The sequence below is a fragment of the Streptomyces sp. NPDC002463 genome, assembly GCF_042889835.1.
Classification (GTDB): domain Bacteria; phylum Actinomycetota; class Actinomycetes; order Streptomycetales; family Streptomycetaceae; genus Streptomyces; species Streptomyces nymphaeiformis.
The window spans coordinates 538,593-592,938 of sequence record NZ_JBIARL010000001.1; the positions used below are offsets into that span (position 1 = coordinate 538,593).

General features: G+C 72.0%; 55 protein-coding genes and 1 pseudogene (2 of these 56 only partly in view). 23 read left to right on the plus strand and 33 right to left on the minus strand.

The window, feature by feature from the left end; genetic code table 11:
• On the minus strand, nucleotides 1-826 hold the 5' portion of the coding sequence (locus ACFYX3_RS02450) for an adenosine deaminase (protein ID WP_389007296.1). 329 nt of this gene lie to the left of the window's left edge; only the first 826 of its 1,155 coding nucleotides appear in the window; the start codon lies at nucleotides 824-826; its stop codon lies beyond the left edge, outside the window.
• 91 nt (nucleotides 827-917) lie between these two features.
• On the opposite strand from ACFYX3_RS02450, the gene ACFYX3_RS02455 reads away from it, so the two are divergent.
• Nucleotides 918-1,694 (plus strand): GNAT family N-acetyltransferase, encoded by a 777-nt coding sequence (locus tag ACFYX3_RS02455; RefSeq protein ID WP_389007298.1) that lies wholly within the window; start codon nucleotides 918-920, stop codon nucleotides 1,692-1,694.
• A gap of 90 nt (nucleotides 1,695-1,784) precedes the next feature.
• On the plus strand, nucleotides 1,785-2,573 hold the full coding sequence (locus tag ACFYX3_RS02460; protein WP_376589563.1) for an alpha/beta hydrolase: 789 nt from the start codon (nucleotides 1,785-1,787) through the stop codon (nucleotides 2,571-2,573).
• On the opposite strand, the gene ACFYX3_RS02465 is transcribed toward ACFYX3_RS02460, so the two are convergent.
• A complete protein-coding gene (locus tag ACFYX3_RS02465; RefSeq protein WP_389007300.1) occupies nucleotides 2,559-3,539 on the minus strand; it encodes a LysR family transcriptional regulator in 981 nt (326 codons plus the stop codon). The two genes, ACFYX3_RS02460 and ACFYX3_RS02465, sit on opposite strands and share 15 nt — an antisense overlap.
• A 62-nt stretch (nucleotides 3,540-3,601) precedes the next feature.
• Here ACFYX3_RS02465 and ACFYX3_RS02470 point away from each other — a divergent pair, with 62 nt between their 5' ends.
• The 3 genes from ACFYX3_RS02470 to ACFYX3_RS02480 all read left to right on the plus strand — a co-directional run bounded on the left by ACFYX3_RS02470 (nucleotide 3,602) and on the right by ACFYX3_RS02480 (nucleotide 6,707).
• A complete protein-coding gene (locus ACFYX3_RS02470) occupies nucleotides 3,602-4,861 on the plus strand; it encodes an MFS transporter (protein ID WP_382655301.1) in 1,260 nt (419 codons plus the stop codon).
• 82 nt (nucleotides 4,862-4,943) lie between these two features.
• Nucleotides 4,944-5,651: a L,D-transpeptidase family protein gene (locus tag ACFYX3_RS02475; RefSeq protein WP_389007303.1), complete on the plus strand. Its 708-nt coding sequence runs from the start codon at nucleotides 4,944-4,946 to the stop codon at nucleotides 5,649-5,651.
• An 84-nt stretch (nucleotides 5,652-5,735) separates the two neighbouring features.
• On the plus strand, nucleotides 5,736-6,707 hold the full coding sequence (locus ACFYX3_RS02480; protein ID WP_382655298.1) for a sigma-70 family RNA polymerase sigma factor: 972 nt from the start codon (nucleotides 5,736-5,738) through the stop codon (nucleotides 6,705-6,707).
• Here the strand turns inward: ACFYX3_RS02480 and ACFYX3_RS02485 are convergent.
• On the minus strand, nucleotides 6,696-6,971 hold the full coding sequence (locus ACFYX3_RS02485) for an STAS domain-containing protein (protein WP_389007305.1): 276 nt from the start codon (nucleotides 6,969-6,971) through the stop codon (nucleotides 6,696-6,698). The genes ACFYX3_RS02480 and ACFYX3_RS02485 overlap by 12 nt on opposite strands.
• A gap of 61 nt (nucleotides 6,972-7,032) precedes the next feature.
• Here ACFYX3_RS02485 and ACFYX3_RS02490 point away from each other — a divergent pair, with 61 nt between their 5' ends.
• On the plus strand, nucleotides 7,033-7,692 hold the full coding sequence (locus ACFYX3_RS02490; protein WP_389007307.1) for an HAD family hydrolase: 660 nt from the start codon (nucleotides 7,033-7,035) through the stop codon (nucleotides 7,690-7,692).
• Here the strand turns inward: ACFYX3_RS02490 and ACFYX3_RS02495 are convergent.
• The 12 genes from ACFYX3_RS02495 to ACFYX3_RS02550 form a co-directional block, all read right to left on the minus strand.
• Entirely contained in the window at nucleotides 7,685-8,275 is a 591-nt protein-coding gene (locus ACFYX3_RS02495; RefSeq protein WP_389007309.1) for a Uma2 family endonuclease, read from the minus strand. The genes ACFYX3_RS02490 and ACFYX3_RS02495 overlap by 8 nt on opposite strands.
• A 103-nt stretch (nucleotides 8,276-8,378) precedes the next feature.
• The gene (locus tag ACFYX3_RS02500) at nucleotides 8,379-9,656 is read right to left on the minus strand and encodes a thymidine phosphorylase (RefSeq protein ID WP_389007311.1); all 1,278 of its coding nucleotides are present in this window, start codon (nucleotides 9,654-9,656) and stop codon (nucleotides 8,379-8,381) included.
• An 82-nt stretch (nucleotides 9,657-9,738) separates the two neighbouring features.
• Entirely contained in the window at nucleotides 9,739-10,134 is a 396-nt protein-coding gene (locus tag ACFYX3_RS02505) for a cytidine deaminase (protein WP_116159213.1), read from the minus strand.
• Entirely contained in the window at nucleotides 10,131-11,393 is a 1,263-nt protein-coding gene (locus tag ACFYX3_RS02510) for an ABC transporter permease (protein ID WP_389007314.1), read from the minus strand. Before ACFYX3_RS02510 ends, ACFYX3_RS02505 begins: the two co-directional genes overlap by 4 nt.
• Complete coding sequence (locus ACFYX3_RS02515; RefSeq protein WP_389007316.1) at nucleotides 11,390-12,505, minus strand: ABC transporter permease; 1,116 nt, start codon at nucleotides 12,503-12,505, stop codon at nucleotides 11,390-11,392. Before ACFYX3_RS02515 ends, ACFYX3_RS02510 begins: the two co-directional genes overlap by 4 nt.
• Entirely contained in the window at nucleotides 12,502-14,214 is a 1,713-nt protein-coding gene (locus ACFYX3_RS02520) for an ABC transporter ATP-binding protein (RefSeq protein WP_389007318.1), read from the minus strand. Before ACFYX3_RS02520 ends, ACFYX3_RS02515 begins: the two co-directional genes overlap by 4 nt.
• A 118-nt stretch (nucleotides 14,215-14,332) precedes the next feature.
• Nucleotides 14,333-15,400, minus strand: coding sequence for a BMP family protein (locus ACFYX3_RS02525; protein WP_389007320.1), 1,068 nt, complete (start codon nucleotides 15,398-15,400; stop codon nucleotides 14,333-14,335).
• Nucleotides 15,401-15,735: 335 nt separating this feature from the next.
• Nucleotides 15,736-16,980 carry an amidohydrolase gene (locus tag ACFYX3_RS02530; protein WP_385657987.1) on the minus strand — a complete coding sequence of 415 codons (1,245 nt, stop codon included), beginning with the start codon at nucleotides 16,978-16,980 and terminating at the stop codon, nucleotides 15,736-15,738.
• A 116-nt stretch (nucleotides 16,981-17,096) separates the two neighbouring features.
• Complete coding sequence (locus ACFYX3_RS02535; RefSeq protein ID WP_389007322.1) at nucleotides 17,097-18,284, minus strand: hypothetical protein; 1,188 nt, start codon at nucleotides 18,282-18,284, stop codon at nucleotides 17,097-17,099.
• The gene (locus tag ACFYX3_RS02540) at nucleotides 18,281-19,174 is read right to left on the minus strand and encodes an N-acetylneuraminate synthase family protein (RefSeq protein WP_116159220.1); all 894 of its coding nucleotides are present in this window, start codon (nucleotides 19,172-19,174) and stop codon (nucleotides 18,281-18,283) included. The genes ACFYX3_RS02535 and ACFYX3_RS02540 overlap by 4 nt, the downstream gene beginning before the upstream one ends.
• Before the next feature lie 9 nt (nucleotides 19,175-19,183).
• Entirely contained in the window at nucleotides 19,184-20,416 is a 1,233-nt protein-coding gene (locus ACFYX3_RS02545) for a cytidylyltransferase domain-containing protein (RefSeq protein WP_389007325.1), read from the minus strand.
• Complete coding sequence (locus ACFYX3_RS02550) at nucleotides 20,416-21,705, minus strand: DUF6716 putative glycosyltransferase (protein WP_389007327.1); 1,290 nt, start codon at nucleotides 21,703-21,705, stop codon at nucleotides 20,416-20,418. The genes ACFYX3_RS02545 and ACFYX3_RS02550 overlap by 1 nt, the downstream gene beginning before the upstream one ends.
• A gap of 219 nt (nucleotides 21,706-21,924) precedes the next feature.
• Here ACFYX3_RS02550 and ACFYX3_RS02555 point away from each other — a divergent pair, with 219 nt between their 5' ends.
• Both ACFYX3_RS02555 and ACFYX3_RS02560 read left to right on the plus strand, forming a co-directional pair.
• Complete coding sequence (locus tag ACFYX3_RS02555) at nucleotides 21,925-22,944, plus strand: glycosyltransferase family 2 protein (RefSeq protein ID WP_389007329.1); 1,020 nt, start codon at nucleotides 21,925-21,927, stop codon at nucleotides 22,942-22,944.
• On the plus strand, nucleotides 22,941-24,251 hold the full coding sequence (locus ACFYX3_RS02560; RefSeq protein ID WP_389007331.1) for a polysialyltransferase family glycosyltransferase: 1,311 nt from the start codon (nucleotides 22,941-22,943) through the stop codon (nucleotides 24,249-24,251). The genes ACFYX3_RS02555 and ACFYX3_RS02560 overlap by 4 nt, the downstream gene beginning before the upstream one ends.
• Before the next feature lie 67 nt (nucleotides 24,252-24,318).
• Here ACFYX3_RS02560 and ACFYX3_RS02565 read toward each other — a convergent pair whose 3' ends face one another.
• Genes ACFYX3_RS02565 through ACFYX3_RS02575 form a run of 3 tightly spaced genes read right to left on the minus strand, consistent with a single transcriptional unit; the run spans nucleotide 24,319 to nucleotide 27,475 of the window.
• Complete coding sequence (locus tag ACFYX3_RS02565) at nucleotides 24,319-25,140, minus strand: MerR family transcriptional regulator (RefSeq protein ID WP_382655264.1); 822 nt, start codon at nucleotides 25,138-25,140, stop codon at nucleotides 24,319-24,321.
• A gap of 37 nt (nucleotides 25,141-25,177) precedes the next feature.
• The gene (gene leuE, locus ACFYX3_RS02570) at nucleotides 25,178-25,834 is read right to left on the minus strand and encodes a leucine efflux protein LeuE (RefSeq protein ID WP_389007333.1); all 657 of its coding nucleotides are present in this window, start codon (nucleotides 25,832-25,834) and stop codon (nucleotides 25,178-25,180) included.
• Between the two features lie 60 nt (nucleotides 25,835-25,894).
• Entirely contained in the window at nucleotides 25,895-27,475 is a 1,581-nt protein-coding gene (locus ACFYX3_RS02575) for a methylmalonyl-CoA mutase (protein WP_389007335.1), read from the minus strand.
• Nucleotides 27,476-27,660: 185 nt separating this feature from the next.
• Between ACFYX3_RS02575 and ACFYX3_RS02580 the strand changes: the two genes are divergently transcribed.
• A complete protein-coding gene (locus ACFYX3_RS02580) occupies nucleotides 27,661-28,533 on the plus strand; it encodes a peptidoglycan-binding protein (RefSeq protein WP_389008070.1) in 873 nt (290 codons plus the stop codon).
• A gap of 151 nt (nucleotides 28,534-28,684) precedes the next feature.
• Here ACFYX3_RS02580 and ACFYX3_RS02585 read toward each other — a convergent pair whose 3' ends face one another.
• Nucleotides 28,685-29,800: a hypothetical protein gene (locus ACFYX3_RS02585; protein ID WP_389007337.1), complete on the minus strand. Its 1,116-nt coding sequence runs from the start codon at nucleotides 29,798-29,800 to the stop codon at nucleotides 28,685-28,687.
• Complete coding sequence (locus ACFYX3_RS02590; protein ID WP_382655255.1) at nucleotides 29,800-30,477, minus strand: RNA polymerase sigma factor; 678 nt, start codon at nucleotides 30,475-30,477, stop codon at nucleotides 29,800-29,802. The genes ACFYX3_RS02585 and ACFYX3_RS02590 overlap by 1 nt, the downstream gene beginning before the upstream one ends.
• A gap of 431 nt (nucleotides 30,478-30,908) precedes the next feature.
• Here ACFYX3_RS02590 and ACFYX3_RS02595 point away from each other — a divergent pair, with 431 nt between their 5' ends.
• Nucleotides 30,909-31,646 carry a Clp protease N-terminal domain-containing protein gene (locus tag ACFYX3_RS02595; RefSeq protein ID WP_389007340.1) on the plus strand — a complete coding sequence of 246 codons (738 nt, stop codon included), beginning with the start codon at nucleotides 30,909-30,911 and terminating at the stop codon, nucleotides 31,644-31,646.
• 33 nt (nucleotides 31,647-31,679) lie between these two features.
• On the opposite strand, the gene ACFYX3_RS02600 is transcribed toward ACFYX3_RS02595, so the two are convergent.
• From ACFYX3_RS02600 to ACFYX3_RS02610, 3 genes are all read right to left on the minus strand, one after another.
• Nucleotides 31,680-32,240: a hypothetical protein gene (locus tag ACFYX3_RS02600; protein ID WP_389007342.1), complete on the minus strand. Its 561-nt coding sequence runs from the start codon at nucleotides 32,238-32,240 to the stop codon at nucleotides 31,680-31,682.
• Nucleotides 32,241-32,307: 67 nt separating this feature from the next.
• The gene (locus ACFYX3_RS02605; protein WP_389007344.1) at nucleotides 32,308-32,949 is read right to left on the minus strand and encodes a DUF4328 domain-containing protein; all 642 of its coding nucleotides are present in this window, start codon (nucleotides 32,947-32,949) and stop codon (nucleotides 32,308-32,310) included.
• A gap of 89 nt (nucleotides 32,950-33,038) precedes the next feature.
• Nucleotides 33,039-34,661, minus strand: coding sequence for a glycoside hydrolase family 20 protein (locus ACFYX3_RS02610; RefSeq protein WP_389007346.1), 1,623 nt, complete (start codon nucleotides 34,659-34,661; stop codon nucleotides 33,039-33,041).
• Nucleotides 34,662-34,848: 187 nt separating this feature from the next.
• Between ACFYX3_RS02610 and ACFYX3_RS02615 the strand changes: the two genes are divergently transcribed.
• The 6 genes from ACFYX3_RS02615 (at nucleotide 34,849) to ACFYX3_RS02640 (ending at nucleotide 39,623) form a co-directional block, all read left to right on the plus strand.
• A complete protein-coding gene (locus ACFYX3_RS02615) occupies nucleotides 34,849-35,421 on the plus strand; it encodes a 2-oxo-4-hydroxy-4-carboxy-5-ureidoimidazoline decarboxylase (RefSeq protein ID WP_389008073.1) in 573 nt (190 codons plus the stop codon).
• Between the two features lie 192 nt (nucleotides 35,422-35,613).
• Nucleotides 35,614-35,994: a succinate dehydrogenase, cytochrome b556 subunit gene (gene sdhC, locus ACFYX3_RS02620; RefSeq protein ID WP_015035721.1), complete on the plus strand. Its 381-nt coding sequence runs from the start codon at nucleotides 35,614-35,616 to the stop codon at nucleotides 35,992-35,994.
• 8 nt (nucleotides 35,995-36,002) lie between these two features.
• Nucleotides 36,003-36,479, plus strand: a complete 477-nt coding sequence (locus ACFYX3_RS02625; RefSeq protein WP_086830972.1) for a succinate dehydrogenase hydrophobic membrane anchor subunit — start codon at nucleotides 36,003-36,005, stop codon at nucleotides 36,477-36,479.
• A gap of 25 nt (nucleotides 36,480-36,504) precedes the next feature.
• On the plus strand, nucleotides 36,505-38,259 hold the full coding sequence (sdhA, locus tag ACFYX3_RS02630) for a succinate dehydrogenase flavoprotein subunit (protein ID WP_116159234.1): 1,755 nt from the start codon (nucleotides 36,505-36,507) through the stop codon (nucleotides 38,257-38,259).
• Nucleotides 38,259-39,017, plus strand: coding sequence for a succinate dehydrogenase iron-sulfur subunit (locus ACFYX3_RS02635; protein WP_041130880.1), 759 nt, complete (start codon nucleotides 38,259-38,261; stop codon nucleotides 39,015-39,017). Before sdhA ends, ACFYX3_RS02635 begins: the two co-directional genes overlap by 1 nt.
• A 102-nt stretch (nucleotides 39,018-39,119) precedes the next feature.
• A complete protein-coding gene (locus ACFYX3_RS02640) occupies nucleotides 39,120-39,623 on the plus strand; it encodes a hypothetical protein (protein ID WP_359507391.1) in 504 nt (167 codons plus the stop codon).
• Between the two features lie 21 nt (nucleotides 39,624-39,644).
• Here the strand turns inward: ACFYX3_RS02640 and ACFYX3_RS02645 are convergent, their stop codons facing one another.
• On the minus strand, nucleotides 39,645-40,190 hold the full coding sequence (locus tag ACFYX3_RS02645) for a MarR family winged helix-turn-helix transcriptional regulator (protein ID WP_376589502.1): 546 nt from the start codon (nucleotides 40,188-40,190) through the stop codon (nucleotides 39,645-39,647).
• Nucleotides 40,191-40,276: 86 nt separating this feature from the next.
• Between ACFYX3_RS02645 and ACFYX3_RS02650 the strand changes: the two genes are divergently transcribed.
• Nucleotides 40,277-41,518, plus strand: a complete 1,242-nt coding sequence (locus ACFYX3_RS02650; protein WP_389007350.1) for an MFS transporter — start codon at nucleotides 40,277-40,279, stop codon at nucleotides 41,516-41,518.
• Here the strand turns inward: ACFYX3_RS02650 and ACFYX3_RS02655 are convergent.
• Complete coding sequence (locus tag ACFYX3_RS02655; protein ID WP_389007352.1) at nucleotides 41,493-42,290, minus strand: alpha/beta fold hydrolase; 798 nt, start codon at nucleotides 42,288-42,290, stop codon at nucleotides 41,493-41,495. The genes ACFYX3_RS02650 and ACFYX3_RS02655 overlap by 26 nt on opposite strands.
• Nucleotides 42,291-42,415: 125 nt before the next feature.
• Between ACFYX3_RS02655 and ACFYX3_RS02660 the strand changes: the two genes are divergently transcribed.
• From ACFYX3_RS02660 to ACFYX3_RS02670, 3 genes are read left to right on the plus strand one after another with little or no spacing between them, the layout of a single operon-like run.
• Nucleotides 42,416-42,850, plus strand: a complete 435-nt coding sequence (locus ACFYX3_RS02660) for a hypothetical protein (RefSeq protein WP_389007354.1) — start codon at nucleotides 42,416-42,418, stop codon at nucleotides 42,848-42,850.
• Nucleotides 42,851-42,855: 5 nt separating this feature from the next.
• Complete coding sequence (locus tag ACFYX3_RS02665; protein WP_389007356.1) at nucleotides 42,856-43,293, plus strand: thiol-disulfide oxidoreductase DCC family protein; 438 nt, start codon at nucleotides 42,856-42,858, stop codon at nucleotides 43,291-43,293.
• A 10-nt stretch (nucleotides 43,294-43,303) separates the two neighbouring features.
• A complete protein-coding gene (locus ACFYX3_RS02670) occupies nucleotides 43,304-44,062 on the plus strand; it encodes a TetR/AcrR family transcriptional regulator (protein ID WP_389007358.1) in 759 nt (252 codons plus the stop codon).
• Here ACFYX3_RS02670 and ACFYX3_RS02675 read toward each other — a convergent pair.
• From ACFYX3_RS02675 to ACFYX3_RS02685, 3 genes are all read right to left on the minus strand, one after another.
• The gene (locus ACFYX3_RS02675; RefSeq protein ID WP_389007360.1) at nucleotides 44,059-45,612 is read right to left on the minus strand and encodes an ABC transporter substrate-binding protein; all 1,554 of its coding nucleotides are present in this window, start codon (nucleotides 45,610-45,612) and stop codon (nucleotides 44,059-44,061) included. The genes ACFYX3_RS02670 and ACFYX3_RS02675 overlap by 4 nt on opposite strands.
• A gap of 194 nt (nucleotides 45,613-45,806) precedes the next feature.
• On the minus strand, nucleotides 45,807-47,063 hold the full coding sequence (locus ACFYX3_RS02680; protein ID WP_389007362.1) for a metallophosphoesterase: 1,257 nt from the start codon (nucleotides 47,061-47,063) through the stop codon (nucleotides 45,807-45,809).
• Between the two features lie 19 nt (nucleotides 47,064-47,082).
• Nucleotides 47,083-47,328 carry an SCO4848 family membrane protein gene (locus tag ACFYX3_RS02685; RefSeq protein WP_376589488.1) on the minus strand — a complete coding sequence of 82 codons (246 nt, stop codon included), beginning with the start codon at nucleotides 47,326-47,328 and terminating at the stop codon, nucleotides 47,083-47,085.
• A 109-nt stretch (nucleotides 47,329-47,437) separates the two neighbouring features.
• On the opposite strand from ACFYX3_RS02685, the pseudogene ACFYX3_RS02690 reads away from it, so the two are divergent.
• Nucleotides 47,438-48,736, plus strand: a pseudogene (locus ACFYX3_RS02690) (D-alanyl-D-alanine carboxypeptidase family protein); the annotation flags it as partial.
• On the opposite strand, the gene ACFYX3_RS02695 reads toward ACFYX3_RS02690, so the two are convergent.
• From ACFYX3_RS02695 to ACFYX3_RS02705, 3 genes are all read right to left on the minus strand, one after another.
• Nucleotides 48,621-49,574, minus strand: coding sequence for a YihY/virulence factor BrkB family protein (locus ACFYX3_RS02695; RefSeq protein ID WP_389008076.1), 954 nt, complete (start codon nucleotides 49,572-49,574; stop codon nucleotides 48,621-48,623). The pseudogene ACFYX3_RS02690 and the gene ACFYX3_RS02695 overlap by 116 nt on opposite strands.
• Nucleotides 49,575-49,666: 92 nt before the next feature.
• A complete protein-coding gene (locus ACFYX3_RS02700) occupies nucleotides 49,667-50,614 on the minus strand; it encodes a decaprenyl-phosphate phosphoribosyltransferase (RefSeq protein ID WP_389007364.1) in 948 nt (315 codons plus the stop codon).
• Nucleotides 50,611-51,150 carry a phosphatase PAP2 family protein gene (locus ACFYX3_RS02705; protein WP_389008079.1) on the minus strand — a complete coding sequence of 180 codons (540 nt, stop codon included), beginning with the start codon at nucleotides 51,148-51,150 and terminating at the stop codon, nucleotides 50,611-50,613. The genes ACFYX3_RS02700 and ACFYX3_RS02705 overlap by 4 nt, the downstream gene beginning before the upstream one ends.
• A gap of 308 nt (nucleotides 51,151-51,458) precedes the next feature.
• Between ACFYX3_RS02705 and ACFYX3_RS02710 the strand changes: the two genes are divergently transcribed.
• Both ACFYX3_RS02710 and ACFYX3_RS02715 read left to right on the plus strand, forming a co-directional pair.
• Nucleotides 51,459-52,835 carry an FAD-binding protein gene (locus tag ACFYX3_RS02710; RefSeq protein WP_389007366.1) on the plus strand — a complete coding sequence of 459 codons (1,377 nt, stop codon included), beginning with the start codon at nucleotides 51,459-51,461 and terminating at the stop codon, nucleotides 52,833-52,835.
• Between the two features lie 11 nt (nucleotides 52,836-52,846).
• The gene (locus ACFYX3_RS02715) at nucleotides 52,847-53,602 is read left to right on the plus strand and encodes a decaprenylphospho-beta-D-erythro-pentofuranosid-2-ulose 2-reductase (protein WP_382655204.1); all 756 of its coding nucleotides are present in this window, start codon (nucleotides 52,847-52,849) and stop codon (nucleotides 53,600-53,602) included.
• Between the two features lie 13 nt (nucleotides 53,603-53,615).
• Here the strand turns inward: ACFYX3_RS02715 and ACFYX3_RS02720 are convergent, their stop codons facing one another.
• Nucleotides 53,616-54,206, minus strand: coding sequence for a 2'-5' RNA ligase family protein (locus ACFYX3_RS02720; protein WP_376589481.1), 591 nt, complete (start codon nucleotides 54,204-54,206; stop codon nucleotides 53,616-53,618).
• 91 nt (nucleotides 54,207-54,297) lie between these two features.
• Nucleotides 54,298-54,346, minus strand: the end of a protein-coding gene (gene trpS / locus ACFYX3_RS02725) for a tryptophan--tRNA ligase (protein ID WP_389007369.1). Its footprint extends 965 nt past the window's final position; the window shows 49 of its 1,014 coding nt (coding positions 966-1,014); its start codon lies off the right edge, out of view — the gene reads right to left on this strand; its stop codon occupies nucleotides 54,298-54,300.

Here is a 54,346-nt window from a genome sequence, read left to right on the forward strand (position 1 = left end):
GGTTGGAGGAGGGGCACATCTCCAGCGGGATGCGCTTGTCGCGGACGTAGGCGGCGAGGCGGCCGAGGCGGACGGAGCCGTCGTCGGCGACCTCGATGTCGTCGATGATCCGGACGCCGTGGCCGAGCCGGTCGGCGCCGCACCACTGGAGCGCCTGCCAGATGGAGGGCAGCCCGAAGGCCTCGCCGGCGTGGATCGTGAAGTGGTTGTTCTCCCGCTTGAGGTACTCGAAGGCGTCGAGGTGGCGGGTGGGCGGGTAGCCGGCCTCGGCGCCCGCGATGTCGAAGCCGACGACGCCGGAGTCGCGGTAGCGGTTGGCGAGTTCGGCGATCTCCAGGGCACGGGCCGCGTGCCGCATCGCGGTGAGCAGGGCGCCGACGCGGATGCGGTGGCCGTTGGCCCTGGCCCGCCGCTCGCCCTCGCGGAAGCCCTCGTTGACGGCCTCCACGACCTCTTCGAGGGTGAGCCCGCCCTCCAGGTGCTGCTCGGGGGCGTACCGCACCTCGGCGTACACGACGCCGTCCTCGGCGAGGTCGACCGCGCACTCGGCGGCGACGCGGAAGAGCGCGTCCCGGCTCTGCATGACGGCGCAGGTGTGCGCGAAGGTCTCCAGGTACCGCTCCAGGGAGCCGGAGTCGGCGGCTTCGCGGAACCAGATGCCGAGCTTGTCGGGCTCCGTCTCGGGGAGTTGCTCGTAGCCCTGCTCCCGGGCGAGTTCGATGATCGTGCCGGGGCGCAGTCCGCCGTCGAGGTGGTCGTGGAGCAGCACCTTCGGGGCACGGCGGATCTGGTCCGCGGTGGGGACGTTGGGGGTCTGGCTCGTCATTTCCGCACTCTAGCCCCTACGCGCGTAGAACACCTGTCGTGGCGCCGGATTTCTCGTGGCGGCCCGGCGCCGGTCCGCCTAGCCTGCGCCCATGACCTCCACCACGCCCACGTCCGAACTGCCGCGGATCCACGGCTTCCTGACCGACTTCCACCGCCGCCAGGCGGCCCGTACCGTCGAGTTCCCCGGCGCCGTCGCGGTTCTCGACGACGCCTACCGGCACTCCCGGGGGAACAACCACGTGCTCGCCTACGGGGCCGTGGAGCCGGAGGCGCTGGCCGGGTACACGGACGAGGCGCAGAGCCATCTCCCGTACCGCTTCTCGTACGTCCTCGACGAGTCGGTCGCCGCCGCCTGCGTGGCACCCATGGAGCGGGCCGGGTTCCGGCACGCCACGACGCTGATCATGGCGCACACCGGGCCGGTGCCGGAGCACGGCGGGGCGCGGGAGGTCGACTTCGACGAGCTGCGCGGACCGGTCGCCGCCTCCTGGCCGCGGTTCGCCCCGCGGGCGACGCCGGAGCAGATCCACCACCTGGTGGAGCGGCGGCTCGCGCGGCGGCGCGGTGCCGACGTCGTGCGGTTCTTCGCCGCACACACCCCGGAGGGCGAGGTGGCCGCGTGGGTCGACCTGTACATGAACCCGGAGACCGGGATCGCGCAGATCGAGGACCTGGTCACCGTGGAGGCCCACTTGAAGCAGGGCTACGCCGGGAAGGTCCTGGACACGGCGCTGCGCGAGGCCGCCGACGCGGGCTGCGGGACCCGCTTCCTCACCGCCTTCTCGGGCGACTGGCCGCACACCTGGTACGCCCGGAAGGGCTTCGAGGCCGTCGGCTCGGTGGCCCGCTTCGAACGGACGGTCTGAGCGGGGCCGTTCGAGCCGCGGGGCCTGCGATATGTAACAGTGACCGCGCGTACGGCTGGCGTACACCTCGGCTTCTGAGACTGTTCTGCCATGGCGCACTTCGCACTCGTGGCACCGCCCGCAGCACGGAGACCCCGGCTCGGGCGGCCTGTTGGAGGTTCCCGCACGTCGGCGGCGGTGGGTGGCGTGGTGCTGCTCCTGCCGGACGGTGAGCCGGTGTCGGCCCGGCGGGCCTCCGCGCGGGCGCACACCGCGATGCTCCCGCTGGGGCGCGGTCTGGTCCGGGCGGGCCGGTCCGAGGGGCTCGTCGCGCACGTGGTCCGCTACCGGGCGCGCGGCTGGAACGGCTCGGACGCCGACCTCGTGGCGGACGCCTCCTGGGCGGTCGCGGAGGCGGTACGGCTCTACGGCGACGTCCCGGTCTGCCTCGTCGGCCACGGGATGGGGGCGCGGGCGGCGCTGCGGGCGGCCGGGCATCCGGCGGTCTGCGCGGTGCTCGCGCTCGCCCCGTGGATGCCCGAGGACGACGTGGCGGCCGAGCCGGAGCCGGTGCGGCAGCTGGTGGGGCGCAGGGTGCTGCTCGCGCACGGCACGAACGACGCGCGGACGGACCCGGAGCTGTCGTTCCGGTTCGCCGAGCGGGCGAAGAAGGCGAACCGGGACACCTGCCGCTTCGAGGTCCACTCGGACGGCCACGCGCTGCGCCAGTACGCGGCCGAGGTCCGGGCCCTCGCCGCGGACTTCGTGCTCGGCGCCCTCTTCTCCCGGCCGGTCGCCCGCCCGGTGGCCGACGCGATGGCGGCCCCGCCGCCGCTGGGCCTGCGCATGCCGCTGGCGGCGGGCTTCGGAAGTTCACGCGGGGGCTCACGCCGGAGGTGACGGCTCCAGCGGCTCCTTCGGCAGCAGGTGGCCGCGCCTGCCGAGCAGGAACTTCTTGAAGGCCGCCACCGGGGCCGTGTCCGGGTGGCCGTCGAGCCAGGCCACGCCGATCTCGCGGACCGCGCGCGGCGCGGTGACGGTGAGTTCGACGACGCCGGGACGGGGGACGGCGGGCGGGGGCAGCAGGGCGACCCCGAGCCCGGCGGCGACGAGCCCGCGCAGGGTCTCGGCCTCCTCGCCCTCGAACGCGACCCGGGGTTTGAAGCCCGCCTCCGCGCACAGGTCGTCGGTGATGCGGCGGAGCCCGTACCCCGGCTCCAGGGTCACGAAGGTCTCGTCCGCGGCCTCGGCGAGCCGGACCCGCTTGCGGCCGGCGAGCCGGTGGTCGTCGGGGACGACGAGCCGCAGCCGCTGCTCGTCGAGGCGCCGGGCCACCAGATCGGGGGCGTCCGGCACCGGCGAGGTCAGGCAGAGGTCGAGGTCGCCGGCCCGCAGCCGTTCGATCATGGCCTCGCCGTAGTTCTGGACGAGGGTGAAGCGGATCCGCGGGTGGTCGACGCGGAACGCGCGGATGAGACCCGGGACGGTCTCGGAGCCCATCGTGTGGAGGAAACCGAAGGCGACCCGGCCCGCCGTCGGGTCGGCGTCGGCCCGTACGGTGTCGGCGGCGCGCTCCACCTCGGCGAGGGCCCGGTCGGCGGCGGTGAGGAAGCGGCGGCCCGCCGGGGTGAGGGAGACCGTGCGGCCGCGCCGGGCGAAGAGGGTGACGCCCAGGTCCTGTTCGAGCCGGGCCATGGCCCGCGAGAGCGTCGACTGTGGCACGCCCATCTCGGCCGCGGCGCGGGTCACGTGCTCGTGCCGGGCGACCGCGGCGAAGTACGCGAGCCGCGGCGCGAGCAGCAGTCCCATGTCTTCTTCGTTACTGTTCGGTGACAGGCGAGGCTGTGACCTGTATTCATGCACCATGGGAACGATTACAGCAGTTCCGTGCATTGGACGCATGAAGCGGACCGTCCTACGTTCGTGACATGCCTTCCGCCAGTACCAAGGCGGCCGCCACCACCGCGTCCGCCGACACCCGCCTCTCCCCCGGTGCCCCCGGATACCGCCGGATGAGCCTCGCGCTCTTCGCCGCCGGCCTGGCCACCTTCGCCCTCCTCTACTCCACGCAGGCCCTCCTCCCGGCCATCTCGGCCGAGTTCGGCGCCACCGCCTCCGCCGCCTCGTGGACGGTCTCCGCCGCGACCGGCGCCCTCGCCCTCTGCGTCCTGCCGCTCAGCGCCCTCTCGGAGCGCTTCGGGCGGCGCGCGATGATGACGGCCTCCCTCTCGGTCGCGGTCGCGGTGGCGCTCCTGGTGCCGCTCGCCCCGAACCTGGAGTCCCTGATCGCGCTCCGCGCGGTCCAGGGCGCGGCGCTCGCGGGCCTCCCGGCCTCCGCGATGGCGTACCTCGCCGAGGAGGTGCGGCCCCGGGCTCTCGTCGCCGCGATCGGCCTGTTCGTGGCGGGCAACTCGATCGGCGGCATGAGCGGGCGGCTCGTGACCGGCTGGGTCTCGCAGCTGTGGGGCTGGCGCGCGGGTCTGGCCGCCGTCGGTCTGACCTCCCTGGTGTGCGCGCTGGCGTTCCGGGCGCTGCTCCCGAAGGCCCGGCACTTCACCCCCGGCACGCTGAACCCGAAGGCGCTGGCCCGGACGGTCCGGGGCCACCTCGCCGACCCGCTCCTGATGCGTCTGTACGTGATCGGCGCGCTGTTCATGACGGTCTTCGGCGCCGTGTACACGGTGATCGGCTACCGCCTGGTGGAGGCGCCGTTCTCGCTGCCGCAGGGCGTGATCGGCTCGATCTTCCTGATCTACCTGGTCGGCACGGTCTCCTCGGCTGCGGCCGGCAGGCTGGTCGGCCGGATGGGCCGGCGGGGCGCGCTGTACCTCGCGGTCTCGACGACGGCGGCGGGCCTGCTGTTCTCGCTGTCGGACTCCCTCGCCCTGGTCCTCGTGGGCCTGGTCCTGATCACGGCCGGTTTCTTCGCGGGCCACGCGGTCGCCTCCTCCTCGGTGAGCCGCACGGCGAAGACGGGCCGCGCGCAGGCCTCGGCGCTGTACCAGTCGGCGTACTACCTGGGCAGCAGCGCGGGCGGCACGCTCGGCGCGGTCGCCTTCCACGCGGGCGGCTGGGCGGGCACGGTCCTGATCGGCCTGGTCGCGGTCCTCGGGGTCGTCTCGGTCACGCTGTACGGCTCGCACAGCGCGCGCGTCGAGGCGCGACGGCTGCACCCGGCGGCGGCGTAGGAGGTCTCCCGCTCCCGCCCCGCAACCGCCAGACTCCCCCTTACGTCCTCAAGCACAGGGACTCGAGGGGGAGTTGACGATCATGAAAAGAATCGCACGGCACATAGCCGGAAGGGCGGGCATCGCCGCCGGGATCACGTCGCTCGTGGTGCCGATGACGATCGCGCTCGGTACGGCCCCGGCGCAGGCCGCGTCCTGCAACGTGACGACGGGGCCGTACCAGAAGCAGGTGGAGAAGTTCCTCGGGCGGACGGTCGACGGGCGCCAGTCGCTCGGCGACTGTCAGGCCATCCAGGCCTTCCAGGCCAAGCACGGCATCACCCCGACCATGGGGTACGCCGGGCCGGTCACCTGGCGGACCATGAACACGATGCTCCAGCAGCGGGCCGCGGGCACCAACCCCAACCGCTCGGGCGCCTGCCCGACCAACCGGGGCCGGATCGCCTGCGTCGACCTGACCCGCCAGCTGAGCTGGATCCAGGACGGCGCGCGCCTCAAGTACGGGCCGGTGCCGGTCCGCACGGGCAAGGACGGCACGGAGACCCGTACCGGCTCCAAGAAGATCTACTGGCGGAACATCAACCACTGGTCGACGCTCTACCACGTCTCCATGCCGTACGCGCAGTTCTTCGACGGCGGCCAGGCGTTCCACTCGACCACCAAGTCCATGTGGAACCCGCCGGGTTCCGGCGGCTGCGTCAACATGCGGCCGGCGGACGCGAAGGCGTACTGGAACCTGCTCAGGAACGGCGACGACGTCTTCGTCTACGGACGCAAGCCGGGAACGTGACCCCGGCTGTCAGTCGGCTGCGGTAGCTTCGCTCCCACCGGCACCGAACGGGTGCCGGTGAGGGGTGAGTGGGGTGTGGACCCGATGAGCGACGCCGCGACCGCGACGACCGACGAACTCGACAAGTACCGCAGGGAGCTGACCGGTTACTGCTACCGGATGCTCGGATCATCCTTCGAGGCGGAGGACGCGGTGCAGGACACGATGGTCCGCGCCTGGAAGGCCATCGACTCCTTCGAGGGCCGCGCCTCGCTGCGGTCCTGGCTGTACCGGATCGCCACCAACGTCTGCCTGGACGCGCTGAACGCGGGCAACAGGCGGGCCCGGCCGATGGACCTGACCGGCCCGACGCCGGTGGCGCAGGCGCAGCTCGTGAAGCAGCCGGAGATCACCTGGCTGGAGCCGATCCCGGACGGGCGGGTGATGCCCTCGGCGGGCGACCCGGCGGAGACGGCGCTCTCCCGGGAGTCGGTCCGGCTCGCGTTCGTGGCCGCGCTCCAGCACCTGCCGCCGAAGCAGCGGGCCGTGCTGATCCTGCGCGAGGTCCTCGCGTGGAAGGCGAGCGAGGTCGCCGAGCTGCTCGACACCACGGTCGCCTCGGTGAACAGCGCCCTCCAGCGGGCCCGCGCGACCCTCGCCGAGCAGTCCCCCGCCGCCTCCGACGCGGCGGACCCGCTGGACGAGGAGCAGAAGGCGCTCCTGGAGCGCTACGTCGCCGCCTTCGAGGGCTACGACATGAAGGCGCTGACGGCGCTCCTCCACGAGGACGCGACGATGTCCATGCCGCCGTACGACCTGTGGCTCCAGGGCCACGACGACATCGTCGGCTGGATGCTGGGCGTCGGCGAGGTCTGCGCCGGCTCGAAGCTGGTGCCGACCGTGGCGAACGGCTCCCCCGCCTTCGCCCAGTACCACCCGGACCCGGAGGGCGGCTTCAGCCCGTGGGCGCTGATCGTCCTGGAGCTGCGGGACGGCAAGGTCGGCGGGATGGACTTCTTCCTGGACACCGACCGCTGGTTCCCGCTGTTCGACCTGCCGGCGCGGCTAGAGGCCTAGGGTCCCCTCCAGTCCGCTGAGAACGAGCAGGGCCCGCAGCCCGGGCTTCGCTCCCTCGAAGCGGATCCGGTGCCCGCCCCGCCGGGCGGCGAGCTTCAGCCGGGCGAGGGCGTCGACGGCGGCGAGATCGGCGCTCGCGAGGGCGCTGATCTCGCAGACGACCTCGCGCGGCGGGGCGGCGGCGAGCTCGTCGCAGAGCCGGGCCAGGTCCTCCCGGGTGGGGTGGGCGGGCAGGGTGATGACGAGGGGCTGACTGGTGTCCACACCGGGGAGACCGTTCCCGGGCCGAGAAGTCATCGCGGCCCCGCCCGCTACGCTCCCGATCATGACTCACGAGCCTGTCGAACTGGTGATCTTCGACTGTGACGGTGTCCTGGTGGACAGCGAGCGCATCTACTGCCGGGTGGACCGGGAGGTGTTCGCCTCGCTCGGGGCGGAGTTCACCGAGGCGGAGATGGCCGAGCACTTCGTCGGCTCCTCGCACGAGATGCTCACCGCGATCGTGGAGGAGCGGCGGGGCCGGCCCCTCGAAGCGGGCTGGCAGACTCCGTTCCGGCAGCGGTACGAGGACGCGCTGGACGCGGAGCTGACGGCCGTGGAGGGCGTCACGGACGTCCTGGACGGGCTGTCCGTCCCGTACTGCCTCGCCTCCAACGGCAGCCACGCCTCCATCCGCAAGAACCTCGGCCGGACCGGGCTGCTCGACCGCTTCGAGGGCCGGATCTTCAGCGCGCACGACGTCACCCGCGCCAAGCCCGCCCCGGATCTCTTCCTGCACGCCGCCGCCACGATGGGCGTCCCGCCGGAGCGCTGCGCGGTCGTCGAGGACAGCCCGTACGGCGTCGAGGCGGCGCGCGCGGCGGGAATGCGGGCGTACGGCTACTGCGGGGGTCTCACGCGCGCGGACCGCCTGATGGGCGAGCTGACGGTCGTCTTCGACGACATGCGGGAGCTGCCGGGGCTGCTGAAGACGCCTCTCAGCTGACGGGGAACTCGGCGGTGTCGAGGGCGAGGTCGAAGGGGGCGGGGAGGTGGATCTTCTCGCCGAACGGGACGGCGCTCAGGACTCGGTAGACGTCGCCCTTGGGCTCGCCGTAAAGGGTGACGGTGGGGCCGCCGGGGGCGAACGCGTCGATCAGCAGATACAGAGGGACTCCCGCTCGCGCGTACGCGGCCGCCTTCGTGATGCGGTCGTGATTCGCGTTCGAGGGCGAGGTGACCTCGGCGACCAGCAGGGCGACCTCAGCCGGGATGTAACTGCCGGGTTCATCGAGAACATCCTCCGAGACGACCACAAGGTCCGGGATGAACATGCCCGAGCGCGCACGGACGGCGAGGGACTGGGTCTGAAAGACCTCCCAATCGTCCGGAATCACGGAATACAAGCGCCGGTGCACCTTTGACGCCGTGAGGTTGTGTCGGACAGTGGGCGACGGTGCCACGGTGATGATCCCCTCGATGATCTCCACCTTGCAGCCCTCCGGCCAGTCCATCGACTCCCAGCGACGGACCAGGTCGTCCCAGCCGTTGCCCTGGTCGGGCTGGGGCTCGGCGGCGAGTGCGCTCATGGTGTGCTCCTCAATCGGTCGTCACCGATCCCAGCATGCCGAACGGGACCGGTGGGGGTCCACCGATCCCGTTCACCCGAAGGTGTCAGAGGAATATGCCGCGTCAGGCGATGCGGTCCAGCACGATCGGGTTCGCCGTGAACTCCGTGCCCGGCTCCGCGATGTCCCAGGCCGACCCCAGGGACTTCAGCGCGTAGTCGAACTTCTCCGGGGTGTCCGTGTGGAGGGTCAGCAGGGGCTGGCCCGCCGTCACCGTGTCGCCCGGCTTCGCGTGGAGCTCGACGCCCGCGCCCGCCTGCACCGGGTCCTCCTTGCGGGCGCGGCCCGCGCCCAGGCGCCAGGCGGCGATGCCGATGTCGTACGCGTCGAGGCGGGTCAGGACGCCCGTGGACGGGGCCGTGACGACGTGCTGCTCGCGGGCCACCGGGAGCGTCGCGTCCGGGTCGCCGCCCTGGGCCGCGATCATCCGGCGCCAGACGTCCATCGCCGAGCCGTCCGCGAGGGCCTTCGCCGGGTCGGCGTCCTTGATGCCGGCCGCGGCCAACATCTCGGCCGCCAGGGCGATCGTCAGGTCGACGACGTCCTTCGGGCCGCCGCCCGCGAGGACCTCGACGGACTCGCGGACCTCCAGGGCGTTGCCGGCGGTGAGGCCGAGCGGGGTCGACATGTCGGTGAGGAGCGCGACCGTCTTGACGCCGCTGTCCGTGCCGAGGCCCACCATCGTCCGCGCCAGCTCGCGCGCGTCCTCGATGTTCTTCATGAAGGCGCCGGTGCCGACCTTGACGTCCAGGACGAGCGAGCCGGTGCCTTCGGCGATCTTCTTCGACATGATCGACGAGGCGATCAGCGGGATCGCCTCGACCGTGCCCGTCACGTCGCGGAGCGCGTACAGCTTCTTGTCCGCCGGCGCCAGGCCGTCGCCCGCCGCGCAGATGACCGCGCCGGTGGTGTCGAGGACGTGCAGCATCTCCTCGTTCGACAGGAGCGCGCGCCAGCCCGGGATGGACTCCAGCTTGTCGAGCGTGCCGCCCGTGTGGCCGAGGCCTCGGCCGGAGAGCTGCGGCACGGCCGCGCCGCAGGCGGCGACGAGCGGGGCGAGCGGGAGGGTGATCTTGTCACCGACGCCGCCGGTGGAGTGCTTGTCGGCGGTCGGGCGGGAGAGGGAGTCGAAGTTCATGCGCTCGCCGGACGCGATCATCGCGGCGGTCCAGCGGGCGATCTCCGCGCGGTTCATCCCGTTCAGCAGGATGGCCATGGCCAGGGCGGACATCTGCTCGTCGGCGACCTCACCGCGGGTGTACGCGTCGATGACCCAGTCGATCTGCTCGGGGCTCAGCTCGCCCTTGTCCCGCTTGGTGCGGATGACGGAGATGACGTCCATGGTGTGCCTCTTTCTACGCGCATAGAGGGGGGAGGAAAGGGGAGCGACCCTCCCATCGTGCCGGAAGGGTCGCTCCTGGGTACTACTTGGCGAGGTGGTCGGGGCCGAAGGCCTGCGGGAGCATCTCCGCCAGGGTCAGGAACCCGGCGGGCGTCTCCAGGACGAGGTCGGGGCCCCCGAACTCGTAGAGGAGCTGCCGGCAGCGCCCGCACGGGACCAGGGACTCGCCGCGGCCGTCCACGCACACGAAGTGCGTGAGCCGGCCGCCGCCGGTCGCCTGGAGCTGCGAGACGAGCCCGCACTCGGCGCACAGACCGAGGCCGAAGGAGGCGTTCTCCACGTTGCAGCCGGAGACCGTCCGCCCGTCGTCCACGAGGGCCGCCGCGCCGACCGGGAAGTCGGAGTACGGGGCGTACGCGTGCGACATGGCCTCGCGCGCCGCGGCCCGCAGGGCCTCCCAGTCGGGCGCCGTCGTCACTTGCCCTCGCCCTTGCGGTACGGCAGGCCGTCCGCCTTCGGCATCCGCAGGCGCTGCGCCGAGAGGGCGAGCACGAGCAGGGTGGTGATGTACGGGGCGGCGTCGACGAACTGGCTCGGGACCTCGTCGGTCAGCACGTACCAGAGGAAGAAGGCCGCGGAGAACGCCGCGGAGATGGCCGCGACCACGTACTTCTTCTTGTACAGCTGCCACAGCGCGGCGATCACCAGGAGCAGCGCGACGAGCAGCAGCAGCGCGTGGACGTTCTCGGCGCCGCCGCGGATCTTGAGGCTGTCGGTGAAGCCGAAGAGGCTCGCGCCGAGCGCCATGCCGCCGGGCATCCAGTTGCCGAAGATCATCGCGGCGAGACCGATGTAGCCGCGGCCGCCGGTCTGGCCCTCCTGGTAGATGCCGGTGGAGACGATCGCCAGGAAGGCGCCGCCGAGGCCGGCGAGGCCGCCGGAGACGACGACGGCGATGTACTTGTACTTGTAGACGTTGACGCCCAGGGACTCGGCCGCGACCGGGTTCTCACCGCAGGAGCGCAGCCGCAGGCCGAAGGACGTGCGCCAGAGCAGCCACCAGGTGGCCGGGATGAGCAGGGCGGCCACGACCGTCAGCAGCGACAGGTGGGTGACCAGGCCGCCGAGGATGCCGGCGATGTCCGAGATCAGGAACCAGTGCTTCTGCTGGAGGTCGATCAGCCAGTCCGAGAGTCCCGGGATGGTGATGTCGGTGATCGGGTCGATGCGCGGGGACTGCTTGGAGGAGCCGCCCTCGGCCTCGGCGAAGGTGAAGTTCGACAGGTACTGGGTGAAGCCGACCGCGAGGATGTTGATCGCCACACCGGAGACGATGTGGTTCACGTTGAACGTGACGGTGATGATCGCGTGCAGCAGGCCGCCGAGCGCGCCGCCGAGGATGCCGACGACGACACCCGTCCACGGGCCCCACTGGTAGCCGGCCCAGGCGCCGAACCAGGTGCCGAGGATCATCATGCCTTCGAGGCCGATGTTCACGACGCCCGCGCGCTCGGCCCACAGACCGCCGAGACCGGCCATGGCGATCGGCACGGCGAGCTGGAGCGCGCCGGAGATCTGGCCGACGGAGGTGAGGTCGTCGGCGCCGGAGATGACGCGGACGACCGAGAAGAGGACGAGACCGGCCGCGACGATCAGCAGGATCCAGGGCCAGGTCAGCTTGCGGCGTCCGGCCTTCTTCGGCGCGGCGCTCGGCTTGGCGACGGTGCCGGTGCTCATGCCGAGACCTCCTTGTCGGTCTTGATGGCGCCGCCGGCGGCGAGCTCCTCGCCGACCTTCTGCTGCTGGCGGCGGGTGCCGTAACGGCGGACGAGCTCGTAGGAGACGACCACGGCGATCACGATGATGCCCTGCATGATCTGCGTGATCTCCTTCGGGTACCCCGCGATGTCCAGGCTGGAGGACGCCTTTTCGAGGAACGCGAAGAGGAGGGCCGCGAAGAGGATGCCGACCGGGTGGTTGCGGCCGAGCAGCGCGACGGTGATGGCGGTGAAGCCGACGCCGACCGGGAAGGCGAGGCTGTACGTGTGCGACTCGCCGAGCAGGATCGGCATGCCGGCCAGACCGGCGAGGCCGCCCGAGATCAGCATCGCGGTGATGATCATCTTCTTGGCGTCGACGCCGCTGGCCTGGGCCGCGGACTCGCTCTCACCGGTGGCGCGCAGGTCGAAGCCGAAGCGCGTGCGGTTGATGACGAACCAGTAGACGACGCCTAGCGCGAGGGCGACGAAGGTGAAGCCGTAGATCTGGCCGCCCTCGCCCATGTCGATGCCGGGGAACCAGCCGGACTCGGGGATCTGACCGGTGGTGAGGTCGTTGGAGCCGGGGGGCTGGACGCCGAAGTTCTTCGGCAGGATCAGCCAGGCCACCAGGGAGGTGGTGATGGCGTTGAGCATGATCGTGGAGACGACCTCGGAGACACCGCGGGTGGTCTTCAGGATGCCCGCGATACCGGCCCAGAGGGCACCGGTCGCGATGGCGACGAGCACGATGACCAGGATGTGCAGCGGACCGGGCAGGTCGATGGCGGCGCCGACCAGGGCCGAGACCATCGCGGCGAGGCGGTACTGGCCCTCGACGCCGATGTTGAAGAGGTTCATCCGGAAGCCGACGGCCACGCCCAGGGCCGCCAGGTAGAGGATCGCGGTGTAGTTGACGATCAGGACCTGGACGTCGGAGTACCCGGCGTTGTCGATCATCAGCCGGATCGGCTCGATCGGGTCGAGGCCCGTCGCGAGCAGCACCAGGACGGTGAGCACGAAGGACGAGACCAGCGCGAGCACGGGGCCGGCGGCCCCGATGATCAGCTTGTCCTTGTCGATCTTCTTCATCGGGCGTCACCGTCTTCGGACTGCTCGGTGCCTTCGAGCCGGCCGGTGGCCGCGCCGGTCATGGCGGATCCCAGCTGCTCGGGCGTGATGGTGGCGGGGTCGGCCTCGGCGACGAGCTTGCCGCGGTACATGACCCGGAGGGTGTCGGAGAGGCCGATCAGCTCGTCGAGGTCGGCGGAGATCAGCAGCACCGCGAGACCCGCACGGCGGGCGTCCCGGATCGCGTCCCAGATCTGCGCCTGCGCGCCGACGTCCACACCGCGGGTGGGGTGGGCGGCGATCAGGAACTTGGGGTTGTGGCTCATCTCGCGGCCGACGATCAGCTTCTGCTGGTTGCCGCCGGAGAGGGAGGCCGCCGTGACGTCGATGCCGGGCGTGCGGACGTCGTACTCGCGCACGATCCGCTCGGTGTCCTTGCGGGCGGCCTTCGGGTCGAGGATGCCGCGCTTGGAGTTGGGGGCCTCGGTGACGTGGCCGAGGATGCGGTTCTCCCAGAGGGGGGCCTCCAGGAGCAGGCCGTGGCGGTGGCGGTCCTCGGGGATGTACCCGATGCCGCCCTCGCGGCGCTTGCGCACCGAGACCTTGGAGATGTCCTCGCCGTCGAGGCTGACGACGCCCGCGTCGGGCGAGTTCATGCCCATGAGGGCCTCGATGAGCTCGGTCTGACCGTTGCCCTCGACACCGGCGATGCCGAGGATCTCGCCCTTGTGGATGGTGAGCGAGATGTCGTCGAGAAGGCGGCGCCCGGCGACGGGCTCCTCGTGCACCGTGACCGCGGCGGACGGGTCGGCCGGGGCGGCGGTGGTGAGCGGGGCGGCCGCGGCGGCGCCGGCCTCGGTCAGGGTCAGGCCCTGGACCTGGAGCATCGGGACGTCGGTGACCGTCGACTCGCGGGTCTCCGGCGAGGGCAGCTCGCTGCCGACCATCAGCTCGGCGAGCTGCTTGGTGGTGGCGGTCTTCGGGTCGGCGGTGCCGACCGTGGTGCCGCGGCGGATGACGGTGATGTCGTCGGCGACCTTCAGGACCTCGCCCAGCTTGTGCGAGATGAAGATGACTGTGAGGCCCTCGGACTTGAGCTCGCGCAGGTTGTCAAAGAGCGCGTCGACCTCCTGCGGGACGAGGACGGCGGTCGGCTCGTCGAGGATGAGGATCTTCGCGCCGCGGTAGAGGACCTTGAGGATCTCCACGCGCTGCCGGTCGGCCACGCCGAGGTCCTCGACGAGGGCGTCGGGGCGGACCCCGAGGCCGTACGCGTCGGAGATCTCCTTGATCTTCTTCCGCGCCTTGGCGCCGATGCCGTAGAGCTTCTCGCCGCCGAGGACGACGTTCTCCAGGACGGTGAGGTTGTCGGCGAGCATGAAGTGCTGGTGCACCATGCCGATGCCGCGGGCGATGGCGTCACCGGGGCTGGAGAAGGTGACCTGCTCGCCGTCGACCGCGATGGTGCCCTCGTCCGGCTTCTGCATGCCGTAGAGGATCTTCATGAGGGTCGACTTGCCGGCACCGTTCTCGCCGATGAGGGCGTGCACGGTGCCCTTGCGGACGGTGATGGCGATGTCCTTGTTGGCGACGACGCCGGGGAATCGCTTGGTGATGCCGTGCAGTTCTACGGCAGGGGGGCTGGACGCGTTGATGACGCACTCTCCTTGGCCGGAAGGAGTGGGAGCGGGAGGGCAGGGCGGGGCGAAGTTATCGTGCCAGGGAGACATCTACACGCGTAGCGCTGCCGAAAAGTGAAAACCCGTACGGGAATGGGCCCGGGGCCCGGCGTCCGGTGGGGGTGCCACCGGACGCCGGGCCCGGGCTCAGGTCGTGACCTGGGCGTCCTTACGGAGCGGTCTTGACCGTGATCTTGCCGTCGATGATGTCCTTCTTCGCCTTCTCCACGGCGGCGGTGACGTCGGTCATCTTGACGTACGCCGGGTTGGAGTCGGCCAGGCCGACGCCGTCGGTGGCGAGGCCGTAGCGGATCTCACCGGTCTGCGGCTTGCCGTCCTTGACCGACTTGATCACGTTGTAGACCGAGCCCGAGACGTCCTTGGTGACCGAGGTCAGGATCTGGTTCTTGTACGAGGCCAGACCCGCCTGCTTGTACTGGTCGGAGTCGACGCCGATGGCCCACTTGCCCGCGGCCGAGGCGGCCTCGATGGCGCCCGAGCCGGCGAGACCGGCGGCGGCGTAGATCACGTCGGCGCCCTTGTCGAGCTGGCCCTCCGCGGCGGCCTTGCCGAGGTCGGGCTTCGAGAAGCCGTCGAAGTTCGGCGGCTGGGTCAGGTACTGGGTGAGCACCTTCGCCTTGGGGTTGGTGTCCTTGACGCCCTGCGTGAAGCCCGCCTCGAACTTCTTGATCAGCGGAACCTCGACACCGCCGATGAAGCCGACCGTGCCGGTCTTGGACGCCTTGGCGGCGGCGACGCCGGCCAGGTAGGAGCCCTGCTCCTCGTTGAAGACGAGGTTGGCGATGTTCGGGGCGGTCACCGAGGTGTCGTCGATGAGGCCGAACGTGGTCTTCGGGAAGGCCTTGGCGACCTTCGCGATGGCCGGGGCGTAGGAGAAGCCGACGCCGATGACCGGGTTGTTGCCGGCGCGGGCCAGCGAGGTGAGGCGCGCGACCTTGTCGGCGTCGCTCTCGCCCTGCGACGGCTCGGCCTCGGCGCCCTTGACGCCGAGCTCCTTCTCCGCCTTCTGCAGGCCGGCGTAGGCGGCGTCGTTGAACGACTGGTCGCCGCGGCCGCCGATGTCGTACGCGATGGCGGCCTTGACGGCCGAGCCCGAGGCCGAGCTGGAGCTGGAGCTCGAGCTGGAGCCCGTGGACGACTTGCCGCACGCGGTGGCGGACAGGGCGAGCGCCGCGGCGGCGACGCCCACGGTCGTGATCCTGGTGATCCGGCGCAAGAGGAGGGTCCCTTCAAGACTGACCGAAAGCGCCTCTTCCGGCGCTGGTTTCGCGGCGATCGTAACGCGCGTAGATGTCAGTTAAAGACCCGTTCATGAGTCGTTATCGGATCGTCGCGAACCGGCCAGCCGAGGCGACCGGGGGCGTTCGGCCCGGTACCGCCGGTTATACAGGCCGGTACGCGCGTTGGGGAGGCCCCGGAACGGCGACACGCCGTTTCTTGGGCCGGACGGCTGAGTGTGCCGTCCGGCCGGATTTCAACCGTTTCGGCGTGGCGTTGATCACCGCCGGGACGTGGCGATGATCACCGGAGAACGGGCTCGGCGGGGCGTCGTCAGAGTCCGGGCGTCGCGGTCGTCCGGGGCTTGGCCGCGCCGTCGAGCAGGGCCGCGGCCGTGAAGAGCTCCACGCCCGCCTCGATGCACCGCTCGTCCACGTCGAAGTCGCCGGCGTGCAGGTCCCGGACCCGGGTGTCGCCGGGGGTGCGGACTCCGAGGCGGGCCATGGCGCCGGGGACGTGCTCCAGGTACCAGGAGAAGTCCTCGCCGCCGAGGCTCTGCTCGGTGCCCTCGACCGCGTACGGTCCGCGGCGGGCCGTCATGGCGTCGCGGAGCAGTTCGGCGATCAGCGGGTCGTTGACGACCGGGGGGACGCCCCGGACGTAGTCCACGGTCACCTTGGCCCGGTGGAGGGTCGCGACCTCGTCGATCGCCGCGTGGACCAAATCGGGGGCCTCGCGCCAGGCGGGCAGGTCGAGGCAGCGGACGGTGCCGGAGAGCTCGGCGTGCTGCGGGATGACGTTGGGGGCGTGGCCGGCCTCGATGCGGCCCCAGGTGACCGAGAGGCCCGAGCGGGCGTCGACGCGGCGGGCGAGGACGGCGGGGACGTCGGTGGCGACCCGGGCGGCGGCGGTGACCAGGTCGGTGGTGAGGTGCGGGCGGGCGGTGTGGCCGCCGGGGCCGTCGAGGGTGACCTCCAGACGGTCGCAGGCGGAGGTGATGGCGCCCGCGCGGAGCCCGATCTTCCCGGCGTCGACCCGGGGGTCGCAGTGGACGGCGATGATCCGGCCGACGCCGTCCAGGACCCCGGCCTCGACGACGTCGGCGGCGCCGCCGGGCAGGACCTCCTCGGCGGGCTGGAAGATCAGCCGCACGGCGTTCGGCAGGAGGCCCTCGCGGTCGAGCTCGGCGAGGACGAGTCCGGCGCCGAGGACGGTGGTGGTGTGGACGTCGTGTCCGCAGGCGTGGGCGCGGTTGGCCACGGTGGAGCGGTAGGCGACGGTCTTGACGTCGGGGATGGGCAGCGCGTCCAGGTCGGCTCGGATCGCGAGCATGGACCGGCCGGCGGCCCGGGTGCCGATGTCACAGATGAGCCCGGTGCCGCCCGGCAGGACCTTCGGCGCGAGGCCGGCCGCCTCCAGGCGGGCCTTGAGCGCGGCGGTCGTACGGAACTCCTGGTTACCGAGCTCGGGGTGCATGTGCAAGTCCCTGCGGAAGGCGACGAGTTCGGCGCGCAGGGGTGCGGACAGCGTTCCGGGCAGGGTGGCGGAGCCGGGCTCACGGGACTTCAACTGGTTCACCCTTTGAAGGGTAGGCCCGTGGAGAGGTCAACTGCCCGTTGATCACGAGAATTTCAGCCCCTTAGGGGAAAGAATCTCGGTTTCGCAGGCATGAACCTCACTCCTGGTGGGTACGCTCAGCCGAATTCGAGCCGGTCGGCCGGATGCGACGCCCGGGCGGTGAGCCGGTCGACCTCGTGGGCCGCGGTGCCCGTGATCCCGGACAGGAAGCCCTGGGCGCGCGGCGAGGCGGTCGCCCGCAGCCACTCGGGCGCTATGTCGATGACGGCCACCTTCACGCCCGTGCCGGCCAGGGCCAGCGGCAGGGTGTGCACGACCGTGGACGGGAAGCTGACGACCGTACGGCCGATGGGGCCGCGCCGGGCGATCAGCTCCAGGGGCAGCTCGGGCCGGACCACCTGGAGGCCCGTCTCGACCGCGATCCGGTGCAGCTTCTCGGCGCTCTCCCTGCGGTGCGCGAAGTAGCGGGTGGCCCCGTGGGCACGGGCCAGCTCGCTCACCACGCGCGCGTAGTGGTCGGCGTCGACGACCCCGGTCTCGACGAGCGAGGTGCCGACGAGGTCCGCGCCGCCGGTGAGCAGCGGCGGGCCGAAGGTGTCCCGGGTCCAGGCGTACGCGTTCTCCGTGACCGTGACGCCCTCCGGGGCCTCCACGGGCAGCGAGGTGAAGATCTCGACCGTGCGGCCCCGGGCGGGGGCGAGCCGGCGCCTCGCGAGGGTCGTCACCGGGGCGAGGACCAGCTCGCGGGGGCCCAGGCTGCCCTTGCGGTGCCAGCGCACCAGGCGCTCGCCGCGGCCGAGCTGGGCGGCGAACTCCATGGTCGCGGTGCCGTCGTCGACCACCGTCAGGTGCCGGGGGGCGAAGAGGGTCAGGAGCAGCTGGACGTACCGGGAGAACGGGTCCCCGATGATCACCCGCTCGGCCGAGCGCAGCGGCCGGGCGAGCCTCCGCAGCGTCCGGACGAGCGCGCCCCGGCCGCCTCGGGCCTCCTGCCAGTGCACGGTGAGCCCCTGGTCGCGGGCCAGCTGGGCCATCCGGCGCAGCTGGCCTCGCGACATGGGGTCGGTCGGCGAGAGGACGACGACGGTCAGGGCCTCCGCGGGCTTGGCGTCCGCCGGGTCACCGGTGCCGGGCGCCGTGCTCGCGGGCGCCGTCTGGGCCGGGAGCCCGGACCCGGCAGGGGCGCCGTCCGTGGTGCCCACCGGTTCCGCGGCAGCGGAACGAGGGGCGGTCTGCGTGTGCGCCCACTCCAGGACGTTCAGGAGCTGGACCGGGCTCTCGACGAACGCCAGCTGGGTGGTCATGCGGCGACGGTGCCCTGGACCCGGCGGAGCTTCTTCATCGGGCCGAGCTCCGACTCGTAGACCTTCTTGACGCCGTCGCCGAGCGCGGTCTCGATCGTGCGGATGTCGCGGACGAGGCGCTGGAGGCCCTGCGGCTCGACGGAGGCGGCCTGGTCGGAGCCCCACATGGCGCGGTCGAGGGTGATGTGGCGCTCGACGAAGGTGGCGCCGAGGGCGACCGCGGCCAGCGTGGTCTGGAGGCCGGTCTCGTGGCCGGAGTAGCCGATCGGGACGTTCGGGTACTCCTCCTGGAGCGTCTGGATGACGCGGAGGTTGAGCTCCTCGGCCTTGGCCGGGTACGTCGAGGTGGCGTGGCAGAGCAGGATGTTGTCCGAGCCGAGGACCTCCACCGCGTGGCGGATCTGCTTCGGCGTCGACATGCCGGTGGAGAGGATGACCGTGCGGCCGGTGGCGCGCAGCTCGCGGAGGAGCTCGTCGTCGGTGAGGGAGGCGGAGGCCACCTTGTGGGCGGGGACGTCGAACTTCTCCAGGAAGGCGACGGCCTCGGTGTCCCACGGGGAGGCGAACCAGTCGATACCGCGCTCCTTGCAGTGCTCGTCGATGGCGCGGTACTCGTCCTCGCCGAACTCGACGCGGTGGCGGTAGTCGATGTACGTCATCCGGCCCCAGGGGGTGTCGCGCTCGATGTCCCACTGGTCGCGCGGGGTGCAGATCTCCGGGGTGCGCTTCTGGAACTTGACGGCGTCACAGCCGGCCTCGGCGGCCACGTCGATCAGCTTGAAGGCGTTCTCGAGGTCGCCGTTGTGGTTGATGCCGATCTCGCCGCAGACGTAGACGGACTGGCCCGGGCCGGCGGTCTTGTTGCCGAGGGTGCGCAGACGGGAGTTCATGATCGTTCCTTACGGGTTGGGCGAGTTGGGGGTGTCGAGCTCGGGTCCGAGGAGCCAGGCGGCGATCTCGCGGATCGCTCCGGCGCCGCCCGGGGTGACGGTGACCGCGCGGGCGGCGGCCCGTACGGAGTCGTGGGCGCTGCTCACCGCGACGGGCCAGCCGACGAGGTGGAAGCAGGGCAGGTCGTTGACGTCGTTGCCGGCGTAGAGGACGCGCTGGGGGTCGATGCCCTCGGCCTCGCACCACTCCTTGAGGGCGCGGTCCTTGCGGTCGATGCCGTGCAGGACGGGGATCTTGAGCTTGCGGGCGCGGGCGGCGACCACGGCGTTCTGCTCGGTGGAGAGGATGAGGACGGGCAGTCCGGCGCGGCGCAGGGCCGCGATGCCGAGGCCGTCGCCGCGGTGCGCGGAGACGAACTCGCGGCCCTCGGCGTCGAGGTGGACCCGGTCGTCGGTCTGGGTGCCGTCGAAGTCGAGGACGACGGCGTCGACGTCGGCGAAGCCGGGCGTGACGGGCTCGTCGAGGAGCGGCGCGAGGGCCTTGGCGCGGGCGAGGTCGTGCGGGTCGTCGATCTCCAGGACCCGGGCGGGGTCGGTGACGACGAGCGCGGTGCGGCCGAAGAAGCGGTGCCCGTGGGTACGGAAGCCGGCCGCGTCCATCGCGTAGACGGCGCCGGTCTCCAGGTACTCGGGCTCCCGGTCCTGGCGGCGCGGGCGGTGCGCCTTGTCGTGGTTGACGCCGGTGGCCCCGGTCGCGCTGTCCTCGGGATCGCGCCACAGGAAGCCGTGGGAGGGGGCGGCAGTGAAGGCGGTGTCGGCGGCGCCCGAGGTGATCCGCTCGGCGGTCTCGGCGACCTCGGCGGAGGTGAGGAAGGGGCTCGTGCACTGGACGAGGAGGACCACGTCGGCCGGGCGGCCGTGGGTGGCCTCGAAGGCGTCCATCGCGTGCAGGACCGCGGCCTCGCTGGTGGCCGTGTCGCCGGCGATCGCGGCGGGCCGCTGGACGGCCTCGGCTCCGGCGGTGCGGGCCGCGGCCGCGATGGCGGCGTCGTCGGTGGAGACCACGACGTGCGTGACGGTACGGGCGCCGAGGCAGGCGTGGACGGCGCGGGCCACCAGGGGGACCCCGGCCACCGGCGCGAGGTTCTTGGCGGGCACGCCCTTGGAGCCGCCCCGGGCGGGGATGACGGCGAGGACGGTCGGGTTCGCGACGGGCTCGGCGGGCGTGGCGGTGGCGCTCATCAGAGTTCTCCCAGGCGGCGGATGACGGGGGCGACGCGCTGCACGCCGTGGCGGTACGCGCCCCGCGCGGCCTCCCGGACGACCCGGCGCAGACCGCTCTCGCGGGGCTCGGGCGCGGTGACGTCCAGGCGGTGGCGGGCGAGGATCCCGGGCAGGTAGCCGGGGGCCGTCTCCGCGGTGTAGTAGGGGGTGATCGGGGGCAGCGCGGGAAGCGCCAGGAGCTCGGCGACGCGGTCGCGGGCGGCGTCGAAGGCCTTCCCGTACGAGCCGTCGGAGGCGACGCCCTGCCGGGCGAGCCAGGTCTCGTCGGGTGTCGGCACGTCTCCCTTGTCGAGCCGGTCGAAGGAGGTCAGCAGGCCGGAGCCGACGAAGTGGTGGTTGCCGAGCGCCTCGCGGACCCCGAGGTCGGTGAGGATCGCGGTGGGGATCCGGCGGTGGAGCGCTTCGAGGGCGGCCGTGGAGGAGACGGTGACCAGGAGGTCGGTGCGGTCGAGCACCTCGCCCATGTGCCCGTACACGAGGCGGAAGTTGTCCGGCGGGTCGAGTTCGCGCACCAGCTTCTGGAAGGGGAACTCCTCCAGGTGCGTGGTGTGTTCGCCCGGCTTGGAGCGGAGCTTGAGAAGCACCTCGCGGCCCGGGTGGAGACGGGCGTGGGCGATCAACCGGCTCAGCACGTAGGTCCGTTCGGCCTTCGTGACGGGCACGGAGGGCTGGGCGGCGAAGACCAGGGTGTCGCGGCCGGCCTCGTGGGCGTGCGGGGCGCCGCCCAGGAAGGGCAGCGCGGCCTCGACGACCGAGTCGGCGCCGGCGCCCACGCCCTCGTACACGGCACGGAAACGCTCGGCGTCGTGGCGGGAGTTGGCGAGGACGACGTCGGCGCCGTGGCGCAGCAGCAGGCCGTCGGTCAGCTTCTCGTAGACGACGCCGACATAGCCGGTGACGATCACCGGGCGGCGCTCCAGGGAGAGGCCTGCCAGACCCTGGAGGACGGCGCGGACGGTGCCGCCGACCAGGGAGAGCACGAGGACGTCGAATCCCTCGCCGCGGGTCTCCGCGTCCCGTACCGCGCGCAGGAACTCCGCTCCCGTCACCTCGCGCGGGGCGTCCTGGGACACCCCGGTCTCGGCGAGCTGGCGGGCGGTGGGCGTGGCCCGTCCGCGCAGGACGAATCCGGTGGGTTCGGCGGTCGCCGTGGTGATGCGGCGCGCGGTGAGGGCGCCCCATTTCCACCGGGTGTCGGAGTCGGCGAGTACGGCGACCCGTATCGCTTCTCTGGTACTTGCTGGCACGTCGAGGACGCTAGAAGGGCATTCCGCTTTTCGGCCCAACTGAGCCACAACAAACGGTGAACAGAGCCTCTCCGCCGGGAGAAGTGGGTCGCCGTCCGGGCGCGGTGCGGCCGATTCCCGTTGCGGGGAAAGGCGGTTAATCGGCCCGCCGCTTGGTGTTCACCGAAAGGCTGCCCGGCGGTCGGTGGGAATGCCGTGGCGGCACCTAGCGTCGGCCGCGTGGTCAAGCTCTCCGTCGTCGTGCCGTTCTTCAACGTGCAGACATACGCCCCCGACACCCTCACGAGCCTGCGGGCCAACGCCCGCGAGGACTTCGAGTTCCTGCTTGTCGACGACTGCTCGTCGGACGGGACTCCGGAGATCCTGGAGCGGGCCGCACGCGAGATCCCGGGTGCCGTCCTGATCAGGCACGAGCACAACGAGGGCCTCGCCACGGCCCGGAACACCGGCCTGGACGCCGCCCGCGGCGAGTACGTCGCCTTCCTCGACGGGGACGACTGGCTCGCCCCCGGCTACTACGCGCGCCTGGTCGACGCCGCCGAATCGCTGCGCGTCGACTTCCTGCGCACCGACCACGTGACGGTCACCGGCCGCAACCGCGCGGTGCGCCGGGCACCGGTCCCCCGGCGCGGCGAGGCGCTGAACCCCCGGGACGCGATCCTGCCCTCGCACCGCACGACCTCGGTCGACTACCCGTACGCCTGGGCCGGGATCTACCACCGCCGGCTCCTCGACCGGGGGCTGCTGCATTTCCCGCACGGGCTGCGGACGGCCGAGGACCGGCCGTGGATCTGGAAACTCCACCGCGAGGCGGAATCGTTCGCCGCGGTCGGTGAACTCGGGGTGTTCTACCGGCGCGGGGTCGCGACCTCGCTCACGCAGATCGGCGACGTCCGGCAATTGGATTTCATCCGTGCATTCGACCAGGTGATCGAGGAAACGGCGAAGGACGCGGACGCGGACCTTCTTCTCCCCAAGGCCGTCCGCACGTATTGCGCGGTGATTTTCCATCACAACAGCTCGATCGAACGGTTCGAGCCCGAGGTGGCGCGTCAGCTGAAGGCGATGAGCGCGGGCGCGCTGCGGCGGATGCCGCAGGACGTCCTCGACGAGGCCCTCACCGCGATGGGCGGGGACCGTGCGACGCTCCTGCGCCGACTGCGCAGGCGCCGGCCCGCGCCGCCGCCGACGGGACCGGTCCGCGAGACGAACGCCGACTCCGCGGAGGTGGCCGCGTGAGCACCCGTCGGACCACCCAGATCTTCTGCGCCTCCACCCTCTACGGCGCCGTGACGATCGCCGCCGCGCTCGACAGCGGCTGCTTCGGCCCCGCCGACCGCCGGATCCTCCTCGTCTGCAACAACGCGGCCGTGCCGGAGACGACCCCCGCCCTGGACGAGGCCGAGGGCTTCGAGCGGCTGCGCGGCCGCTTCGACGACGTCCTGTCCTGGAACGAGACGATCTCCCCGCTCCACCCGGCCGGCTGGACCCCGCGCGCGAGCGACCTCCCGCTCCTCCAGCGGCACCTCCGCACGCTGTGGGACCTCGGCGACGACCGCGTCGAGCTCGCCCTGGAGTCGATCCAGGTCACGCCCGCGCTCGCGATCGCCCAGCTGCTCCCCGACGCACCGGTCACGGTGTACGCGGACGGACTGATGAGCTACGGGCCGACCCGTAACAAGATCGACCCGCTGATCGGCGGGCGCGTGACCCGGCTGCTCCACCTGGACCTCGTCCCCGGGCTCGCGCCGCTGCTGCTCGCCGAGTTCGGGGCGGCGCCGGAGGCGGTGCCTACGGAGGCCTTCACGAAGGTCGTCGAGGAGCTGGCGGGAACGCCCGCCGCCCAGGAGGGCCCCGCCCTGCTCCTCGGCCAGTACCTGGCCGCGCTGAACCTGCTGACCGCCGCCGAGGAGGAGGAGCTGCACCTGCGGATGGTCCGGGGCGCGATCGCCCGCGGCCACCGGCGGCTCGTCTTCAAGCCGCACCCGACGGCCCCGGACGCCTGGTCGCGGAAGCTGGTGGAGGCGGCGGAGGAGCTCGGTGCCGAGCTGACCGTCGAGGACCGGCCGGTGCTCGCCGAGGTGCTCTACCGCGAGCTGCGGCCCGCGCTCGTCGTCGGCTGCTTCTCGACGGCGCTGCTCACGGCGGCGACGTTCTACGGTCTGCCGGCCGCCCGGGTCGGCACGCGCGCCCTCCTGGAGCGGCTCACCCCGTTCCAGAACAGCAACCGGATCCCGCTCACGGTCGTCGACGCGGTCGTCCCGCCGCTCGAGAAGGAGGGCGAGGACTCCGCGATCGGTACGGAGGAGCTGAACGACCTGGTCGCGGCGGTCGGCTTCGCGATGCAGCCGAAGATACGTCCGGAGCTGCGGGAGCCGGCGGTACGGCACCTCTCGGGCCCGCTCGCCGAGCGCACCCGGCACCACTTCACCCGGCGCCGCCTCACCGTCCTGAACCTGCCGGGCGGCCTTCCGATCCCCCGCCACCCGAAGGTCCGCCGCCTCGCCCGGCGGGCGCTGCGGCTGCGCAAGGCGCTGAAGAAGTAGGGAACCGCCACCGAAGACGGCGGGCCCGGGAACCCGTGCGGGGGTCCCGGGCCCGCAGCGCGTGCGATCAGGCGCGGACGATCGGCTCCTGGAGCTCGGTCACCCACCCCGCCCGGTCCTCCGGGCACTCCAGGTACAGCTCGCGGGCGTACCCGGCGGAGGCGTAGCCGTTGGTGTCGATCCAGGTGGCGAGGGTCTGCGCGGTCGGCAGGATCTCGTCCATCGAGCCGCGGTGGACGACGGTCGCCGCCTCCTCGATGCCGGGCAGGACGAGCACCTCGACGCCCTCCACGGCGGTGCCCTCGGGGACGGTCGTGGCGGCGTGCACGAGGACCGAGCCGTCCCCCTTGCCCGCGTCCTCGTAGTACGCGATGCCGGGGCCGAAGCCGGTGACGCCCGCGCCCTCCAGACGGCCGCACAGCTCCTCGTACAGCGGACCGATGACCGGGGTGATGTCCTCCGGTCCGTAACTCGCGGCGACCGCGCTCAGCTCGGCGACGCGGACGGCGGGGACCTTCTTGACGACGACGTCCTGTGTGGACATGCGTCCCTCACTCTCGATGGCACGGAGCCTCGCACCGACCTGGGCGAGCCGGGCCCGCGCCGCCTCCAGGGCCGCTTCCAGCTCGGCCTGGCGCAGACGCAGCATCCCCCGCAGCTCCTCCGCTCCGAGCTCCTCCCGGAGGATCGCCCCCACCTGTTCGAGGGTGAAGCCGAGGTCCTTGAGCGCGATGACGCGGTTGAGCAGGGCGAGCTGGTCCGCCGTGTAGAAGCGGTAGCCGCTGTGCGGGTCGACGTGGGCCGGGCGCAGCAGTCCGATGGCGTCGTAGTGGCGCAGCATCCGGACCGACACCCGCCCGTGCCGGGCGAAGTCTCCGATGGTGAACATGACGACCCCTACGGAACGGCCTCACACGGTGTGAGGGTCAAGCGGCGCTGCTGAGCGAGAGCTTCGCGGCGAAGCCGAGGAAGAGGGCGCCGGCGGCGGAGGTGGCTCCGGCCGAGAGGCGCTTGCGGCGGCGGAAGGCCTCGGCGAGCCGGGTGCCGCCGAATATGAGGGTCGTCAGGTAGAGGAAGCTGCCGAGCTGGAGCAGGGTGCCGAGGACCAGGAAGGAGAGCGCCGGGTAGGCGTAGGACGGGTCCACGAACTGCACGAAGAAGGAGATCAGGAAGAGGATCGCCTTCGGGTTGAAGAGGCTGATGATCAGCGCGCGGCGGTACGGGTGCTCGGACGGCCCGGCCTCCGGCTCGGCGTCCGGGGCGGCGGCGGTCTCGTGCCGGGTGCGCCACATGGCGAGGGCGGCCCGCAGCATGCCGATCGCCATCCAGGTCAGATAGCCGGCGCCCGCGTACTTCACGATCGTGAAGAGGAGCGGGGTGGTCTGGAGCAGCGAGGCGGCGCCGAGGGCGGCGAGCGTCATCAGGACCGCGTCGCCGGTGAACACCCCGGCGGCGGCCTTGTATCCGGTCCGGGTGCCCTTGCGGGCGGCGACGGACAGCACGTACAGCGAGTTCGGCCCCGGCAGGAGGATGATGAGGACGAGCCCCGCGAGATAGGTCGGCAGATCGATGACACCCAGCATGAAGCGGAGTGTCGCACACCGGTACGACACTCCGCTTTGGGTTTCAAGAGCTGGAATCGGTCAGAACGCGTCGGTCGGGACGTACGTGCCCCAGACACCGCGCAGCGCGTCGCAGACCTCGCCGACCGTGGCCCGGGCCTTGAGGGCGGTCTTCATCGGGTAGAGGACGTTGTCCGTGCCCTCGGCGGCCTTCCTGAGCGCGGCGAGCGCCGCGTCGACGGCCGCCTGGTCGCGCTCGGACCGCAGCCGGGCGAGGCGCTCGGCCTGCTGGGCCTCGATCGCCGGGTCGACGCGGAGCGGCTCGTAGGGCTCCTCGACGTCGATCGTGTAGCGGTTGACGCCGACGACGACCCGCTCGCCGCTGTCGGTCTCCTGCGCGATCCGGTACGCCGAGCGCTCGATCTCGTTCTTCTGGAAGCCGCGCTCGATCGCGCTGACCGCGCCGCCCATCTCCTCGACCCGGCCCATCAGCTCCACGGCGGCGGCCTCGACGTCGTCCGTCATCTTCTCGACGACGTACGAGCCGGCGAACGGGTCGACGGTGGCGGTGACGTCCGTCTCGTACGCCAGGACCTGCTGGGTGCGCAGGGCGAGGCGGGCGGACTTGTCCGTCGGCAGGGCGATGGCCTCGTCGAAGGAGTTGGTGTGCAGCGACTGCGTGCCGCCGAGGACGGCGGCCAGGCCCTGGACGGCGACCCGGACGAGGTTGACCTCGGGCTGCTGGGCGGTGAGCTGTACGCCGGCGGTCTGGGTGTGGAAGCGGAGCATCAGCGACTTGGGGTTCTTCGCGCCGAACTCCTCCTTCATCACCCGCGCCCAGATCCGGCGGGCCGCGCGGAACTTGGCGACCTCCTCCAGGATCGTCGTGCGGGCCACGAAGAAGAAGGACAGCCGGGGCGCGAAGTCGTCGACGTCCATGCCGGCGGCGACGGCCGTGCGGACGTACTCGATGCCGTCGGCGAGGGTGAACGCGATCTCCTGCGCGGGTGAGGCGCCGGCCTCGGCCATGTGGTAGCCGGAGATCGAGATCGTGTTCCACTTCGGGATCTCGGTCCTGCAGTACTTGAAGATGTCCGCGATCAGCCGCAGCGAGGGCTTCGGCGGGAAGATGTACGTGCCGCGGGCGATGTACTCCTTGAGCACGTCGTTCTGGATCGTGCCGGTCAGCTTGTCCGCCGGGACGCCCTGCTCCTCGCCGACGAGCTGGTAGAGCAGGAGGAGGAGCGCGCCGGGCGCGTTGATCGTCATCGACGTGGAGACCTTGTCGAGGGGGATCCCGTCGAACAGGACGCGCATGTCGTCGATCGAGTCGATGGCCACGCCGACCTTGCCGACCTCGCCGTGCGCGATCGGGGCGTCCGAGTCGTGGCCCATCTGGGTCGGCAGGTCGAAGGCGACCGACAGGCCCATGGTGCCGTTGGCGATGAGCTGCTTGTAGCGGGCGTTGGACTCGACGGCGGTGCCGAAGCCGGCGTACTGCCGCATGGTCCAGGGCCGCCCGGTGTACATCGAGGGGTACACACCGCGGGTGAAGGGGTACGAGCCCGGCTCGCCCAGCTTCTCGGCGGGATCCCATCCGTCCAGGGCGTCCGGTCCGTAGACCGGCTCGATGGGCAGCCCCGACTCCGACTCGCGCGCCATGCGTTGTGCCTCCCGATAGACCTGTGACTCAGCGGTAGCGACCCTCGCGACGGACTGTAGTGGCGGGGGTGCGGGCGATGGAGGGCAGCGCGCTGGGAGCTTCCTCACAAGACACCGCCCAGGTGCGCAACCGCACGCGCGCGGGAAGCATCCCTACGTACACACGACACATCTCGGGGGAAATGATGAAGCGGTCTTCGTCCGTCATAAACAGAGCCGTCCTGGCGGCGGTGGCGGTGGCACTCGCCGCGGGCTGCACACCGGACGCGTCCGGCGCCGGTACGGGTACGGGTACGGCTCCCGCGCCGACTTCGGCCGCGCCCGGCACCGCTGCCACCCCCACCCCGAGCTCCACGCCTTCCGCGTCCTCCACGGACGACAAGCCGCCGTCCCCGTCCGCCCCGCCCACCACCGGGACGCCCGCGTCGAAGCCCCTCATGGGCGAGGGCACCGAGACCGAGCAGGTGCGCGAGCTCCAGGCCCGGCTGCGGCAGCTCGACTTCTTCGACCGGGCCCCCACCGGCTTCTACGGGACGATGACGGCCGCCTCGGTCAGGAAGTTCCAGGCGCGCCGGGGTCTGCCGGAGACGGGCTCGGTCGACGAGAAGACCTGGCAGACGCTGCTCTCCGTCACCCGGAAGCCGACCGCCGACGAGCTGAAGCCGTCGACGACGAACAAGCTCGACACCCCGGACCCGCGCTGCATGACCGGCCGGGTGCTGTGCATCAGCAAGGAGAGCCGGACGCTCGCCTGGATGATCGACGGACGGGTCGTCTCGTCGATGGACGTCCGCTTCGGCTCGGAGAACACGCCGACCCGCGAGGGCCTCTTCAAGGTCGAGTGGAAGGCGAAGGACTGGACGTCGACGATCTACCACACGCCCATGCCGTACGCGATGTTCTTCAGCCGCGGCCAGGCCGTGCACTACTCGGCGGACTTCGCGGCCCGCGGCTACGCGGGGGCCTCGCACGGCTGCGTGAACGTCCGGGACCGGGCCAAGCTCTCGGTGCTCTTCGACCAGGTGAAGGTCGGCGACAAGGTCGTCGTCTACTGGTGAGGACCAGGAGGGGAAGGGGCGCGGGTGGGACCGGGGGAACGTGTCCCACCCGCGCCAGGTGCGCGGAGCCGTAGGTACGGGGGGAACCCCGGCTCTCTGCGCGGCCGATGACCAGTCGGCATTTCTTACTGCGCCGACGGGTCGAGAAGTGTTACACCGCGAGCGGAAGACGTGTCTCGGCGGTGATTCCCAGGGGCAGCGCCGCGGTGAGCGAGGCCTGGAGCCGGGCGTCGGGAATGCCGCCGGAGGCCTTGCCGCCGGAGCCGCCCCGGTCGCCGCCCTCGGAGCCGCCGCCGGTCCCGCTGTTCGATCCGCCCTTGCGGCCGCCGTCGGCGTTGTCCTCGGGGTCGTCCTTGGTGTCGCCCTGGCCGTCGCCGCCCTTGGAGCCGTTCTGGCCCGTGCTCTCGGTGGTGCCGTTGCCGCCGCTGTTCGCGGAGTCGCCGGAGAGGATCCGGTCGCAGTAGCCGCGCAGGGTGTCGCCGCCGCGCAGGGTGTTCTGGAGCTTCTGCCGGCCGGCGGCGTCGAGCTTGCCCGTCCGGTACTCCCGGCAGGCCTGGAGGGCCTTCTCGCGGGTGGTCGTCGAGCCGGTGCCGCCGCCGTTCGTCCGGCCCGGCGTCGGGGTGCCCGGACCGGCGGTGGCCGTGCCGGGGCCGTCCGGGACGCGGGGGGTCGGGGCGGTGGACCCGGAGTCGGCCGAGGGGGACGAGCCGGGCGTGGCGTCGCCGTCGCCCGGCCGCGTCGGAGGCGTCTCGGGGTCCTGGCGTATGCCGGGCTCCTCCGAGACGAGCGGGTCCGTCGTCTCCCCCGCCGTGACGGAGCTGGCGGGTGCCGGGCCGACCAGCGGCAGCACGCCCGTACCGGCGGCGACGGCGACGCCGCCGACCGTGACGGCGGCGACCGCGGCGGCGAGCCCGTACCGCACGGAACGCCCCCAGCGGCGCGCCGGGGCGGTGACGGGCGCGAGTCGTATCCGGCCCAGTTCGGCGCCGGCGGTGCGGCCGGCGGACGCGGAGGCGGAGACCGGCGCGGAGGCGGCGGACGCGGCGCGCTCGGCGGTGGCCTTGCGGAAGGCGGCGAGCGCCGCCGCCTCGCCCGGGAGTTCGGTGCGCGCGGCCGACGGGAGGGCCGGGACGCGGGCCGTGCCGAGGGCTTCGGCGAGGCGCTGGGCCTCGGCGCGGGCACGGTCGTCGACGGCCTCGACCGGCTCACCGCGGAGCAGCCGCTCCGCGGCCTCCTGATCGAGCCACTGGTACCGCTCGTCGGCCATCACATGTCCTTCTGCGTACGCGGACGTGATTGCGTCACACCGCTCGGGGCCACGGACCCCGGTGCGCGGCCGCGTTGCGGAGGGACGCCGTCCAGGGGGGCGACGGTTCCCGCGCCGTGGCCCTGTCCGTCGGCTCCGAGGAGTTCGGCGAGCTTCTTGAGCCCCCGGTGCGCGGCGGTGCGCACGGCGCCGGGGCGTTTGCCCAGGGTGTCGGCGGCGCTCTTGGCGTCGAGGCCGACGACCACGCGCAGGACGACGGCCTCGGCCTGGTCCTGCGGGAGCTGGGCGATCAGCTGCATGGTGTCGCCGGTGGCGAGGGCCTCCAGGGCCTCGCCCGCCGTGTCGGAGTCGGCGGGCTTGTCGGCGAGTTCGGTCTCGTCGGCGCCGACGGCGGGGCGGCGGCCGCGCATCCGGACGTGGTCGAGGGCGCGGTTGCGGGCGATGCGGGCCGCCCAGCCGCGGAACCGGTCCGCGTCGCCGTCGAAGCGGTCGAGGTCACGGGCTATCTGGAGCCAGGCCTCGGAGGCGACGTCCTCGGCGTCCGTGTCGCCGACCAGTGTGCGTATGTAGCCGAGCAGCCGGGGATGCACGGCGCGGTACACAGTACGGAAGGCGTCCTCGTCCCCGTCCTGCGCAGCGAGCACCGCGGCCGTCAGCTCCGCGTCGTCCCCCAGCACTCCCCAAACCCTGTTCGTCGGTGACGTGACCGCGCCCTGCGTCATCGCGGCTGGTCACCACCGCCACGCCGGCTCGCGCACCCTGAACGCTACGTCGTGTCGCGGCATCACGTCCACGCGGTCCGGGGTCTTTGTACAACTTGCAACCTCCGGGTGGGACAGGCGGGGGTGCCCGGCGGGTGCGCCTAAGGGTGTGACAGAAACCGCAGCCCCGGCGCAGATAGGAGTACGGAGCCGTGCTGCGGCTCCGTGGACGACGACCGGGGCCTCTCCTGTGGGGGGTGGCGGCCCCGGTCGTCTCCCATTTCCCCCCTTTCTCCTCACTCTTCTTCTCACTCTTTCCGGCGACCTTTCGCGCCCCGGGGACCCGTACGCCCTTCGAGTGTCAACGAGCAGTTGACAGTGGAGGGGTGTCAACCTAGGGTTGCCTCATGACGAATCCAGTCGGCGTGAATGTCCCTGTCCGTCTCGACGAACTCATCGAAGCCATCAAGAAGGTCCACCCGGACTCCCTGGAGCAGCTCTCCAGCGCCGTCATCGCGGCGGACCACCTCGGCGACGTCGCCGACCACCTCATCGGCCACTTCGTGGACCAGGCCCGGCGCTCCGGCGCCTCCTGGACCGACATCGGCCGCAGCATGGGCGTCACACGCCAGGCCGCCCAGAAGCGCTTCGTCCCCAAGGAGCCGGACGCCGCCACGATGGACCCGAACTCCGGGTTCAGCCGCTTCACCCCGCGCGCCCGCAACGTGGTCGTGGCCTCGCAGGAGGAGGCCCGGACGGCCGTCAACGACCAGGTCCTGCCCGGCCACCTCATCCTCGGCCTGCTCGGCGACCCCGAGTCGCTCGCGATGAAGTGGATGGCCGGGCACGGCCTGACGGAGGAGGCGGTGCGCAACGCGGTGACCCCGACGCTGCCGTCGCAGGCCGAGAAGATCCCGGCGCTGATCCCGTTCGACGCGGACTCGAAGAAGGTCCTGGAGCTGACGTTCCGCGAGGCCCTGCGCCTCGGCCACAACTACGTCGGCACCGAGCACATCCTGCTGGCCCTCCTGGAGCACGAGGACGGGCAGGGCGTGCTGAGCGGGCTCGGCCTGAGCAAGGCCACGGCCGAGCGGGAGATCGCCGAGGCGATCGCCTCGCTCGCGATCGAGGAGCCGGGGGCCTAGACCCCGGGGCGCCGGGCGAGCGGCGTCGGTCGCTCAGGCGGTGCGGGCCCGGCGGGAGACGACCGCGCGGAGCACCCGGCCGCCCTCGACGGAGAGTTCACGTGCCCGACGCAGTCCGGTCGGGCCGTGGGCGGCCGTTTCGAGGACGGCCTGCTGGCGGCGGAGCTCTCCGGCGAGCAGCGGGCCCGCGCCGTCCGCGTCCCCGGCCCGGCAGCGCTCGACGAGCCCGTCGGGCACCCCGGCCGCGTCGTACCGGCCGTGCAGGGCGAGCGCCGCGACGGAGCAGTCCCCGGCCCAGGCGCGCAGGGCCTCGGCGGTCCAGGCCGCCGGGGCCTGCGCGAGCATGGCGCGTACGGCCTCGGCGTCCTCCGCACCGGCCACGTCGAGCTCGACACGGGCCTTGGCGACGGCCTCGCCCCAGGCCTCCCCGTCACCGCGGGCGACGGCGGCCCAGACGGGGCGCAGGGCGTCGGCCCCGTCGGGGGCGAGCAGCGGCAGACAGCGGTCGAGACAGGCGAGCCCGGCCGCGGCCAGTCCTCGCTCGTCGGCCCTGTCGATCAGTTCCAGCAGGCTCCGGCCGTTCCCCGACGTCATGGACGCCTCCTCGCCACCCGATGCGGACGCAGTACTTCCACTTACTGCGCCGGGGGGCGCTTTTTCGTCACTGCGCGGCCGGAATCATGCCAGTGGCCTTCGCGGTCTGCATAGAGGTCAGACGCCGGACGACGAGGATCGCGAGGACGGCGGCGACGGCGTCCAGGCCGTAGCCCGCGAGGGACCACTGGGTCGCGGTGACGTAGTCCTCGGGGGCCTCGGCGGCGCCGTACATCTTGCCGGAGACCCAGTTCACGAGGTTGCCGGCGATCAGGAACGCCCACCAGCCGTCGACGAGCGCCATCTCCCCCTTGGCGTCCGCGGCGGACGGCGCCCAGCGGCTGGCCCGCCAGATGTCGACGGCGATCGCCCGCGGGATCCAGAAGTTGCCGATCGGGATGAACCAGCCCCCGATGGCCCAGCCCGGCGTCCGGCTCTGCAGGTCACCGGCCCAGACCTCGGCGTTCTTCCGCAGCCGGTGGAACCAGATGATGAAGACGACCGCGGTCGCCGCGTACAGCGTGAACGACATGCTGTAGAGCACGTACAGGTCCACCCCGGCGAAGGTGGCCGGTTCGGCGTAGCCCAGCGTTCCGTCGACCAGGTTGCGGGCGTCGAACAGACCCAGCAGGACGTCGAAGACGAGGTTGCCGGCCAGCAGGACGACGACGGCCTTCGCGAGGCCGTTCGGATTCTTGAGCGTGAGCAATGGGTTCCCCCCAGGAACACGCGGCGACCGGGCGGCCACCGCCGGGGGAACGTACGTGATCCGAACCGATCGCGTCCACGACGAGACTTTCAGCGCACCTTCGCCGCGAGCACCCGGAAATCGGCCCAGCTCAGCGTCGGTGGCGCAGGGTCCCAGACCTTCTGGGCGAGGGCCGCGAGGGGCAGGCGGATGCCGGCTGCCACCTGGTCCTGGGTCTGGGCCCGGGACAGGTCGCACCAGACCGCGAGCCGGCCGCCGAGGATCTGGGGGTCGTACCGCGCCGGCACGGGCGTGGAGCCGCGCAGCACGCGGGGGGTCCACTGCTCGTAGATGCGGCGGCCCGTGGGGTACGGGAAGCGGTTCGGCTCGCCCAGGATGTAGTAGAGGTAGTCGTCGTTGAGGTTGACCACCTTCCGGCCCTCGCTCAGGTACGAGACGGGCAGCCGCGCTCCGATCTCGCGGCCCGTCCAGTACTCGACCTCGATGTCCTTGTCGGGGGCCACCACCCCGCCCGTGAAGAAGCCGTCGTTCCACGCCTTGAGGGTCTTGCCGGTGGGCCGGACGACGGCCGCGCGGTCGTTGAGCCAGCCGGTGGCGAGGTCCTGGACGCGGCCGGAGGGCCCGTACTTCGCGACGGCGGCCCGTGCCAGCTTCGGGTAGCTCGCCTCGGGGTTCTTCGACATCAGGGCGACGTACTCGTCGGCGCCGAGGTGCCAGTACGCCCCGGGGAAGAGCCGGGTGTACTCGCGCAGCAGCTCGTCGACGATCCTCGCCGACTCCGGGTTCGAGATGTCGACGGTCCCGCGCGGGGTCCGGCCGCTCGCGCTGACGAGCTGGAGGCCGGGGTGGGCGGCGATGACGGCGCCGAGGTGTCCCGGGGAGTCGATCTCGGGGATCACCGTGACGTGGCGGCTCGCCGCGAGGGCGAGGATCCGGCGGACCTCGGCCTTGGTGAGGTGCTGGGCGGAGACGACCTCGGGATGGCTGTCGGACTCGATCCGGAAGCCCTGGTCGTCGGAGAAGTGCAGCCCGAGCTGGTTGAGCTTCAGGTCGCTCATCTCCCGGATGCGGTCCTCCAGCCAGGCGGCGGTGAAGTACTTCCGGGCGATGTCGACCATCAGGCCGCGCTGCGGTTTCGCCGGCCGGTCGGTGACCGTGCCCTCGGGCATCGCGCCGGTGGCCTTCACCGACTGCTTGAGGGTGCGGGTGCCGTAGAAGACCCCGGCCTCGTCGGGTCCGGCGATCCGGACGCGGCCGCCGGTGACCGTCAGGGTGTACGACTCGGGGGCGCCCGTCCCGCCGAGGGCCAGTTCGACGTCCCCGGGTCCGGCCGCGGCGGCCCCGCGGTACGGGACGCCGAGCTCCCCGGCGAGCAGCTGACCCTCGTCGGCGAGGGCCTCGCTGCCGGCGGCGATGACGACCCCGCCCGTGGGCGCGGGCTTCCAGCCGGGGCCGCGGGCGGCCTCGTGGGCGCGGACGGCCGGAACCGTGCGCGGCGCGCTGGAGAGGGGGTGCTTCTTCGAGGGCGTGGGGGTGGGGCTGGGGGTGGGGCTAGGGCTCGGCGGCGGGGTGCTCGTGGGCGCGGCCGTGGTCGTCGGACCGGCCGGACCTGACGGAGAATCGTTCGAGCAGGCAGCCACGGTGGCCAGCGCCACCGCGGTCGCCAGGAGTGCGGAGGCCCGGCGAGGCCCCCGGAGGGAGTACCGCATCATTCGGAATCCTCCCGTACGGATGACGGTCCGACCAGTCGGCGGAGCGGAAGACGATCGTCCATCACGTGTTCCGAAACTCTCCCTTCCGGGTGAAAATCGCGCATCCGTCGGACACTTCCCCCATCCCGTCGATAACGTAGCGTCACACCCACCCCACCCCATCCGTCCCGGAGCACCGGAGCCCACGCTGACCAGCGACACCCATGCCCCCTGCCGGAAGCCGGGCTCCACGGACACGCCTGCCATACCTGCCCAGCAGACCCACTCCCGGCACACCGGCGGTCTGATCGCCTTCAACGCGGCCTCGCCCGCCGAGGCGGTGGCGCTGCTGCTCACCTGCTGCCACAGCGCGCGCTGGGCCGACCGGATCGCGGCGCACCGCCCGTACCCGACCGTGGACGCCCTCCTCGCCGCCGCCGACGAGGCCGGGTACGACCTCTCCCGCGCCGATCTCGACGAGGCGCTGGCCGCCGAGTCCTCCGCGCTGCCGCATCCGGACGCCCCGTCGGCCGCCCGGACCGCACTGCGGGCCGCCCACGCCGCGTACGAGAGCAGTTTCGGACACGCGTTCGTGATCAGCCTCGACGGAGTGCGTCCCGGGGAGCGTCTCGACCGGGTACTGGCCGGTATCCGGTCACGTCTCGGCAACGAAGCCGAGGAGGAGCGGGTGGTCGCCGCCGACGAACTCCGCCGCCTCGCCCGCGCCCGGCTGGCCTTCCGACTGGCCGAGGGGCTCACACCGCGACACCCCGGGCCGTGATTCCGTCCGGAATGCGGCGATTTCGGTCTGTGCGATAGTCCGTCCGTGCCTGTTTGATCACACCGATGGACCCCGCGCGAGCGAACCGGCAAGTCGTCGCTACGATGACCGGGGCCGGTGGACCGTACCCGGCCGGGTCAGACCGACAGAGAAGCCGGCCGACCCCGATCCCCGCTCCCGGAGGGTTTTTCCGTGCCGGCTGGAACGCTGTACCGCGGCCGGGAAGGAATGTGGTCCTGGGTGGCTCATCGAGTCACCGGCGTCCTCATCTTCTTCTTCCTGTTCGTACACGTGCTGGACACCGCTCTCGTCCGCGTCTCCCCCGAGGCGTACGACGAGGTCGTCGCGACCTACAAGACGCCGATCGTCGCTCTTCTGGAGTACGGCCTGGTCGCCGCCATCCTCTTCCACGCGCTCAACGGCCTCCGGGTCATCGCCGTGGACTTCTGGTCCAAGGGCCCGCGCTACCAGAAGCAGATGCTCTGGACCGTCGTGGGCATCTGGGTCGTACTGATGGCGGGCTCGCTGTACCCCGTCCTCGGCCACGCCGCACGTGAACTGTTCGGGAGCTGACGCCACTCATGTCTGCTGACACCTCCACCGCGATCGGCCCCGTCGAGGGCGGCGCGCACTACGACGTGGACAACCCCGCGCCGTACATCGAGGCCCCCCGCAAGCGCACGGGCAAGACCCCGCGCGCGACCCGCGGCAACTTCGAGATGGCCGCGTGGCTCTTCATGCGCCTCTCGGGCGTGGTCCTCGTCGTCCTGGTCCTCGGCCACCTGCTGATCCAGCTCTTCCTGGACGGCGGCGTCACCAAGGTCGGCTTCGCCTTCGTGGCCGGCCGCTGGGCGTCCCCGTTCTGGCAGGTCTGGGACCTGCTGATGCTCTGGCTCGCCATGCTGCACGGCGCCAACGGTCTCCGTACGGTCATCAACGACTACGCGGAGCGGGCCAACACGCGCCTGTGGCTCAAGGGCCTGCTGTACACCGCCACGGTGTTCACCATCCTTCTGGGCACGCTGGTGATCTTCACCTTCGACCCGAACATCCGCTAGGCACGGGGCTGAGGTAATCCACGTCATGAAGATCCACAAGTACGACACCGTCATCGTCGGCGCCGGCGGCGCCGGCATGCGCGCGGCCATCGAGTCGACGAAGCGCAGCCGCACCGCCGTGCTGACGAAGCTGTACCCCACCCGCTCCCACACGGGCGCCGCGCAGGGCGGCATGGCCGCCGCGCTGGCGAACGTGGAGGAGGACAACTGGGAGTGGCACACCTTCGACACGGTCAAGGGCGGTGACTACCTGGTCGACCAGGACGCCGCCGAGATCCTGGCGAAGGAGGCCATCGACGCCGTCCTCGACCTGGAGAAGATGGGCCTGCCGTTCAACCGGACGCCCAACGGGACGATCGACCAGCGCCGCTTCGGCGGTCACTCCCGCAACCACGGCGAGGCCCCGGTCCGCCGGTCCTGCTACGCCGCGGACCGCACCGGCCACATGATCCTCCAGACGCTGTACCAGAACTGCGTCAAGGAGGGCGTGGAGTTCTTCAACGAGTTCTACGTCCTGGACCAGCTGATCACCGAGGTCGACGGGGTCAAGCACTCCGCGGGCGTCGTCGCCTACGAGCTGGCCACCGGCGAGATCCACATCTTCCAGGCGAAGGCGGTCATCTACGCCTCCGGCGGCACCGGCAAGTTCTTCAAGGTGACCTCCAACGCCCACACCCTGACCGGTGACGGCCAGGCCGCCTGCTACCGCCGCGGTCTGCCCCTGGAGGACATGGAGTTCTTCCAGTTCCACCCGACGGGCATCTGGCGCATGGGCATCCTGCTGACGGAGGGCGCCCGTGGTGAGGGCGGCATCCTCCGCAACAAGGACGGCGAGCGCTTCATGGAGAAGTACGCGCCGGTCATGAAGGACCTCGCGTCCCGTGACGTCGTCTCCCGCTCCATCTACACGGAGATCCGCGAGGGCCGCGGCTGCGGTCCCGAGGGCGACCACGTCTACCTGGACCTGACGCACCTCCCGCCGGAGCAGCTCGACGCCAAGCTCCCGGACATCACCGAGTTCGCCCGTACGTACCTCGGCATCGAGCCGTACACGGACCCGATCCCGATCCAGCCCACCGCGCACTACGCCATGGGCGGCATCCCGACGAACGTCGAGGGTGAGGTCCTCTCGGACAACACCACCGTCGTCCCGGGCCTGTACGCGGCCGGCGAGGTCGCCTGTGTCTCCGTGCACGGCGCCAACCGCCTCGGCACGAACTCGCTGCTCGACATCAACGTCTTCGGCAAGCGCTCCGGCATCGCCGCCGCCGAGTACTCCGCCAAGCACGACTTCGTCGAGCTGCCGGAGAACCCGGAGTCCATGGTCGTCGCGCAGATCGAGAAGCTGCGCAACTCCACGGGCAGCGAGCGGGTCGCCGACCTGCGCCGCGAGCTCCAGGAGACGATGGACGCCAACGTGATGGTGTTCCGCACGGAGCAGACCATCAAGACGGCCGTCGAGAAGATCGCCGAGCTGCGCGAGCGCTACGAGAACGTGTCCATCCAGGACAAGGGCAAGCGCTTCAACACCGACCTCCTGGAGGCCATCGAGCTGGGCAACCTGCTCGAACTGGCCGAGGTCATGGCCGTCTCGGCCCTGGCGCGCAAGGAGTCCCGCGGCGGTCATTACCGCGAGGACTACCCGAACCGCGACGACGTCAACTTCATGCGCCACACCATGGCGTACCGCGAGGTCGGCGAGGACGGCTCCGAGACCGTCCGTCTCGACTACAAGCCGGTCGTCCAGACCCGCTACCAGCCGATGGAGCGTAAGTACTGATGGCTACCCCCGTACTGGACAAGGTCGAGGCGGAGTCCGCCGCCTCCCCGTACATCACGGTCACGATGCGGATCCGCCGCTTCAACCCCGAGGTGTCGGACGCCGCGGTCTGGGAGGACTTCCAGATCGAGATCGACCCGAAGGAGCGTGTGCTCGACGCCCTTCACAAGATCAAGTGGGACGTCGACGGCACGCTGACGTTCCGTCGCTCCTGCGCGCACGGCATCTGCGGCTCGGACGCGATGCGGATCAACGGCAAGAACAGGCTCGCCTGCAAGACGCTGATCAAGGACATCAACCCCGAGAAGCCGATCACGGTCGAGGCCATCAAGGGCCTGACGGTGCTCAAGGACCTCGTGGTCGACATGGAGCCGTTCTTCCAGGCGTACCGGGACGTCATGCCGTTCCTGGTCACCAAGGGGAACGAGCCGACGCGCGAGCGTCTGCAGTCCGCCGAGGACCGCGAGCGCTTCGACGACACCACCAAGTGCATCCTGTGCGCCGCGTGCACGTCGTCCTGCCCGGTCTTCTGGAACGACGGCCAGTACTTCGGTCCGGCCGCGATCGTCAACGCGCACCGCTTCATCTTCGACTCGCGTGACGAGGCGGGCGAGCAGCGCCTGGAGATCCTGAACGACAAGGACGGCGTGTGGCGCTGCCGCACGACGTTCAACTGCACGGACGCGTGCCCGCGTGGCATCGAGGTCACGAAGGCCATCCAGGAAGTCAAGCGCGCGCTGATCACGCGTCGTTTCTGACAGCCTGTCCGGCCGGGGAGCCCGCTTCTGTACGCTGCGGCGTGCGGGAGCGGGCTTTCCCCTTTCCGCGGGTCTCTCCACTGCACAGAGAATCGGGGACTGATGAGCGAGCCGAACCCTTACGCGGACGGTGAGTACAAGTGGGGGCCTGGTCAGCAGGGCGCGACGCCCGCGTACGGGTACCCGCAGACTCCGCCGCCGTACCAGCCGACCCTGCCGGGCGGCGTGCCGGTGCCGCCGCAGTACGGGCCGGCGGGCGCGGGGATGCCGCTGCTCAGTCTCGGTGACATCGTCGTGGTAGGCGACCAGATCGTCACGCCGGCCGGGAACATGCCCCTCAAGGGCGCCGTGTGGAACGCGATGGACATGTCGCGGGTCGAGGAGAAGATGCCGACGGCCGCGATCGTCCTCGCCGTCGTCTTCTTCCTGTTCTGCTTCCTCGGCCTGCTGTTCCTGCTGATGAAGGAGAAGCAGACCACCGGCTTCGTCCAGGTCATGGTGACCAGCGGCGGCCGCCACCACGTGACGATGATCCCGGCGACGACCCCGGACACCTTCCACTGGGTGATGGGGCAGCTGAACTACGCGCGGACGCTGAGCATCTGACGCCTGCGACGGCCCCGGGGCTCAGGCGTGCCAGGGCTGGGCGGGGCCGCCCGCCTCCGCCTCGACCATGATCCGGCGCAGCATGCCGTTGAGCAGGTCGCGCTCCTCGGGGGCGAGGACGCCGAGGAGCCGTTCCTCCTCGTGGCCGAGGACGTCCATCGCGCCGAGCCAGGTCTCGTGGCCGGAGTCGGTGAGCTCGACGATCACGCGGCGGCGGTCGGTCGTGGACTGGGTGCGGCGGACGAAGCCGCGCTTCTCCAGGGCGTCGAGGCGGCCGGAGACGGAGGCCGGGGCCAGGTCGAGGTCCTGGGCGAGTTCGGAGGGTGCGGCGCTGCCGCCGCGCCCCGCGAGCTTGTGGAGGGTGTCGAACTCGTGGCGTTCCAGGTCGAAGTCGACGAGGGACTGCTCCCTGACCCGGCGCAGATGGACCGAGAGCTTCTTCATCCGGGTGACCGCGCCTTCGACGACGGGGTCGAGGCCGGGCAGGACGGGCTGCCAGCGGTCGACGTGGTCGTCGGTCCAGTCGCGCGGGGTGCGCGGTTCGCTCGGTTCCTCGGAGGGCGCCATGGGGTGATCGTACGTCGGCGGGCGCGGCTTTCCCTCCGGAAGTATTTCGTTGACGAAACATTCGGTACCGAAATACTCTTCCGTCCATGGCCGCAGCCTCCACGCGCCCCGTCGCGCCGCCGTCCGCCCCTCACCCCCTCCGCACCCGGTCCTTCCGCCTCCTCTTCACCGGCCGGGCCCTCTCCCTCCTCGGTGACGCCGCCATCCCCGCGGCCCTCTCCCTCGCCGTCCTGGAGGCCACCGGCTCCACCTCGGCACTCGCCCTCGTCCTCGCCTGCGCGATGGTCCCCAAGCTGCTCCTGCTCCCGGTGGGAGGCGTCGTCGGCGACCGCTTCGACGCCCGTACGGTCGCGCTCACCACGGACCTCGTACGCTGCGCCACCCAGCTCCTCGTCGGCGTCCAGCTGCTCGGCGGCACCCCCAGCCTCGCCGTCCTCGCGGTCGCCGAGGCCCTCGGCGGCGCCGCCGGGGCCTTCGCGATGCCGACCGGCTCGCCGCTGATCAAGGGCACGGTGACCGAGGAGTCCCTGCACCGGGCCAACGCGGCGATGGGCGTCGCCCAGAGCGCCACCCGCCTCGCGGGACCCGCACTCGCCGGCACCCTGGTCCTGACCGTGGGCCCCGGCTGGGCGTTCGTCCTGGACTCGGCCACCTTCGCCGTCAGCGCCCTGCTCCTGACCGCCGTACGGGTGAAGCGCGTCGCGATCCCGCGCCGCTCGCTCCGCGCCGACCTCGCCGAGGGCTGGCAGGAGGTCCGCTCCCGGGACTGGTACTGGACCAGCCTCATCGGCCACAGCGCCTGGAACGGCGCCGCCGCCGTCCTGATGACCCTCGGGCCCGCCATCGCCGTGAACCGGCTCGGCGGCGGCACCACCTGGGTCGTCCTCCTCCAGGTCGGCGCCGTCGGCTTCCTCCTCGGCGCACTGCTCGCCGACCGGGTCCGCCCCCGGCGCCCGGTCCTCGTCGCGAACCTCGGCCTCGCCACGTACGCGCTGCCGCTCGCCCTGCTCGCCCTCGCCGCGCCCGCGCCGGTGACGATCGCGGCGTACGGACTCGCGCAGGCGGGGCTCGGCTTCCTCTCCCCCGTCTGGGAGACCGCCGTCCAACGCGCGGTGCCCGCCCACGCGCTCGCCCGCGTCTCCTCGTACGACTGGCTGCTCTCCCTGGCCGCGATGCCCCTGGGCTACACCCTCGCCCCCCTCGCCGCCTCGACCTGGGGCCCCCGGGTGCCGCTGCTCGTGGCCGCGGTGGTGGTGGGCGGGTGCTGCGCGGGGACGGCGCTGGTGCCGGGGGTGCGGCGGTTCACCGCGACGGCACACCGGGGCTGATCCCGGGGTCCGCCGTTTCGGCCAGGAAGTCGACGAGCAACCGCGCGGTCTCCTCCGGGCGTTCCAGGGCCGGGAGGTGGCCCGCCCAGGCGAGGTCGACCTGGCGGGCGGCGGGCAGGAGGCGGGTGAGGTCGTCGGCGATCGCGCGGAAGTCGGGGAGGTCGTGGGCGCCGACGGCGACGAGGGCGGGGGCCTGGATCCGGGCGAGGTCGTCGCGGGTCACCTCGGGCGTGACGGGGTGGTGCTCCTCGGGCGCGGCGAGCTGGAGGTCGAAGGCGCGGCGCTGCCCCTCGCGCACGAGGGCGCGGGCGGATTCCGGGGCTTCGGGGCCGAGCCAGGTGCCGACGTTCAGCTCGACGGCGGCGTCCAGGTCGCCCGCTTCGACGAGCGCGTCCTCGCGGGCTCCCCAGGCGCGCAGTTCGCCGCCGGGCTCCATGCCGGGGACGGCGGGGGCGAGCAGGGCGAGGGCCCGGACGCGTCCGGGGTGGAGGGCGGCGAGTTCGAGGGCGACCCGGCCGCCGAAGGAGGAGCCGACGACGGCGGCGCGTTCGGCGCCGAGGTGGTCGAGGAGCTCGCGCACGTCCTCGGCATGGGTGTGCGGGGCGTCGATCGGGCTGCCTCCGAAGCCGCGGAGGTCGCAGCGGACGACCCGGTGTCCCGCTCCGGCCAGCGCGTGGAACTGCCCGTCCCACATCCGGCGGTCGCAGACCCCGGAGTGCAGCAGGACGACGGTCGAGGGGCCGGTGCCGGCCAGGTCATGAGAGAGCGTCACCCGATCGACCCTAAGCGGCGGGACACGGTCCGGCCACCTCACCGCACGAGCCTCTTGAACACGTTCAAGAGGAGGTCTACAGTCATGACCGCCAGCTTTTGAACGCGTTCAAGGGAGGGTGGGGCATGGACCTCACTGTCGTCGCGTACATCGTCTACCTGCTGATCAGCGTGGCCCTCACCATCTGGGTCGCCCGCACGCTCAGCCGCAACGGAAGGAGCTTCCTCTCCGACGTCCTGCACGGGAACGAGAAGCTCGCGGACGCCGTCAACCACCTCCTCGTGGTCGGCTTCTACCTCGTGAACTTCGGCTTCGTCGCCCTCCACCTCAGCCAGGACGCCGCCGTCGTCGACGCCCGGGCGCTCTTCGAGGCCCTCTCCGTCAAGCTCGGAGTGGTCCTGCTCGTCCTCGGCGCGATGCACCTCGCGAACGTGTACGTGCTCAACAAGATCCGCCGCCGCGGGGTCATGGAGCGCGAACAGGTCCCGCCGGTCGGCCCGCAGGGCTGGACCACGGCCCCCAAGGCCGGCCCCTGGGCCCCGCCCGCGCCGCAGGCCTGACCACCGTGTCGACCCCGACGCACCCCACGACCCCCGTGGGACGCCTGACCGTGCTCTACGACGCCGACTGCCCGCTCTGCGTGCACCTCAGGCACTGGCTGCTCCGGCAGCGGCAGCTCGTCCCGCTCGACCTCGTACCGGCCGGCTCGCAGCAGGCACGCCGCCTCTTCCCGGCCCTCGACCACGCCGCCACCCTGCGGGAGATCACCGTGATCGGGGACCGGGGCCAGGTCTACCGCGAGGCCTCCGCCTGGATCGTCTGCCTCTGGGCCCTGGCCGAGCACCGACCCAAGGCCCACTGGCTGGCCACCCCCGCGGGACAGCCCTTCGCCCGCGTGACCGTCCTGGCGGCCGCGAAGTGGCGCGAGGCCCTCAAGGGGCCCGGAGCGGACGACCGGTCCTGCGGGGACGGGCACTGCGAGGTGTCCGGTCCGCCCGGTTAGGCTCGCCCCTGTGACGGAAGAGAAGAAGGCCGAAGAGAAGAAGGCCCCCAAGAGCGAGCAGACCCGCACGCTCATCCTCGAGACCGCGCTCCGGCTGTTCAAGGAGCGCGGTTACGACAAGACGACGATGCGGGCCATCGCCCAGGAGGCCGGGGTCTCCGTCGGCAACGCGTACTACTACTTCTCCTCCAAGGAGCACCTCGTCCAGGGCTTCTACGACCGGATCGCCGAGGAGCACCAGGCGGCCGTCGAGCCCATCCTGAGCGGCTCCGAGAAGGAACTGACCGCCCGCATCCGCGGGGTCCTCCTCGGCTGGCTCGACATCGCGGAGCCGTACCACGAGTTCGCGGCCCAGTTCTTCAAGAACGCCGCCGACCCGGACAGCCCGCTCAGCCCCTTCTCCCCCGAGTCGGAGGGACCGCGCGAGGCCGCGATCGAGGTGCACCGGCGGGTCATCTCCGGCGCCTCGGTCAAGGTCGACCCGGAACTGAAGGAAGCCCTCCCGCAGTTGCTGTGGCTCCAGCAGATGGGCCTGGTGCTGTTCTGGGTGTACGACCGCTCGGAGGGCGCGGCGAACAGCCGGCGCCTGGTGGAGCGCCTCTCGCCGGTCACCGCCCGCGCGATCTCGCTCTCCCGCTTCCGGATCCTGCGCCCGCTGGTCAAGGAGACGCACGAGCTGCTCGCCGACTTCATGCCGACGGCGGCCGGAATGGCGGCTTCGGGCAGGCCCGGGAAGAAGGCCGGCCCGAAGCCGCAGGGCACCGCCTAGATCCAGCTGAGCTCCCACAGGCGCCAGATGCCCGTGCCGTCCGTCAGGTACTGGGAGCCGGCGACCTGGTCCGTGGAGAGGACGTAGTCCGTCTTCTGCCACAGCGGGAGGAGCGGCACGTCGGCGGCGACCTCGTTCTGGATCTCCTTGAAGTCGCCCGTCGCGCGGCCGCGGTCGCTGTACTGCTGCGTCGAGGAGATCAGTTCGTCGATCTTCTTGCTGGAGAAGCCGTTGTGCAGGGTGTTCTGCGTGCCGACGAGCGGCGCGGTGAAGCTGTCGGAGTCGGGGAAGTCGGGGAGCCAGCCGACGGGGTAGGCGTCGTAGCTGCCCTTCGCGTACCCCTTCTGGAAGCTCTTCCAGTCGGCCTCGACGACCTTCACCTTGAAGAGGCCGGTCTCCTCCAGCTGCTTCTTGATCTCGGCGGCCTCGGCGGCGTAGGTGGCGTCCTTGCGGAAGCCGTAGGTGAACTCCACCGGCGTCTTGATGCCGGCGTTCCTCAGGATCGACTTGGCCTTCTTCTCGCTCGGCTCCGGGTAGACGTCGTAGAAGGCGGTGCTGTGGCCGACGAAGCCCTGCGGGATGAGGGAGTAGAGCGGCTCGACCGTGCCCTTGTAGGCGCTCTCGGTGATCGCCGGGCGGTCGAGGACCGCGGCGACGGCCTGCCGTACGGCCTTGTCGGCCATGGGCGAGCCGGGCCGGACGTTGAAGTTGAGGTTGCGGATCTCGGCGCTCTCCGCCTCGGTGACGCGGGTCCCGTCCTTGGTGTCCAGGGACGCGAGGAAGTTCGGCGGGAGCTGCCGGTGCGCGACCTGGACGTCCTTCGCCTTGAAGGCCTTGGCGAGGTCCTCGGACTGGCCGTAGTACTTCACGAGGACCGTGTGGCCGGCCTTGCTGACGGCGCCCCGGTAGTTCGGGTTGGGCTCCAGGCGCGCGGACTCGCCGTTCTTGTACTCCTTGAGGACGTACGGCCCCGAGCCGTCGACCGCGGTGCCGTCCCGCAGCTTGTCGGCCGGGTAGTGGTCCTTGTCCACGATCGAGCCCGCGCCCGTGGCCACCTTCAGCGGGAACGTGGCGTCACGGCCGCTCAGGTGGAAGGTGACGGTCTGGCCCTCGGCGGAGACGTTCTTCAGGGTCGGGAAGAGCGGCTGCGGGCCGACGTCCGACTTGATGCGCAGCATCCGCTCGAAGGAGTACTTGACGTCCTCGGCAGTGATCTTGCGCCCGCCGGCGAACGTGAGGTCGTTGCGGAGCGTGCACTGGTACGTGGTCAGCTTGGTGCCCACGAACTTGCAGCTCTCGGCGGCGTCGGGGACCGGCTGGCTGAGACCCGGCTTGAAGGTCAGCAGCGACTGGAAGACGTTGCTGTACATGGCCCAGGAACCGGCGTCGTAGGCGCCGGCCGGGTCCAGTGAAGTCACCTCGTCGGTCGTGCCGACGGTGATCGGTTCGGTCCGCTCGCCGTCGGAGGGCAGGAGTTGCCAGCCCCCCACTCCGGCGGCGACCAGTACTCCACAAGTGATGAGGATCCGCAGACGGACCGTCGACCGCATTGCCGTGCTTCCTTTTTTTGGTACCACCCCAGATGCGACGGGCCCCCGGAAACGCCGCGATGGCTGCATCCCATCACACGGCTTTCACGTGGGGAAGAGAAAACTTTCACACGACAGGTATATGTCCGGGATATGAGAATTTAAGTCGATGAGCAGCACGTATCGGTCCAGGAACGGGGAGTGACAACGACCGATCAGGCCTGTTTCGAGGCGAGTTCGACGATCGTGATGTCGGAGGGCGCCCCGACCCGGACCGGAGGTCCCCAGGCGCCGGCGCCCCGCGAGACGTACAGCTGCGTGTCCCCGTACCGCTCCAGACCGGCCACGGTCGGGTTGGCCAGTTCGGCGAGGTGGTTCCCGGGCCAGAGCTGGCCGCCGTGGGTGTGCCCGGACAACTGGAGGTCCACACCGTGGCGTACGGCGTCGTGGACGACGATCGGCTGGTGCGCGAGCAGCACCGCGGCACGGGACCGGTCGCGGTCGCCGAGGGCCCGCGCGAAGTCCGGGCCCTCGCCGATGCTCTCCCCCGCGACGTCGTCGACACCGGCGAGGTCGAAACCGGCCGGGACCTCCACGCGCGCGTTGCGCAGCGGGTGCAGCCCCAGCTCGCGGACGTGGTCGACCCAGGCGTCGGCACCCGAGAAGTACTCGTGGTTCCCGGTCACGAAGAAGGAGCCGTGCCGGGCCCGCAGCCGGGCGAGCGGCTCGGCGGCCGGACCGAGGTTCTCGACGGTCCCGTCGACGAGGTCGCCGACGACGGCGATCAGATCGGGCTGCGTGGCGTTGATGGTGTCCACGATCCGCTGCGTGTGGGCGCGGCCCAGGATCGGCCCGAGGTGGATGTCGGACACGACGGCGATCCGGTACCCGTGCGCGGCCCGCGGGATCTTGGCCAGCGGCACGGTGACCCGCTTGACCCGGGGCCCCCGCAGCACCCCGTACGTCCCGTATCCGACGGTCCCGACGGCGACGGCGGCCGCGGACCCCGCGACGACCCGGGAGACGAAGAGCCGACGGGAGAGGTCGGATTCCACCTGCGGCTCGGCCACGGGCGCGGGCTCTTCCGCCGGTACGGGCTCCGCCGACTCCGCGGCGGGCACGGTCACCGGCTCCGCCGGTGCGGCGACAGCGGCGCGCCGGCCCGTCCAGGCGCGAAGGAGCGGCCGGACGGCCTCCCCCACCAGCAGGGCCATGACCAGGTACAGGAGCACGGCCGGCCAGAGGAACCCCGGCCAGGCGACCACCTGCTGGAGCACGAAGGGCGCGCCCGCCCGCGAGGAGACCAGGGCCGCGATCGAGAGCAGCGGCAGCACCACGACGACGGCCGTACCGACCCGCCGCGCGAGGCTCCGGGGAACCGTGACGTCCCGCACGAGCCGCCGCCACACGTACCAGTGCACGCCACCGAGCAGCGCGAGCACCACGACCAGGACCAGCAGGAAGACGAACACGCCCCCGGAACCCCCTCTTCTAGGCGTCCGCGCGGCGCGCGGCGCGCACCCCACGCAACCCGATGACCCCGATCACCGTCCCCAGGACAAAGGACGTGACGGCGAGCAGCAGATGGACCCAGAAGTAGGCCGTCGGGTCGCCGGCGTCGTCGAAGGCGAGGCCGCTCCCGTCCTTCCACAGGTTCTTGGCGAAAGTGACCCAGATGACCCAACTCCACAGCCCGAACGCGAGCAGGAACCAGGAGACGCGGCGGCTGAGCTTCATGTCCCCAGTATCACCGTCGGTCTCCCGGCCCCCGCGTCCGGGTGGACGGGCGCGGGCGAACCGCCTGCCGGGGTTCGGATCGGATGTGCGTACCTGTACGTTCTCGATCGTGTCTGCTTCGAAGAAGACCGCTTGGGCGGTCGCTGCTGCCGTGCTCCTGCCGTTCGTGACCGCCGCGCCCGCCGCGCACGCGGACGGGAAGGACAAGCAGCCCAAGCCTCCCACCGTGATGTCCAAGGTCGGCGGGGCCCTGCTCAGCAGGCCGGGGACGCAGGTGCAGCTCGGGGCCGGGGCGCCGGTGCTGCCGAAGGAGCTGTCCGGTCGTTCCTGGATCGTCGCGGACGCGGAGAGCGGGCAGATCCTCGCCGCGCACAACGCGCACTGGCGGCTCGCCCCGGCCTCCACGCTCAAGATGCTCTTCGCGGACACCCTGCTGCCGAAGTTCTCCAACAAGACGCAGAACCACCTGGTCACCAACGAGGACCTGGCCGGCATCGGCTCCGGCTCCAGCCTCGTCGGCATCAAGGAGAAGCAGAGCTACAGCGTCCGCGACCTGTGGCTCGGTGTCTTCCTCCGCTCCGGCAACGACGCCGTACACGTGCTGACCAGCATGAACGGCGGTCTCCAGCAGACCGTGGCCGACATGAACGACCAGGCGGCCGACCTCCAGGCCCTCGACACCCACGTCGTCTCGCCGGACGGCTACGACGCCCCGCTCCAGGTCTCCTCCGCGTACGACCTGACGCTCATCGCCCGCCACGGCATGCAGAACGCGGACTTCAGGACGTACGCCGCCACGTCCCGCGCCGCCTTCCCCGGCGAGGCCAAGCCCGGCAAGAAGCGCGAGACCTTCGAGATCCAGAACACCAACCGGCTCCTCACCGGTGACATCGGCGTCGCCCCGTACCCGGGCATCGCCGGCGTCAAGAACGGCAACACCACGCACGCGGGTGCCACCTTCACCGGCGTCGCCGAGCGCAACGGCCGGGTCCTGCTCGTCACGGTCATGAATCCCTCCTCGAACGAGCAGCACGCGGTCTACCGCGAGGCCGCCCGGCTGCTCGACTGGGGCTTCGCCGCCTCCGGGAAGGTGACGCCCGTGGGCGAACTGGTGCCGCCCCGCTCGGCCCGCACCACGCCCACCACCGGCACCGTTCCCGCGCCCGGCAAGAACCACCCGCAGGAGCCGGCCCACGCGGCCGCCCCCGCCTCCGAGAAGTCCGGCGGGGCCGGGATCGCGCTGGCCATCGCCGGCGGTGTCCTCGTCCTGCTCGCCGCGGGCGTCTTCCTCGTCAACCGCCGCTGGCCGCTGGCCGCGTCGGCGGGGCGTCGTCGCCGTTCCTCGTCTCCGGAGGAGACGCCGGCTCCGGAGCGGGACGAGACTCCGAAGGACTCCGCCGACGCGACTCCGTAGCCGTCCAGGCCGCGCAGAACAGCAGCAGCTTCGCGGTGAAGTTGATCCAGAGGAGCAGGGCGACCGGGACACCGAACGCCCCGTACATCGACTTCGCCGCGACCCCCTTCATGTAGCCGCCGAGCAGCAGCTTCAGCAGCTCGAAGCCGACCGCGCCCATCAGGGCCGCCACCACGAGGTCCCGGCGGCGCGGTTCGACGCCCGGCAGCAGCGTCAGCACGTACAGCAGGATCAGGAAGTCGGCGGCGACGCCGACGAGGACGGCCGCTCCCTGGAGCAGGTAGCCGCCCGCCCCCTCGCCGGAGACGCCGAGGCGGTCGGCGCTCCAGCCCACGGCGGTGGAGCCGAGCCAGGACGCGGCGAGCGAGGCGAGCGCGACGCCGCCGAGGCCGACGAGGATCAGCGCGTCCTTGCCCTTGAGCAGGATCGGATTGCCCTCGACGGCGTCGAGGCCCCAGACCGCGCGCAGGCATTCCCGCATGGAGCCGATCCAGCTGATGCCGGTGAACAGCAGGACGGCGCCGGCGACGAGTCCGATGGTCCCGGCGTTGGCGACGAGCCCGCCGATGTCGAGCTGGTCGGAGATGCCGGGCACCTGGTCGGCGATCTTCGTCTCGATCCGGTCGAGCTGGTCCTTGCTGAGGAGCGCGGCGCCGATCGCGGCGGCGACCGTGATCAGCGGGAACAGGGCGATGAAGGAGATGAAGGTGATCGCGGCGGCGAGCCGCGTCCAGTGCGCCTCGTCGAGGGTCTCGTACGCGTGCCAGCCGTGGGTCCGCATGAGGCGGACCACCCAAGGGCCGATGACGGGGAGCCTGGTCAGCCAGTCCATGTCGTACGTCCACTCCTCGCGCCGTCGGATCACCCGGGCGTCGGATCGCCCGGGCCTCGGATCACCCCGGTAAGAGAATCCCCCGTCGGGACTCAGAGACCCGCGACCGACATCCCGTACAGCGTGACCCATGCCAGGCCGATGACGGCGAGCGGCCGGTCGCGCAGGACGACGTCCTCGGGTGCGCCGGCCGTGCCCCGGTCGGCGAAGACCGCGTACCGCAGGACGCCGAGGACGAAGGCGACGACGGAGAGCTGACGCCACGGCAGGGAGGTCGCCACCGGGCCGGCCTCCAGGGCCCACAGGCAGTAGCCGAGGACGGCGGTGCCGGCCGCGAGCTGCCAGACGAACCGCAGGTAGCCCGTCGTGTACTGGGTGAGCAGCGCGCGCGTCGCGCCCTCGGCGCCCTCCATCTGGACGGCCTCGGAGTACCGCTTGGCGGCGACCATGAAGAGCGCGCCGAAGCCGGTCGTGATGAGGAACCAGCGGGAGAGCGGGATGCCGAGCGCGACCCCGCCGATCATCGCCCGCATCAGGAAGCCGGTGGCGACGACGGCGAGGTCGACGACGAGGACGTGTTTGAGGCGGACGCAGTACGCGACCTGTATGCCGAGGTACGCGACGAGCAGCGCGGCCGTCAGCGGGCCGCACAGGAGCGCGGCGGCGGTGGCGGAGCCGAGGCCGAGGAGGATCCCGGTGCCGGTGGCGAGGGCGACGGACACCTGCCCCGAGGCCACGGGGCGGCGGCACTTGGCGGGGTGGGCGCGGTCGGCCTCGGCGTCGCGGGCGTCGTTGAGGAGGTAGACGGCGGAGGCGGCGGCCGTGAACAGGGCGAAGACCAGGGCGAGTCGGGCCCCGGTCTGCCAGGAGCCGAGCCTGCCGGCGGCGGCGGGGGCGGCGAGGACGAGGACGTTCTTGACCCACTGGCGGGGCCGGGCGGTCCTGAGCAGCCCGAGCGCCCACCCGCCGTGCGCACGCGCGGGCGGGTCCGGTACGACGGCGGGCGCGGCGAGCACGGCGGTCGCGCCCCGCCCGGTCACCGGCCGGCCTCCGCGCGCGTGAGGAGGGAGCGGCCCGCCGCGGCCGTGGCGGCGCCGAGGAGGGCGCCGGCGGCGACGTCGCTCGGGTAGTGGACGCCGACGACGAGCCGGGAGAGGCACATCGCGAGTGCCGCCGGGGCGGCGAGACGGCCGGCGGCCGGGTGGAGCGCGCCGAAGACGACGACCGCGGCGGCGGCCGAGGTGGCGTGGGAACTGGGGAAGGAGTGGCGGCCGGCGGTACGGACGAGGGGTTCGTACGTCTCGGGGGCCGGCCGGGGGCGTCGCACGAGCCGCTTGACGCCCGTGCCGGCGAGGTGCGCGCCGGCGATCAGTGCGGTGCCCCGCAGCCACCGCTCGCGCCGCGGCCGGTCGACGGCGGCGGCGAGGAGCCCGGCCCCCAGCCAGAGGGCCCCGTGCTCGCCGCTGTGGGAGAGCCCACGGGCGACGAGGGCCACGCCGGGGCGGTGCCCGCAGGAGCGGAGGACGGCGAGGAGACGGCGGTCGGCGCCGGGGGGACCGGCCGGGGCGCTCGGCAGACGACCGTCGACACCGGGGGGACCGGCCGGGGTGGTCGCCTCGGCCGTGGACGGGCCCGCGCCGCTCGGGCGCTCCGCCGTGCCCCGTGCCGGGTGGTCGGGTCGTTCGGGTGCGGGCAGGATCGGCTCGCGCATCCGTGTTCGTCCCCCTTCGGGGCTCGCCGTTCGGGTCGGTCACACGCGACTCTGGCGCGGGCCGGCCACCGAGGGGGTCAGGACTCTTGTATGACACTCCTTTAATCACCCATTTCGACGAACCACCCCGCAATACCGGCATAAGCTGCATACCCGGCTATACGGTCACCCCCATGGCTGTCGAGACCCGCGTCCTGGACGACGACTGCGAAGCGATCACCGGCTGGGGCCGCACCGCCCCCACCCTCGCGCGCGTGCACCGGCCCCGCGGGCACGCCGAGGTCGCCGAGGCCCTCCGGACCTGCGGCCCCCGGGGCGCCGTCGCCCGCGGTCTCGGCCGCGCGTACGGGGACGCCGCGCAGAACGCCGGCGGCACCGTCCTCGACATGACGGGCCTCGACCGGATCCTGACCGTCGACACGACCGCCGGGCTCGTCGTCTGCGAGGCGGGCGTCGGCCTGCACCGGCTGATGGAGGCGCTGCTGCCGCTCGGCTGGTTCGTCCCGGTCACCCCCGGCACCCGGTACGTGACCGTCGGCGGCGCGATCGGCGCCGACATCCACGGCAAGAACCACCACGTCTCGGGTTCCTTCGGCCGCCACGTGACCGCGCTCGAACTCCTCACCGCCGACGGCGAGATCCGGACGGTGCTGCCCGGGACCCCGCTCTTCGACGCGACCACCGGCGGCATGGGCCTGACCGGCGTGATCCTCTCCGCCACCCTGCGGCTGCTGCCCGTCGAGACCTCCCTGATGCGCGTGGACACCGAGCGCGTCCCCGGCCTCGACGAGCTGATGGCCCGGCTCACCGACGGCGACCACCGGTACCGCTACTCCGTCGCCTGGATCGACCTGCTCGCCCGGGGCGCCGCCACCGGCCGCGCCGTCCTGACGCGCGGTGACCACGCCCCGTACGACGCGCTGCCCCGCCGCCACCGGGCCCGCCGCGCGCCGCTCGCCTTCCGTCCGGGGCGGCTGCCCGCGCCGCCGCGACACGTCCCCGGCGGGCTGCTCGGCCGTACGTCCGTCGGGCTCTTCAACGAGCTCTGGTACCGCTCGGCGCCCCGCGCCGCCACCGGCCGCCTCCAGTCGCTGCCGGCCTTCTTCCACCCGCTCGACGGCGTCCCGCACTGGAACCGGATCTACGGGCCCGCGGGCTTCGTCCAGTACCAGTTCGTCGTCCCGTACGGGCGGGAGGACACCCTCCGGCGGATCGTGCGGCGGATCGCGGACCGGGGCTGCCCGTCCTTCCTCGCCGTCCTGAAGCGCTTCGGCGCGGGCGATCCGGGCTGGCTGTCCTTCCCCCTCCCCGGCTGGACCCTCGCCCTCGACCTCCCCACCGGCCTCCCCGGCCTCGGCCGCTTCCTCGACGCGCTCGACGAGGAGGTCGTGGGCGCCGGAGGCCGGGTCTACCTCGCCAAGGACTCCCGGGTCCGGCCGGAGGTGCTGGCCGCGATGTACCCCCGGCTCGACGAGTTCCGGGCGCTGCGCGCGGAACTCGACCCCCGGTCCGTCCTCACCTCGGACCTCGCCCGCCGTCTCGACCTCTGAGGAGTTCCCCCATGAAGGACGCCTTCGGTGCCCCGCAGTCCCTGCTCGTCCTCGGCGGCACCTCCGAGATCGGGCTCGCCACCGCCCGCCGGCTGATCGCGCGCCGCACGCGCGTGGTCTGGCTGGCCGGCCGCCCCTCCCCCGCACTGACGGCCGCCGCGGACTCGCTGCGCGCGCTCGGGGCGGACGTGCGCACCGTGCCCTTCGACGCGCTCGACACCGAGTCGCACGAGGAGCGGCTCGGGAAGGTCTTCACGGAGGGCGACATCGACATGGTGCTGCTCGCCTTCGGGGTCCTCGGCGACCAGGCGCGCGACGAGTCCGACCCGGTCGCCGCCGTCCGGGTCGCGCAGACCAACTACACGGGCGCCGTCTCGGCCGGTCTGGTGTGCGCGGGCGCGCTCCAGGCACAGGGGCACGGTTCGCTGGTGGTGCTGTCGTCGGTGGCGGGCGAGCGGGCCCGCCGCGCCAACTTCATCTACGGCTCGTCGAAGGCGGGCCTCGACGCCTTCGCGCAGGGCCTCGGGGACGCGCTGCACGGCACGGGCGTGCACGTCATGGTCGTACGGCCCGGGTTCGTGCGGTCGAAGATGACGGCCGGGCTCGCGGAGGCGCCGCTGGCGACGACCCCGGAGGCGGTCGCGGGCGCGATCGAGCTGGGGCTGCGGCGGCGCTCGGAGACGGTGTGGGTGCCGGGGGCGCTGCGGATGGTGATGAGCGCGGTACGGCACGTGCCGAGGCCGCTGTTCCGGCGCCTGCCGGTGTGACGTACGGCTCCCGCTAGGCCGTCGGCGCGGGCGTGTCCACCGGGCTGCCGCCCTGCGCCGGGACCGCCGAGATCGGGCGGCCGCTGCCGAACTCGTAGTCGTACAGCTTCCGCCACACGCCGTCCGAGCCCTGCTCGTACAGCGCGAAGGAGCGGCAGGTCCAGGCCGCCCCGTAGCCGGCGAGCTCCTCGAACGCGCGGTCCATCCCCTCCTCGGAGATGCCGTGCGCCACGGTGACGTGCGGGTGGTACGGGAACTGGAGCTCGCGCGCGAGGGGGCCGGCCTCGTCCCGGATCCGCTCCTGGAGCCGGTTGCAGCAGGGCACGCCCTCCGCCAGCGTCACGAAGACGACCGGGGAGAGCGGACGGAAGGTCCCGGTGCCTTCCAGGCGCACGGGGAACGGCTGGTGGTCGGCGGCGACGCCCGCGAGGTGCGCCTCGATCTCCGGCAGGCGCTCCTCGGGGACCTCGGTCGGCGGGACCAGGGTGACGTGCGTGGGGATGCCGTACGCGGCCGGGTCCCCGAAGCCGGCGCGCCGCTCCTGGAGCAGGCTGCCGTAGGGCTCCGGGACCGCGATCGAAACGCCGAGCGTTACGGTCCCCACGTCGTTCTCCTCCGTCGTCCGTCGAAATGTGTACGGGTGGTGCAGCGCCAGTGTGCGGCCTGCACCACCCTTTCGGCCAGGGTCCTCGGTCTCAGTGCTTGGCGGGCAGGAAGCCGATGCGCTCGTACGTCTGCGCCAGC

What these genes read in the sequence shown, in the direction of transcription:
- ACFYX3_RS02660 (WP_389007354.1), top strand. Translation starts at nt 42,416, where the DNA reads ATGGACCTCACTGTCGTCGCGTACATCGTCTACCTGCTGATCAGCGTG.
- ACFYX3_RS02575 (WP_389007335.1), bottom strand. Translation starts at nt 27,475, where the DNA reads ATGGCGCGCGAGTCGGAGTCGGGGCTGCCCATCGAGCCGGTCTACGGA.
- ACFYX3_RS02470 (WP_382655301.1), top strand. Translation starts at nt 3,602, where the DNA reads ATGCCTTCCGCCAGTACCAAGGCGGCCGCCACCACCGCGTCCGCCGAC.
- ACFYX3_RS02625 (WP_086830972.1), top strand. Translation starts at nt 36,003, where the DNA reads ATGTCTGCTGACACCTCCACCGCGATCGGCCCCGTCGAGGGCGGCGCG.
- ACFYX3_RS02520 (WP_389007318.1), bottom strand. Translation starts at nt 14,214, where the DNA reads ATGTCTCCCTGGCACGATAACTTCGCCCCGCCCTGCCCTCCCGCTCCC.
- ACFYX3_RS02640 (WP_359507391.1), top strand. Translation starts at nt 39,120, where the DNA reads ATGAGCGAGCCGAACCCTTACGCGGACGGTGAGTACAAGTGGGGGCCT.
- sdhA (WP_116159234.1), top strand. Translation starts at nt 36,505, where the DNA reads ATGAAGATCCACAAGTACGACACCGTCATCGTCGGCGCCGGCGGCGCC.
- ACFYX3_RS02545 (WP_389007325.1), bottom strand. Translation starts at nt 20,416, where the DNA reads ATGAGCGCCACCGCCACGCCCGCCGAGCCCGTCGCGAACCCGACCGTC.
- ACFYX3_RS02715 (WP_382655204.1), top strand. Translation starts at nt 52,847, where the DNA reads ATGAAGGACGCCTTCGGTGCCCCGCAGTCCCTGCTCGTCCTCGGCGGC.
- ACFYX3_RS02490 (WP_389007307.1), top strand. Translation starts at nt 7,033, where the DNA reads ATGACTCACGAGCCTGTCGAACTGGTGATCTTCGACTGTGACGGTGTC.
- ACFYX3_RS02535 (WP_389007322.1), bottom strand. Translation starts at nt 18,284, where the DNA reads ATGACCACCCAGCTGGCGTTCGTCGAGAGCCCGGTCCAGCTCCTGAAC.
- ACFYX3_RS02695 (WP_389008076.1), bottom strand. Translation starts at nt 49,574, where the DNA reads ATGGACTGGCTGACCAGGCTCCCCGTCATCGGCCCTTGGGTGGTCCGC.
- ACFYX3_RS02685 (WP_376589488.1), bottom strand. Translation starts at nt 47,328, where the DNA reads ATGAAGCTCAGCCGCCGCGTCTCCTGGTTCCTGCTCGCGTTCGGGCTG.
- ACFYX3_RS02475 (WP_389007303.1), top strand. Translation starts at nt 4,944, where the DNA reads ATGAAAAGAATCGCACGGCACATAGCCGGAAGGGCGGGCATCGCCGCC.
- ACFYX3_RS02495 (WP_389007309.1), bottom strand. Translation starts at nt 8,275, where the DNA reads ATGAGCGCACTCGCCGCCGAGCCCCAGCCCGACCAGGGCAACGGCTGG.
- ACFYX3_RS02650 (WP_389007350.1), top strand. Translation starts at nt 40,277, where the DNA reads ATGGCCGCAGCCTCCACGCGCCCCGTCGCGCCGCCGTCCGCCCCTCAC.
- ACFYX3_RS02460 (WP_376589563.1), top strand. Translation starts at nt 1,785, where the DNA reads ATGGCGCACTTCGCACTCGTGGCACCGCCCGCAGCACGGAGACCCCGG.
- ACFYX3_RS02610 (WP_389007346.1), bottom strand. Translation starts at nt 34,661, where the DNA reads ATGATGCGGTACTCCCTCCGGGGGCCTCGCCGGGCCTCCGCACTCCTG.
- ACFYX3_RS02580 (WP_389008070.1), top strand. Translation starts at nt 27,661, where the DNA reads ATGAAGCGGTCTTCGTCCGTCATAAACAGAGCCGTCCTGGCGGCGGTG.
- ACFYX3_RS02455 (WP_389007298.1), top strand. Translation starts at nt 918, where the DNA reads ATGACCTCCACCACGCCCACGTCCGAACTGCCGCGGATCCACGGCTTC.
- ACFYX3_RS02510 (WP_389007314.1), bottom strand. Translation starts at nt 11,393, where the DNA reads ATGAGCACCGGCACCGTCGCCAAGCCGAGCGCCGCGCCGAAGAAGGCC.
- ACFYX3_RS02635 (WP_041130880.1), top strand. Translation starts at nt 38,259, where the DNA reads ATGGCTACCCCCGTACTGGACAAGGTCGAGGCGGAGTCCGCCGCCTCC.
- ACFYX3_RS02710 (WP_389007366.1), top strand. Translation starts at nt 51,459, where the DNA reads ATGGCTGTCGAGACCCGCGTCCTGGACGACGACTGCGAAGCGATCACC.
- ACFYX3_RS02565 (WP_382655264.1), bottom strand. Translation starts at nt 25,140, where the DNA reads ATGTTCACCATCGGAGACTTCGCCCGGCACGGGCGGGTGTCGGTCCGG.
- ACFYX3_RS02515 (WP_389007316.1), bottom strand. Translation starts at nt 12,505, where the DNA reads ATGAAGAAGATCGACAAGGACAAGCTGATCATCGGGGCCGCCGGCCCC.
- ACFYX3_RS02600 (WP_389007342.1), bottom strand. Translation starts at nt 32,240, where the DNA reads ATGACGTCGGGGAACGGCCGGAGCCTGCTGGAACTGATCGACAGGGCC.
- ACFYX3_RS02465 (WP_389007300.1), bottom strand. Translation starts at nt 3,539, where the DNA reads ATGGTGCATGAATACAGGTCACAGCCTCGCCTGTCACCGAACAGTAAC.
- ACFYX3_RS02675 (WP_389007360.1), bottom strand. Translation starts at nt 45,612, where the DNA reads ATGCGGTCGACGGTCCGTCTGCGGATCCTCATCACTTGTGGAGTACTG.
- ACFYX3_RS02540 (WP_116159220.1), bottom strand. Translation starts at nt 19,174, where the DNA reads ATGAACTCCCGTCTGCGCACCCTCGGCAACAAGACCGCCGGCCCGGGC.
- ACFYX3_RS02500 (WP_389007311.1), bottom strand. Translation starts at nt 9,656, where the DNA reads ATGGACGTCATCTCCGTCATCCGCACCAAGCGGGACAAGGGCGAGCTG.
- ACFYX3_RS02585 (WP_389007337.1), bottom strand. Translation starts at nt 29,800, where the DNA reads ATGGCCGACGAGCGGTACCAGTGGCTCGATCAGGAGGCCGCGGAGCGG.
- ACFYX3_RS02645 (WP_376589502.1), bottom strand. Translation starts at nt 40,190, where the DNA reads ATGGCGCCCTCCGAGGAACCGAGCGAACCGCGCACCCCGCGCGACTGG.
- ACFYX3_RS02480 (WP_382655298.1), top strand. Translation starts at nt 5,736, where the DNA reads ATGAGCGACGCCGCGACCGCGACGACCGACGAACTCGACAAGTACCGC.
- ACFYX3_RS02595 (WP_389007340.1), top strand. Translation starts at nt 30,909, where the DNA reads ATGACGAATCCAGTCGGCGTGAATGTCCCTGTCCGTCTCGACGAACTC.
- leuE (WP_389007333.1), bottom strand. Translation starts at nt 25,834, where the DNA reads ATGCTGGGTGTCATCGATCTGCCGACCTATCTCGCGGGGCTCGTCCTC.